This window comes from Limnoraphis robusta BA-68 BA1, assembly GCF_034932365.1.
Lineage (GTDB): Bacteria > Cyanobacteriota > Cyanobacteriia > Cyanobacteriales > Microcoleaceae > Capilliphycus > Capilliphycus robustus.
Window position 1 is genome coordinate 42,250 of the sequence record NZ_JAYGHR010000071.1, and the last position, 57,671, is coordinate 99,920.

Annotated in this window: 40 protein-coding genes (1 of these 40 running past the window's edge); 19 read left to right on the plus strand and 21 right to left on the minus strand. The window is 42.3% G+C overall.

What is annotated here, in order from left to right:
* Positions 1-372: 372 nt before the first annotated feature.
* Together VB836_RS19985 and VB836_RS19990 are read left to right on the plus strand one after the other, a co-directional pair.
* Positions 373-1,005, plus strand: a complete 633-nt coding sequence (locus VB836_RS19985) for a vWA domain-containing protein (protein WP_046277405.1) — start codon at positions 373-375, stop codon at positions 1,003-1,005.
* Positions 1,006-1,037: 32 nt separating this feature from the next.
* Positions 1,038-2,768 (plus strand): diflavin flavoprotein, encoded by a 1,731-nt coding sequence (locus VB836_RS19990; RefSeq protein ID WP_323221898.1) that lies wholly within the window; start codon positions 1,038-1,040, stop codon positions 2,766-2,768.
* 283 nt (positions 2,769-3,051) lie between these two features.
* On the opposite strand, the gene sfsA is transcribed toward VB836_RS19990, so the two are convergent.
* Entirely contained in the window at positions 3,052-3,780 is a 729-nt protein-coding gene (sfsA, locus tag VB836_RS19995) for a DNA/RNA nuclease SfsA (RefSeq protein WP_323221900.1), read from the minus strand.
* Between the two features lie 140 nt (positions 3,781-3,920).
* Between sfsA and murJ the strand changes: the two genes are divergently transcribed.
* Positions 3,921-5,534, plus strand: coding sequence for a murein biosynthesis integral membrane protein MurJ (gene murJ, locus VB836_RS20000; RefSeq protein WP_323221902.1), 1,614 nt, complete (start codon positions 3,921-3,923; stop codon positions 5,532-5,534).
* A gap of 506 nt (positions 5,535-6,040) precedes the next feature.
* The gene (locus tag VB836_RS20005) at positions 6,041-7,426 is read left to right on the plus strand and encodes a carotenoid oxygenase family protein (RefSeq protein WP_323221904.1); all 1,386 of its coding nucleotides are present in this window, start codon (positions 6,041-6,043) and stop codon (positions 7,424-7,426) included.
* A gap of 74 nt (positions 7,427-7,500) precedes the next feature.
* Here VB836_RS20005 and aroH read toward each other — a convergent pair whose 3' ends face one another.
* Positions 7,501-7,890, minus strand: coding sequence for a chorismate mutase (gene aroH / locus VB836_RS20010; protein WP_046277413.1), 390 nt, complete (start codon positions 7,888-7,890; stop codon positions 7,501-7,503).
* A gap of 109 nt (positions 7,891-7,999) precedes the next feature.
* Entirely contained in the window at positions 8,000-8,821 is an 822-nt protein-coding gene (gene sppA / locus VB836_RS20015) for a signal peptide peptidase SppA (protein WP_323221906.1), read from the minus strand.
* A 189-nt stretch (positions 8,822-9,010) separates the two neighbouring features.
* Here sppA and VB836_RS20020 point away from each other — a divergent pair, with 189 nt between their 5' ends.
* Entirely contained in the window at positions 9,011-10,063 is a 1,053-nt protein-coding gene (locus VB836_RS20020; protein WP_046277411.1) for a DMT family transporter, read from the plus strand.
* 58 nt (positions 10,064-10,121) lie between these two features.
* Positions 10,122-11,309, plus strand: a complete 1,188-nt coding sequence (locus VB836_RS20025) for an RNA-guided endonuclease InsQ/TnpB family protein (RefSeq protein WP_323221908.1) — start codon at positions 10,122-10,124, stop codon at positions 11,307-11,309.
* Between the two features lie 27 nt (positions 11,310-11,336).
* Here VB836_RS20025 and VB836_RS20030 read toward each other — a convergent pair whose 3' ends face one another.
* The 4 genes from VB836_RS20030 to VB836_RS20045 all read right to left on the minus strand — a co-directional run bounded on the left by VB836_RS20030 (position 11,337) and on the right by VB836_RS20045 (position 14,786).
* Positions 11,337-11,900: an A/G-specific adenine glycosylase gene (locus VB836_RS20030; protein WP_323221910.1), complete on the minus strand. Its 564-nt coding sequence runs from the start codon at positions 11,898-11,900 to the stop codon at positions 11,337-11,339.
* 46 nt (positions 11,901-11,946) lie between these two features.
* On the minus strand, positions 11,947-12,285 hold the full coding sequence (locus tag VB836_RS20035) for a DUF760 domain-containing protein (protein ID WP_323221912.1): 339 nt from the start codon (positions 12,283-12,285) through the stop codon (positions 11,947-11,949).
* A gap of 184 nt (positions 12,286-12,469) precedes the next feature.
* Positions 12,470-13,549 carry an RNA-guided endonuclease InsQ/TnpB family protein gene (locus VB836_RS20040; protein WP_323221914.1) on the minus strand — a complete coding sequence of 360 codons (1,080 nt, stop codon included), beginning with the start codon at positions 13,547-13,549 and terminating at the stop codon, positions 12,470-12,472.
* A 277-nt stretch (positions 13,550-13,826) separates the two neighbouring features.
* A complete protein-coding gene (locus VB836_RS20045; RefSeq protein WP_323221917.1) occupies positions 13,827-14,786 on the minus strand; it encodes an RNA polymerase sigma factor, RpoD/SigA family in 960 nt (319 codons plus the stop codon).
* A 518-nt stretch (positions 14,787-15,304) separates the two neighbouring features.
* On the opposite strand from VB836_RS20045, the gene VB836_RS20050 reads away from it, so the two are divergent.
* Both VB836_RS20050 and VB836_RS20055 read left to right on the plus strand, forming a co-directional pair.
* A complete protein-coding gene (locus tag VB836_RS20050; RefSeq protein ID WP_046277707.1) occupies positions 15,305-16,072 on the plus strand; it encodes a proteasome-type protease in 768 nt (255 codons plus the stop codon).
* 180 nt (positions 16,073-16,252) lie between these two features.
* Positions 16,253-16,930, plus strand: coding sequence for an HAD-IA family hydrolase (locus VB836_RS20055; protein WP_323221920.1), 678 nt, complete (start codon positions 16,253-16,255; stop codon positions 16,928-16,930).
* On the opposite strand, the gene VB836_RS20060 is transcribed toward VB836_RS20055, so the two are convergent.
* Together VB836_RS20060 and VB836_RS20065 are read right to left on the minus strand one after the other, a co-directional pair.
* The gene (locus VB836_RS20060) at positions 16,905-17,756 is read right to left on the minus strand and encodes an SWIM zinc finger family protein (RefSeq protein ID WP_323221922.1); all 852 of its coding nucleotides are present in this window, start codon (positions 17,754-17,756) and stop codon (positions 16,905-16,907) included. The two genes, VB836_RS20055 and VB836_RS20060, sit on opposite strands and share 26 nt — an antisense overlap.
* Before the next feature lie 78 nt (positions 17,757-17,834).
* Entirely contained in the window at positions 17,835-21,014 is a 3,180-nt protein-coding gene (locus tag VB836_RS20065) for a DEAD/DEAH box helicase (protein WP_323221923.1), read from the minus strand.
* 691 nt (positions 21,015-21,705) lie between these two features.
* Here VB836_RS20065 and VB836_RS20070 point away from each other — a divergent pair.
* Entirely contained in the window at positions 21,706-23,865 is a 2,160-nt protein-coding gene (locus VB836_RS20070; RefSeq protein ID WP_323221925.1) for a polyribonucleotide nucleotidyltransferase, read from the plus strand.
* 401 nt (positions 23,866-24,266) lie between these two features.
* Here VB836_RS20070 and VB836_RS20075 read toward each other — a convergent pair whose 3' ends face one another.
* Complete coding sequence (locus VB836_RS20075; RefSeq protein WP_235440799.1) at positions 24,267-25,376, minus strand: YihY/virulence factor BrkB family protein; 1,110 nt, start codon at positions 25,374-25,376, stop codon at positions 24,267-24,269.
* Between the two features lie 213 nt (positions 25,377-25,589).
* Between VB836_RS20075 and VB836_RS20080 the strand changes: the two genes are divergently transcribed.
* On the plus strand, positions 25,590-26,201 hold the full coding sequence (locus VB836_RS20080; protein WP_046277702.1) for a hypothetical protein: 612 nt from the start codon (positions 25,590-25,592) through the stop codon (positions 26,199-26,201).
* Positions 26,202-26,242: 41 nt separating this feature from the next.
* On the opposite strand, the gene thrC is transcribed toward VB836_RS20080, so the two are convergent.
* On the minus strand, positions 26,243-27,334 hold the full coding sequence (gene thrC, locus VB836_RS20085; RefSeq protein WP_323221928.1) for a threonine synthase: 1,092 nt from the start codon (positions 27,332-27,334) through the stop codon (positions 26,243-26,245).
* Positions 27,335-27,589: 255 nt separating this feature from the next.
* On the opposite strand from thrC, the gene VB836_RS20090 reads away from it, so the two are divergent.
* A complete protein-coding gene (locus tag VB836_RS20090) occupies positions 27,590-27,877 on the plus strand; it encodes a hypothetical protein (RefSeq protein ID WP_046281262.1) in 288 nt (95 codons plus the stop codon).
* Between the two features lie 293 nt (positions 27,878-28,170).
* Positions 28,171-29,220: a fatty acid desaturase gene (locus tag VB836_RS20095; RefSeq protein WP_323221932.1), complete on the plus strand. Its 1,050-nt coding sequence runs from the start codon at positions 28,171-28,173 to the stop codon at positions 29,218-29,220.
* Between the two features lie 240 nt (positions 29,221-29,460).
* Here VB836_RS20095 and VB836_RS20100 read toward each other — a convergent pair whose 3' ends face one another.
* The 3 genes from VB836_RS20100 to VB836_RS20110 form a co-directional block, all read right to left on the minus strand.
* A complete protein-coding gene (locus tag VB836_RS20100) occupies positions 29,461-30,813 on the minus strand; it encodes a DNA-processing protein DprA (protein ID WP_323221935.1) in 1,353 nt (450 codons plus the stop codon).
* A complete protein-coding gene (locus tag VB836_RS20105) occupies positions 30,814-32,913 on the minus strand; it encodes a RecQ family ATP-dependent DNA helicase (protein ID WP_323221937.1) in 2,100 nt (699 codons plus the stop codon).
* A 650-nt stretch (positions 32,914-33,563) separates the two neighbouring features.
* A complete protein-coding gene (locus tag VB836_RS20110) occupies positions 33,564-35,456 on the minus strand; it encodes a serine/threonine-protein kinase (protein ID WP_323221939.1) in 1,893 nt (630 codons plus the stop codon).
* Positions 35,457-35,700: 244 nt separating this feature from the next.
* On the opposite strand from VB836_RS20110, the gene glcD reads away from it, so the two are divergent.
* Positions 35,701-37,176 (plus strand): glycolate oxidase subunit GlcD, encoded by a 1,476-nt coding sequence (gene glcD / locus VB836_RS20115; RefSeq protein ID WP_323221941.1) that lies wholly within the window; start codon positions 35,701-35,703, stop codon positions 37,174-37,176.
* Between the two features lie 262 nt (positions 37,177-37,438).
* Here glcD and VB836_RS20120 read toward each other — a convergent pair whose 3' ends face one another.
* Both VB836_RS20120 and rpiA read right to left on the minus strand, forming a co-directional pair.
* Positions 37,439-38,620 carry an aldo/keto reductase gene (locus VB836_RS20120; protein ID WP_323221969.1) on the minus strand — a complete coding sequence of 394 codons (1,182 nt, stop codon included), beginning with the start codon at positions 38,618-38,620 and terminating at the stop codon, positions 37,439-37,441.
* Positions 38,621-38,722: 102 nt separating this feature from the next.
* The gene (gene rpiA / locus VB836_RS20125; protein WP_046280115.1) at positions 38,723-39,433 is read right to left on the minus strand and encodes a ribose-5-phosphate isomerase RpiA; all 711 of its coding nucleotides are present in this window, start codon (positions 39,431-39,433) and stop codon (positions 38,723-38,725) included.
* Between the two features lie 374 nt (positions 39,434-39,807).
* Between rpiA and VB836_RS20130 the strand changes: the two genes are divergently transcribed.
* Positions 39,808-43,119, plus strand: coding sequence for a tetratricopeptide repeat protein (locus VB836_RS20130; protein WP_323221944.1), 3,312 nt, complete (start codon positions 39,808-39,810; stop codon positions 43,117-43,119).
* Positions 43,120-43,142: 23 nt separating this feature from the next.
* Here VB836_RS20130 and VB836_RS20135 read toward each other — a convergent pair whose 3' ends face one another.
* The 4 genes from VB836_RS20135 to VB836_RS20150 all read right to left on the minus strand — a co-directional run bounded on the left by VB836_RS20135 (position 43,143) and on the right by VB836_RS20150 (position 47,329).
* Complete coding sequence (locus tag VB836_RS20135; RefSeq protein WP_323221946.1) at positions 43,143-43,475, minus strand: circadian clock KaiB family protein; 333 nt, start codon at positions 43,473-43,475, stop codon at positions 43,143-43,145.
* Entirely contained in the window at positions 43,472-43,819 is a 348-nt protein-coding gene (locus VB836_RS20140; RefSeq protein ID WP_323221948.1) for a circadian clock KaiB family protein, read from the minus strand. Before VB836_RS20140 ends, VB836_RS20135 begins: the two co-directional genes overlap by 4 nt.
* Positions 43,820-43,884: 65 nt before the next feature.
* Positions 43,885-45,612, minus strand: a complete 1,728-nt coding sequence (gene kaiC, locus VB836_RS20145; protein ID WP_323221950.1) for a circadian clock protein KaiC — start codon at positions 45,610-45,612, stop codon at positions 43,885-43,887.
* Positions 45,613-45,877: 265 nt separating this feature from the next.
* Entirely contained in the window at positions 45,878-47,329 is a 1,452-nt protein-coding gene (locus VB836_RS20150) for an aminotransferase-like domain-containing protein (protein ID WP_323221952.1), read from the minus strand.
* Between the two features lie 220 nt (positions 47,330-47,549).
* Here VB836_RS20150 and VB836_RS20155 point away from each other — a divergent pair, with 220 nt between their 5' ends.
* The 5 genes from VB836_RS20155 to VB836_RS20175 all read left to right on the plus strand — a co-directional run bounded on the left by VB836_RS20155 (position 47,550) and on the right by VB836_RS20175 (position 57,383).
* Positions 47,550-47,855: a hypothetical protein gene (locus tag VB836_RS20155; protein WP_323221954.1), complete on the plus strand. Its 306-nt coding sequence runs from the start codon at positions 47,550-47,552 to the stop codon at positions 47,853-47,855.
* 578 nt (positions 47,856-48,433) lie between these two features.
* On the plus strand, positions 48,434-49,654 hold the full coding sequence (locus VB836_RS20160; RefSeq protein WP_323221971.1) for an RNA-guided endonuclease InsQ/TnpB family protein: 1,221 nt from the start codon (positions 48,434-48,436) through the stop codon (positions 49,652-49,654).
* Between the two features lie 133 nt (positions 49,655-49,787).
* Complete coding sequence (locus VB836_RS20165; RefSeq protein ID WP_323221956.1) at positions 49,788-53,441, plus strand: hydantoinase B/oxoprolinase family protein; 3,654 nt, start codon at positions 49,788-49,790, stop codon at positions 53,439-53,441.
* Positions 53,442-53,738: 297 nt separating this feature from the next.
* Positions 53,739-55,010 carry a phosphoribosylamine--glycine ligase gene (gene purD / locus VB836_RS20170; RefSeq protein ID WP_046280470.1) on the plus strand — a complete coding sequence of 424 codons (1,272 nt, stop codon included), beginning with the start codon at positions 53,739-53,741 and terminating at the stop codon, positions 55,008-55,010.
* A 168-nt stretch (positions 55,011-55,178) separates the two neighbouring features.
* Entirely contained in the window at positions 55,179-57,383 is a 2,205-nt protein-coding gene (locus tag VB836_RS20175; RefSeq protein ID WP_323221959.1) for an ATP-binding protein, read from the plus strand.
* An 81-nt stretch (positions 57,384-57,464) separates the two neighbouring features.
* Here VB836_RS20175 and VB836_RS20180 read toward each other — a convergent pair whose 3' ends face one another.
* Positions 57,465-57,671, minus strand: partial view of an efflux RND transporter permease subunit gene (locus VB836_RS20180; protein WP_323221960.1) — the 3' portion only. Its footprint extends 2,958 nt past the window's final position; the window shows 207 of its 3,165 coding nt (coding positions 2,959-3,165); its start codon lies off the right edge, out of view; its stop codon occupies positions 57,465-57,467.

A 57,671-nucleotide genomic window follows, 5' to 3' on the forward strand; every position in this document is an offset into this window, starting at 1 on the left:
ATAAACCCGCCCTCAACAGTGAACAGTGACCAGTCAACAGTAGGGGCGGGTTCCGAATAGATGTATGTTTCCCAGAAGCAATATACATAAACCCGCCCTCAACAGTGAACAGTGACCAGTCAACAGTAGGGGCGGGTTCCGAATAGATGTATGTTTCCCAGAAACAATATACATAAACCCGCCCTCAACAGTGAACAGTGACCAGTCAACAGTAGGGGCGGGTTCCGAATAGATGTATGTTTCCCAGAAGCAATATACATAAACCCGCCCTCAACAGTGAACAGTGACCAGTCAACAGTTAACAGATAATACGGTAAAAGCTGGTAACAGATAACTGTAAACTGATAACTGTAAAAAGCGAGGTGCGATTTCATGTCTACCGATTTGTTGAAAGACCGTAGTTACACGATTATTGTTGCTCGGAGTGGCATCAGCCGAGAACGAAATCATCCTTGGTTCAACGAATGGGTAGACGCTCAGGCTTCTTTAATTGATTTAGCAAAGAAATGTCAGGAATTTGATCCCGATGGCTTAACGATTTATGAGGCTTCTAGTTTTTTGAAAAAATATGAGCAAGCCACAGTCAATCGATTAGCTGAACTGTTACAAAAAAATAATCGTTCCGATGCAACCTATGTGATTGAAATTAATGTTGTTGAAGCCATTGCCGATGTTCTCAATCATTATTTTGAACACAAAGAACATCATCAAACCAAACCCAAAGGAGAAATTATCATTGTTATTTTAGATAAACATGGTATTGATGGCATTGGAGATATTCAACAACTTATTATCAAATCAACCCAAATGATGGACTATGCAGAAGAACTGGGAATCACATTTATTCAAATCGGAGATGATGCGACAACTCGACGGTTTATGACGGGACTAGATGATGATTTAACTCAAGTCGGTGCCAAGTTTGATATCGTGGATACTAAATATTGGCATGAAGTTCAACGGAAATCAATTACTCAGTTTTTGATTGATGCTCTTTTCGATTAATTCAATTTACAACATCTTTAACAGAATTCAACATGAAAACACTTTTAAAACCCCGTGACGTACAAACACTCTTGATTGCCGAAGATACAAAAGTTCTGCGATCGCGGACTTGGGATCGGCTAAAATTTGAGGTCGAATATTCCCTGAAAAAAGGCACCAGTGCAAACAGTTATCTGATTCAAGGCGAACAAACCGCAATTATCGATCCGCCAGGAGAATCCTTTACCAACAACTATATTGAAGCACTGCAAATGCGGCTGAATTGGTCGAATTTGAACTACATTATCTTAGGACATTTTAATGCCAATCGGGGAGCAACAATTAAAGCGTTATTAGCCTTAGCCCCCCAAGTGACTTTTGTTTGTTCAAATCCGGCTGCAATCGCGTTAAAAGAATATCTCAGCGACTTTAATAATATTAGCCTGTTAGTCGTTAAAGGAGAAGAAACCCTCGATATCGGCAACGAACATCAACTGCAATTTATCACCGCCCAAACTCCTCGCTGGCCGGATAGTTTATTAACCTACGATCATAAAACCCAGATTTTATATACTGATAAATTTTTTGGGGCGCACGTTTGCGGCGATCAAATTTTTGATGAAGGATGGTCAATTTATAGCGAAGATCGACGCTTTTATTATGACTGTCTTCATGCCGCCCAAGCCCGTCAAGTCCTTTCAACACTAGATAAAATAGCCGATTTACCCCCAATAAAATTCTATGCCACAGGTCACGGGCCATTAGTTCGTTATGGCATGAATGAATTAACTCATTTATACCGAGAATGGAGTAATAAACAAAAAACAAAAGATTTGAATGTGGCTTTATTATACGCCTCCGCCTATGGAAATACCGCCACCATTGCCCAAGCGATCGCCAAAGGTTTAACGAGGGCAGGTGTTGGGGTAGAATCAATCAATTGTGAATATGTCAAAGCTTCAGAAATTCAAGCTGCAATTGAAAAATGTGATGGGTTTATTATCGGTTCACCCACCTTAGGCGGACACGCCCCGACGCAAATACAAACCGCTTTAGGGATTATTTTAAACACCGCTTCTACCAGTAAATTAGCGGGAGTATTTGGATCTTTTGGGTGGAGTGGAGAAGCCATTGATATTCTTGAAGGTAAACTCAAAGATGCGGGCTATAAGTTTGGTTTTGAACCCATTCGCGTCAAATTTAAACCCACCGATGTCACCCTACAAACCTGTGAAGAAGCTGCCGTTGACTTCGCCCAAACCCTGCGACGCACCCAAAAACAGCGTAGCGCCCGATCTTCTATTAACGACTCTGGGGCGGATCGCACCGCCCAAGCGGTAGGGCGTTTAGTGGGTTCGTTGTGTGTGATGTGTTGTCGGCGAGAAGAGGTTCAAAGCGCGATGTTGGCGTCGTGGGTATCTCAAGCGACATTTAACCCCCCAGGTTTAACCATCGCCGTCGCCAAAGATCGGGCGTTAGAGTCTTTAACCCATAGTGGCGATCAATTTGTGTTGAATATCTTAGAAGAAGGAAAACAACTGCGAAAGCATTTTATGAAGCGGTTTGAACCCGGAGAAGATCGGTTTTTGGGCTTAGAAATTGCCGAAGCGTCTAATGGTTGTGTGGTGCTTCAAGATGCGTTGGCTTATCTCGAATGTGAGGTGAAACAACGGATGGAATGTGGCGATCATTGGTTAATTTATGCTACCGTTACCAATGGTAAAGTCTTGAGTTCTGAAGGGGTAACAGCCGTTCATTATCGGAAAATTGGTACCTATTATTAAGGGATAAAGAGAAAGAAGAAAACACAAAGACACAGAGACACAAAGAGATCATTTCTTCGTGACTTAGTGTCTTTGTGGTGAGTTGAAAGAAAAAAAAACCAAGACACAAAGAGATCATTTCTTCGTGACTTAGTGTCTTTGTGGTGAGTTGAAAGAAGAAAACACCAAGACACAAAGAGATCATTCTTCGTGACTTAGTGTCTTTGTGGTGAGTTGAAAGAAGAAAACACCAAGACACAAAGAGATCATTTCTTCGTGACTTACTTTCTAACTCGCAGACGCCTTAATCAAAAATCTCTAATGTTGCTAGTCCTAAATATTGAATACCAATAGGTGTTACTTCAAACCGACAGGGTAAGACTTCGACTCCTATTTTTATCGCTTCAGTTAACAATTTTGCATAAACGGGATCGGCTATTTTCCCGGTCGAAAAGCGATCGCAATCTCCCCGATTAATGAAATACAACATGACTGCTCGGCCGCCTTGTTGTACAATGGTTGTTAATTCTCGTAAATGTTTTTGTCCGCGTTCAGTCACCGTATCGGGAAATAACGCTAATCTCTCTTTTGCCCAAGTTGTATTTTTCACTTCTAAAAAAATCGGTCTATCTTCACCTTGTAACCAAAAATCTACCCGACTTTTACCCTCTGAACCGTAAACGACTTCTTTTTTAATCTCGCTATAATTTCCTAATTCGGGAAACAAATGTTGTTTTAAAGCTAATTCTATCACCCGATTCGGTAAACCTGTATTTACCCCGACCCAAGTGGGTTGATTATCTGTGACTTGAATTAATTCCCAAGTATAAGCTAACTTGCGCTTGGGGTTGTTACTGGCTGAGACTTGAACCGCATTTCCCAACACACAAACCCCCGTCATCGGCCCTGTATTCGGACAATGGGCAATAATCGTTTCTCCGGATGATAGCATGATATCGGCGAAGAAACGCTTGTAACGATTGACTAAAACGCCCGCTTGCAGGGGCGGATATTGATAGAGGAAATCAGTCATCAGGCAGTTAAAATTAACAGCAATTTCCCTATTTTGCCTGATCGACGCATCTACACGGAATTCTTTCTCTCACCTATTTTCTAATTGTCCATTCCCCGATACACTAGGGGTTGCCATTAAGCGTTTATCACTAACCATTTGTGTCTGAATCGCAAAAAACGACTCGTTCCCTGGTCAGCATTGCTACAATTGTAGCGGCCGCAACCCTGATCAGCAAAGTATTTGGCCTGGTTCGACAACAGGTAATGGCGGCACTTTTCGGCGTGGGGGCGGCGATCGACGCCTATAACTATGCTTATGTCATTCCCGGTTTTCTGTTGATTTTACTCGGTGGAATTAATGGCCCGTTTCATAGCGCCATTGTCAGCGCCTTAGCCAAACGCGATCGCAGTGAAGCGGCGCCTTTGATCGAAACGATCACCACGTTAGTCAGTGGCGTATTACTGCTGATCACGATTTTTCTAATGGCTTTTTCGAGTCCATTAATTGATTTAGTTGCCCCTGGACTTAGCCAAACTCCCGCAGGTTTAGAAATTCGGGCGATCGCCATTCAACAACTACAAATTATGGCACCGATGGCGTTATTTGCGGGGTTAATTGGGATTGGTTTCGGAACGTTAAATGCGGCCGATATGTACTGGTTGCCGTCTATTAGTCCGTTATTTTCCAGTGTGGCATTAATTGGCAGTTTGGGAGTATTAGCAGTCTATCTCGGCCCAAAAATTACCGATCCGCAATATGCTTTACTGGGCGGAATGGTATTAGCAATTGGAACGTTAGCCGGGGCGATATTGCAGTGGTTGGTACAACTTCCGGCGATGTGGCGATCGCAATTAGGAAGGTTGCGGTTTAGATTTAACCTCAAACAACCCGGGGTTAGAGATGTGATGCGCGTGATGATTCCGGCGACATTTTCATCAGGAATGCTGCAAATAAACGTTTATACCGACTTGTTTTTTGCCTCTTATATTCCCCAAGCGGCTGCTGCGATGGCTTATTCCGGGTTATTGGTTCAAACGCCATTAGGAATCATTTCTAACGTGATTTTAGTACCGTTTTTACCGATCTTTTCTCGACTGCGAGAACCGTCAGACTGGCCGGAATTAAAGACTAGAATTCGTCAAGCGCTAATGTTAACGGCTTTAACCATGTTACCCTTAAGTTCGGTGATGGTTCCTTTAGCATTACCCATTGTGCGAGTGGTTTATGAACGCTATGCTTTTGATTTAGCTGCGTCTCAGTTTGTCGCTTCAGTTTTGATGGCTTATAGCGTGGGAATGTTTGTGTATTTGGGGCGAGATGTTTTAGTGAGAGTTTTTTATGGGTTAGGAGATGGAGAAACCCCGTTTCGCGTCAGTATGGTGAATATTTTCCTGAATGGGGTGTTAGATTTTTTCCTCGTCAAAGCCTTTGGCGCACCGGGTTTAGTGTTAGCAACGGTGGGGGTTAATTTAATATCAATGTTGATGTTTTTAGTGCTATTAGATCGCAAAATAGGCGGACTTCCTTGGCGAGAATGGGGGTTTCCGTTACTGGGTTTAACGGTAGGAAGTTTATTTGCGGGTTTAGCTTGTTGGGGAACAGTTTGGGGAACTCAACAGCTTTTAGTAACTGAAAGTTTTGTGGTTTTATTAATAGAACTTTGTCTAGCAACAACAGTCGGACTTACTGTATTTGCTACTTTTGCGATGCAGATGAAGTTACCCGAAGTTGATTTATTAATGAGTAAAGTCCGACAAAAAATCAGTCGATAAGTAACCAGTCACCAGTAAAAAGGCAATAGGGAGAAGTTTTGTAGGGGCGGGTTCAGCCTAGATCTATGTTTCTCATCAATAACCTCTGTAAACCCGCCCGTCTCAGAGGAATAGTGTAGGGGCGGGTTTATATAACTTATTTGTGGGAAAACATACATTTATACTATAGCAATGAGCAGGTTAATGTTTACAACTTCTTTGTGTCTTTGTGTCGAGCGTGGTAACATTCAAGGCTTGGGTTCAATTGCTGTCAACTCGATTCATAGATCAGTGCATTCAGAGAGAATCGCTGCGGATTGATTGAAAACCCTGAATTTAGGAAAAGATGATACATCGGCTATTAAAAATAAACCGTTACCATGATATAATTTAATTGGGGTAAAAACAGTAAAATTTTCCGAAAAGATCTCACCTAAGATCGAGTTTGAATTGACGCGGAGAAACAAATCTTAGATTATGTTAAAGTACGCTATGTTAAAGAGTGATGCACCTCACAAAGCCCTAATATGACCTCAACAGTTGCAACTAATCCTTATCTTGAAGGGAATTTTGCCCCGGTTCGGGATGAAATTACTGCTGACAACCTGAAAGTCATCGGTGAACTTCCTGCGGGTTTATCGGGGATGTTTTTACGAAACGGCTCGAATCCTCAATTTTCCCCGATTGGACAGTATCATTGGTTTGATGGGGATGGGATGATTCATGGGGTTCAACTCCAAAACGGTAAAGCATCCTATCGCAACCGCTACGTTCGGACTCACGGCTATAATATTGAACACAAAGCCGGAACCGCCCTCTGGAGTGGAATGTTTGAACCGCCTCAACAAGACCTTCCGGGTGGCCCTAGCAAAAACACCGCCAATACTGCTTTAGTTTGGCACGCGGGGAAATTTTTAGCCCTGTGGGAAGGGGGAAACCCTCATGCGTTAACGCTTCCAGACATTAACACCATTGGCGCTTATGACTTTGACGGTGAACTGACTTGTGCCTTTACCGCTCATCCGAAAGTTGACCCCCAAACGGGTGAAATGAGGTTTATCGGCTATTCGATGATCACTCCCCCCTATTTACACTATGGTTGGGTGGCACCCGATGGAAAACTGAAGCAAATTAACCCCATTGAACTTCCTGTGGGGGTGATGATGCACGATTTTGCCATCACCGAAAATTATACAATCTTTATGGATTTACCCCTCACATTCCGACCTGAACGAATGCAACGGGGCGAACCTCCAATGATGTTTGAACGAGAAACACCGAGTCGGTTTGGAATTGTTCCCCGTCATGGTGATAATAGTCAAGTGAAATGGTTTGAATGTCCGTCTTGTTTCATTTTCCACACGTTAAACGCCTATGAACAAGGGGATGAGGTTGTTTTAATTGCTTCTCGGATGGAAGCAACGACTATACTCTTTATGACCAGTGAAGAAAATGCAGATATTCCCTTGTTATATCGGTGGCGGTTTAACTTAAAAACCGGAGAAGTCAAACAAGAACAGTTAGGGGATACACCTGCGGAGTTTCCCGTGATTAATAATCAGTTTACCGGACGACAAAACCGTTATGGTTATGCAGGTAAAATAGCCCCGGTTGAGGTTCCTTTATTTGAAGGAATTAATAAGTACGATTTTGAAGAAAATACTTGTGAAGTTCATCTTTTTGGAGAGGGACGGTTTGGCGGTGAGGCGGTGTTTGCTGCTCGTTCAGACGATAGCACTGAAGATGCAGGCTGGTTAGTGACGTTTGTTTATGACGAGAACGAACAACAGTCAGAATTAGTGATTGTTGATGCTCAAAATATCACCTCTGAACCTGTAGCGCGAGTGATTATTCCCCAACGGGTTCCCTATGGTTTTCATGGAACTTGGGTATCGCAAGAACAGTTGCAATAATTAATTTTTTCACGACTGACTGAAAAACCCGGTAACTCCTACGAAACCGGGTTTCTGGGAATTCGGTTCTTAAGTTATGATAAACTGGCACGGGCTAAACTCCAATCTGGGCGTAAATCTTTCGCCCCCCGTAGATAGGGATGATGAACTTCAGTTTGACTCGCGGGTAAATTCACATGAACCAAAAACCGGATACACCGCTCTAAACTTCCCGGAACCTGCATCTGCTGAACATCCAATAACGGAACATTTTCCCACTGGGGACGCTGACGAGCAACGGCGGCTGGAAATGTAGCATCGAGATCGCGAGTTACAGTAAAGGTTGTACTGATGATCTGTTCAGGTTTAAGATTGTTGAGAGTTTCCAGTTCATCAAGCAGTTCTGTCACCGCTTCTTGAATGGCTTCGATAGAATTTTCCGAGACTGTTGTTGCTCCACGTATTGCTCGTACACGCCACTCCACGAAAAGTCCTCCAGTTTTCCTTAGTTGTGCGTTATCAGTTGAAATGCTCAATGAGAACGTTTCATCTGAATCACTAGCGATCGCTAACTGACCCCAGTTTACTTCAATTTTAGGGTCTATATAACCATAACGGTAAACCACTGGTAGAGAGTTCAAATTCTAGCCAATTTGTGGCGGCTGATAACCCAGAGGTGTCCAAATTATTACTGCTTAAGACTCGACTCACCAGAGATTTGGGCTTTTCTAAGGTATCACATTCTGCTTTGTCGGGATCAAGGTTGACCAATTCCGCCGCCCACCGACGGGCTTCTTCTTCAGTCCCCAAACGATCAATCACACCCAACGCTAAAGCCTGTTCTCCGGTAAAGATGCGACCATCAGCAAATTCTCTAACCGCAGTTTCTTCTAAGTTGCGAGACTCGGCGACTGTTCTGACAAACTGATGATAACTGATATCGATCAATTCTTGCAAAATTTGTTTTTCGGGATCGGTGAGTTCTCGATCAAAGGCTAATATATCTTTGTAGGGGCCGGACTTGATCACTTTGAACGATACCCCAACTTTATCTAAGAGGCGTTCGATGTTGTTTCCCCGTATGATTACCCCAATACTTCCGGTGATGGTTCCTGGGTTTGCCATAATATGTTGAGCGCCCATGCCAATATAAACGCCCCCAGATGCGGAAATATTACCAAAACTGGCGACAATTTTTAGTTTATCCTGTAATTTTTTCAGAGCGCTATAAATTTCTTGAGAATCTCCAACGGTTCCCCCAGGACTATCGATCCGCAATAATAAAGCTGGATATTTGCGTTCTTCGATGGTTTTCAGGGCTTCGAGTACCCGTTTCCTTGTGTCACTGGCGATCGCACCAGTTATTTCAATTCGAGCAATTTGTTTGCGATACCGAGGTTTAAATGGCCAGATCATTTGCTATCCAGAAGGGGATTTTTATCCAACAGAATCTTTGATTGTAACAAATTTTAGCAGAAGGGAGAAAGAAGTCGCGAGTTATGGCCTACAAGACTGGTGACTGTTCCCTAGACATCTTCTCCCTAACTCGGTATGATTGTAAAGATAATTTAACAAAACAAAAATTATAATTAACTTTGAAGGCTCATGCAGCTAAAACAGACCGATATTAAATTACCATTTCAATCTCTTTTTTTAATCGCCCCGTTTTTTCTGTGGGGAACGGCGATGGTGGCGATGAAGGGCGTGATGCCGAATACAACGCCTTTGTTTATGGGGGGAGTGCGTTTAGTTCCGGCAGGCTTGCTAATATTATTGTTTACCACACTGCAAGGTAGATCTCAACCCCAAGGATGGAAAGCCTGGTTTTGGATTAGTCTATTTGCATTAGTCGATGGGGCGTTATTTCAAGGATTTCTCGCCGAAGGACTAGAAAGAACCGGGGCGGGGTTAGGATCAGTAATGATCGACTCTCAACCCTTGGCTGTCGCGATATTATCCTTGTGGCTATTTCAAGATAAAATCGGCTTTTGGGGATGGTTAGGCTTACTGATCGGAGTTGGCGGAATTAGTTTAATAGGCTTACCCGATGAACTGATTTTAAATGGCTTTAACCTGGAAACCGCAGGCATGAGTTGGGGAGTGGATCAATTATTCCAAAGTGGCGAATGGTTAATGTTGTTAGCATCGCTGTCAATGGCTGTCGGTACGGTATTAGTGCGTTGGGTGTGTCGCTATTGTGATCCCGTTGTCGCCACAGGTTGGCACATGATCATCGGGGGTTTACCGTTATTTGTCCTTTCTGGAAGCTTAGAGTCTCAACAATGGACGCATTTAGGCGCTTATGACTGGATGGCTTTAGGTTACTCTACCGTGTTTGGCAGTGCGATCGCCTATGCGTTGTTCTTCTATTTTGCCTCTAGCGGTTCACTGACGAGTCTGAGTTCATTAACCTTTTTGACTCCAGTGTTTGCGCTCTTGTTCGGAAATATCTTTTTAGGAGAAGTCCTCAGTCCGCTACAATCATTAGGGGTAGGTTTAACGTTGGTCAGTATTTATCTGGTCAACCAACGCGACACCTTAGCAGAAAAGCTGAAATTCAACCGTTCTGTGCCTCAGAACTTAAACTCCCTCAACGAACAACAACAACAACTTCATTCATCCAAGGCCAAGGCTGTTGAACTTCCTGTAGAGAAGTAACTTAGTAGACGATTTATGGTACAACACGGTACTATCTGTAAGATCAGATAATAGATCTATGCAACGAGCCTTTCAAACCCAACTCAAACTTAACAACCGTCAAAGAACCTTAATGGCGACCCACGCCGGATATTCTAGGTGGGTTTGGAACTGGGCGTTAGCGATGTGGAATGAAGCTTACAAACAGGGTTTAAAACCTTCTGCGAATAAGCTAAAAAAGTTCTACACCAATCACGTCAAACCTCAATATTCCTGGCAGTCAACCCTAAGTTCTAGAGTTTATCAATTTGCTTTCATGCACTTGGGAGAAGCTTTTAGTCGCTTTTTTCAAGGCACTGCCCAACATCCTAAGTTCAAGAAAAAAGGCAGAAATGATAGCTTTACGATTGATAATTGTGGCAAAGTAATGAGGTTTTCAGGGAGGAGATTAAAGCTTCCTTTTATTGGATGGGTTAACACTTACGAACCCCTACCTGAAATCAACACAAAGCGAGTCACAATTAGTCGAGTAGCTGATTGTTGGTATCTGTCTGTAGCCTACGAATTTGAGCCAGAACAGACTGTTAAATCAAGAGTTTATCTGGGTGTTGATGTTGGAGTTAAGGCATTGGCGACCTGTTCAGATGGTAGTGTTTTTGCCAATCCAGCAGCCTACAAAAAAGCTCAAAAAAAGTTGACTCGACTTCAGCGCGAACTTTCTAGAAAACAGAAGGGTTCAAATAACAGGAATAAAGCCAAGCTCAAATTAGCAAAAGCTCATCAAAGAATTGTCAACATTCGCAAAGATACAATTCACAAGTTAACCTCATGGCTATGCAAAAACCACGCAGTTATCGGGTTAGAAGACTTGAATGTTTCTGGGATGATGAAAAATCATAAATTAGCGGGTGCTATTGCCGATTCTGCTCTTTATGAAATTCGCCGCCAAGTCGAGTATAAGTCCGAGTGGTACGGCTCAGTAGTAGTTTTTGCTGACAGATTTTATCCGTCAACTAAGACTTGTTCAAGTTGCGGTCACGTTCAAGAAATAGCACTGAAAGAACGAGTTTTCAACTGTCAGGCTTGCGGTGTAAGCGTTGACCGTGATTTGAATGCTAGCCTAAATTTATTACATTATGCCGAGGGCTTCTCGGTAAAAAGCCTGTCTGACCGGGTGCTGCCGACAGTCCGGGGTGATGCAGCGCAAAGTCCGATCTCGGCGGTTTCCGTCGAGAAGGAACTTTGCAAGACAGGAAGTAAACGTTAACACGGTTTGTACCGCGTTATATCAGTTTTATAAAGCAGCTTGGTTAAACGCATGGGGATGAGTTGGATCAACTAAAGTATCTGAAAGGTGCCAAAGGGATTTTAGAGCTTTTCCAGGCGGAACGGTTAAAGCCGTGAGTCGAGCTAACACTCGTTTAACATTTCCATCTAAAATAGAGAGAGGCAAATTAAAAGCCGCACTGAGAATTCCTCCTGCTGTGGTTCGACCAATTCCCGGTAACTGCAAAACGGCTTCGAGTTGACGGGGGAAAACGCCGTGATGTTGTTCAAGAACAATTTTAGCGGCAAGGTGTAAGTTTCTTGCCCGAGCATAATAGCCTAAACCTTGCCATACTTTAAGAACTTGCTGAAGATCAGCGATCGCTAACGCCTCAACAGTGGGAAATTGACTCAGCCAGCGTTGATAATAGGGTATAACGGTTTTGACTTGGGTTTGTTGGAGCATGATTTCTGCGACCCAGATGGCATAGGGGTCACGAATATTTCGCCAGGGTAAATCTCGACCCTGGTGCTGATACCAAGCCAGAAGCGATCGGCGTAAGCGATCAATTTCCGTTTGCGATAAACTCATGTTCGAGCAAGTCCCAACTGAAAAAAACTTCAGTACAGCAAGAGAATTAACTGTCTCGATGTTTGTCTGTCGCTTGTACCGACTGTTCAAAAGCCATGCGTTGTTCTGCATTTCGCAGGAAATAACCGCTAATCATTGCTGAAGCGAGTAGCCGTCCTAAATGTTCGCGACTGGTGGTAATGCTCATGCCAAAATGTTCGGAGGGCAAATTTCCTAACAAGCCGACTATGTTTCGTTCCATAACTTGAAACACTTCTGAGGAACCCGGTTTAGACAGTTGAGAAATCGTATCGGGACTCATCGCTTGCACGTATTGCCAGAGCAAGTTATTTCCTTCGCCTCCTTCTTCAAAAAATTCTGAGTTTTGATGGGCTTCACTGTTCACCTGTTTACCTCCGCTCTACAAGAATTCTAATCGATGAAGCTGTTTGTGAATTTAGGAATCGTTAGCTATGGTCTGCTATCGAAAACTGATATAACACGGGTTCTACCCGTATTAATGCTTCGTTCCTGCTTCTTCCAGACTATACTGGGTTTGATAGGGTGTCGGCACTTCCTATTCCACAGGCTCAAACCGAATAGCCTTCGGCGAAACGTTCTAAATTAAGGCTAGCATTATAGTCACGATCTTTGACTTCACCGCAAGCCTGACAATTGAAAACTCGTTCTTTGAGCGGCATTTCTTGAACGTGAGCGCAGTTTGAACAGGTTTTAGTTGACGGATAGAATCTATCAGCAAAGACTACAACTGAGCCGTACCACTCGGATTTATACTCGACTTGGCGGCGAATTTCATAAAGAGCAGAATCGGCAATAGCACCCGCTAATTTATGATTTTTCATCATCCCAGAAACATTCAAGTCTTCTAACCCGATGACTGCGTGGTTTTTGCATAGCCATGAGGTTAACTTGTGAATTGCATCTTTGCGAATGTTGACAATTCTTTGATGAGCTTTTGCGAGTTTCAGTCTAGCTTTATTCCTGTTGTTAGAACCCTTCTGTTTTCTAGAGAGTTCGCGCTGAAGTCGAGCCAGATTTTTTTGAGCTTTTTTGTGGGCTGCTGGATTGACGAAAACAGTGCCATCTGAACAGGTCGCCAATGCCTTAACTCCAACATCAACACCCAGATAAACTCTTGATTTAACAGTCTGTTCTGGCTCAAATTCGTAGGCTACAGACAGATACCAAGAATCAGCGACTCGACTAATTGTAACTCGTTTAGTCTGGATTTCGGGAAGGGGTTCGTAAGTGTTAACCCATCCAATAAAAGGAAGCTTTAACCTCCTCCCTGAAAACCTCATTACCTTGCCACAATTATCAATCGTAAAGCTATCATTTCTGCCTTTTTTCTTGAACTTAGGATGTTTGGCAATGCCTTGAAAAAAGCGACTGAAAGCTTCCCCTAAGTGCATAAAGGCAAATTGATAAACTCTAGAACTTAGCGTTGACTGCCAGGGATAGTTTGGCTTAATGTGATTGGTGTAGAACTTTTTTAGCTTATTCGTTGAAGGTTTTAAACCCTGTTTGTAAGCTTCATTCCACATCGCTAACGCCCAGTTCCAAACCCACCTAGAATATCCGGCGTGGGTCGCCATTAAGGTTCTTTGACGGTTGTTAAGTTTGAGTTGGGTTTGAAAGGCTCGTTGCATAGATCTATTATCTGATCTTACAGATCGTACCGTTTTGTACCATAAATCGTCTACTAAGTTACTTCTATTTCTCTTCATACTCTAATGTAGCAGGATAACTTCGTGAACAAGTTGGTACAACCGAACCCAATTGAATTCGGAGTTCCAAGTTCACCATTTGTTAGTTAAGTGTAAGAGCGATCAAAGCCTTTTGACTTCTATCGCTCTTGCCTCTGTTCTAACTTTGAACCTAAAACTCCGAACTCTAAAATATGGATTGAATAATGATTGCTGGAATTTAACTGGCGAGATAATCTCCCATGTCCTGTTTGCGTTTACGCAGTTTGGTGAGAGCTTCCCGTTCAATTTGCCGCACTCGTTCGCGACTAATATTCAGACGATCGCCGATTTTGGCCAGAGTCATGGTTTGTCCATTCTCTAAACCGAATCGTAGTGCTAAGACCTGACGTTGCTGTTCGGTCAAGTCTGCCATCAACACTTCCAAATCAGTCCGCAAGGAAGATTGTAAGGCATAGTCTTCAGGAGAGCTAGTGGTATCCTCTAACAAATCTCCTAACTCGGTATCTTGGTTGTCTCCGACGCGCAAATCCAGAGACAGGGGCAGTCTGGCTCGTTCGAGATACTCGCGAATTTGTTTGGGAGTTAGCTCTAACTCGTCGGCGAGTTCACCCATGGTTGCAGCCCGTCCGAGCTGTTGGGCTAGATAACGTTGAGCTTTCTTAATTTTGTTAAGTTTCTCTGTTATATGGATAGGCAAACGAATCGTCCGGCCTTTTTCGGCGATCGCACGGGTGATCGCCTGACGAATCCACCAATAAGCATAGGTCGAGAAGCGATAGCCTTTTGTCGGGTCAAATTTTTCGACTCCACGCTGCATCCCAATTGTGCCTTCTTGGATTAAATCTAAAAGATCGACATTGCGCTTGATATATTTTTTGGCTACAGATACGACTAATCTCAGATTCGCTTCTACCATCTTGCGCTTGGCATTTTGGCCATCTTCGATCGCCTGTTTTAACTCAGTTACCGATAGACCTGCATTTTCTGCCCATTCTGCATAACTAGGTTCCCGACCCAAGCGTTTCGCCAGTTTCTCTCTCCCTTCTTGCAGAATTGCGATCTGTTGCACCTGTTTGCCATAGAGAATTTCTTGCTCATGGCTTAGTAGGGGAACACGACCAATTTCTCGCAGGTAAGCGCGTACTGAATCTGTATCTGTGGGTTTAGCAATCTTCATGGCTGATCTCCCGCTGGATACCTCGGTCTGTAATGATTTCATGTCAAGCCTATTTTCGGAGTTAGGGAGTTCAAAAGTGGGTGCTGCGTCTTTCGGGGGGCTAGCGTGCAGAGCGTGACTCGGCCAACTTTAACCTTTCTCAGCGCATACCCCGTCTCTCTAGCTCGGGTGACGGGCGTTAACATTACTCAACAATTTAGATGTTAAGAATTTTAACATTTCTTAGAACATCTGCCTATCCCCCTTAAGGTTGAATCGGCCCCCGGCTCAAACTTAATCTGTAGACATTACCTGTTATCGAACTTTACATTTGCATCAAGTTAGACAAAATTGCTTAAATTTTTCTGAAGTTTGTCCATCCAAGCCTGACAATGAAAACGGGAAGACAAAGAGATCACGGGACTGGGGGCAGGAGTTGAGAACCCGTGCCTCTCTATATTTGAGATCCCCATCCCCTGTTTTGTCTTCTATCTGAAGTCAATAATGAATTGTCCCTTTAACTTCAATTGAAACGTGCTATGACCTACTGCCTTGGCATTATCACTCACTCTGGCTTGGTGATGGCGGCTGACTCACGCACAAATGCAGGAGTCGATTATATTTCGACTTATCAGAAGCTGTTTGATTTTTCCAACCCCGGAGAACGAGTCATCCTGCTGTGTACCGCCGGAAACTTATCTGTGACTCAAGGGGTTGTCAGTGAACTCGAAAAGGACTTAAAAGTACAAGAGGAAACCAATCTGCACAATATTACCTGTATGTACGAAGTCGCTCGTTATATTGGGGGAAAACTGCGACAAATTCAGCAATATGACGAAGCTTGGCTAAAAAAAGATGGAATTGAAGCGCAATGTACTCTATTATTAGGCGGTCAAATTCACGCACAAACTCCAGAATTGTATCTCATCTACAGTCAGGGAAACTTTATTCACGCCACCCCAGATACTCCATTTTTACAAATTGGGGAAACTAAATATGGCAAGCCCATTTTAGATCGGACTTTAAGTTATGATACCAGTCTTGAAAGTGCGGCTAAATGTGCTTTACTTTCTATAGATTCAACCATGAAGTCTAATATTTCCGTTGGGCCGCCCATTAATCTAATTCTATACGAGAAAGACAGTTTGATGATTAAACATCGTCTGCGTCTGCGCTTAGGTGATCCTTATCTGGCGAAAATTCGTCAGCTTTGGGAAGAATCTCTTAAACAAGCTTTTGATTGCATTCCTCAGATTAACTGGCAATATCGAGAAGATGACTCACCCGAAAATATTCTGATTGATTAAGCCATCAAATCTTCTGAATTTTTGGGGCTGTAGAGGCAGGTTCCGCAATATTGGGTTTGGGAAGATCTCGATCTATATGAACCTGCCCCTACCTAATTTTGGGAGGCGCTGTTTGTTGAAAACATTTTTGTATATTATGCTTAAAGAATGGCTAGCCAAAAATAGTTTTCTGACTCCCCTATGAAAAAGGCTCTCATTTTTGACTTTGATGGAACACTAGCAGATACGCTAGATACGATTGCTAAAATTACCAATCGTCTCTCAGTCGAGTTTGGATATCCACCCGCTAGCCCTGAAGAACTTGCTGAACTTAAAGATCTCAGTGCATGGGAAATTATCAAACGCTCTAAAATTTCTATCTTTAAACTACCCTTTTTACTGCGACGCATCCGAAAAGAACTTCAAAAAGATATTCAATATATTCATCTTTTTCCTCGGATGAAAGAAGTTTTAGAAGAATTAAATCATCAAGGTTATTCTCTGTATATTATCACCTCAAATGCCAAAGAAAATGTGATTCTTGTTCTTGAGAATTATCAAATTCTACATTTATTTCATCGGATTGATTCTGCTTCGACTCTATTTGGAAAATCGAGATATATAAGAACAGTTCTCAAACAAGAAAATTTACAACCTGAACAAGCGATTTATATTGGTGATGAAACCCGAGATCTAGATGCCGCAAAAAGAGCTAAAATTAGAAGTATTGCCGTTAGTTGGGGTTTCAACTCTCCTGATATTTTGTCCCAACATCGCCCGGATGCTTTAATTGATAATCCTGATGAACTTTTAGAAGTCCTCAACAGATTGAATCGTTATTCCTCTTGTTCTGTTACGGACTCTCTTCATCACGACTGAGTGCCATTAAAATGGCTCGTTGGCTGACATTTTTGTAAATTGTATCTAAATATTTCATTACCGTTTCACTGGCTGAAATTGAACGGCTAGCCCCTTGATTTCCAGCATATTCTAGGGGAATAGTTCCCAAAACGTTTAACACATTATCAGAAGTAGAGGGCGGTGCAATGACGACTAAAGAAGGGTCTAGTTGTTCATTATAGTTCCAAAATTCTTCAACTTTGGGAGGATAAGAATTAACGGTTTGAGTCTCAAGTAACACTTGAGGTTTGGTCTCAGTTTCCGCTTGAGTTTGACTGCGTAATTGGCGTAAATTCGCGATAATTTGCTCTTGGGTACGACCCCGCAATTTAAATAATACAAACGGATCTTCACTAAAGCGATCGCCTAACATATAATAAACTGCACCGATATGTTTACAGGGATTCGCTTTGTCTGGACAGCTACAGTGAGCGTGAACATCATCGAGGCTAAAGGGAAACAACCTTAAACCATTGGTAGCAAAAACTTCTTCGATATTTTGAGGCATTTCTCCCGCTAACAATTTAGCAGAAAAGATCGCCCGTTGAGATAGGGTTTCAGTCACAAAATCCCATTCTTCATCACTAAATTGATCGAGCCAGAGTGAGACTTCATAGGGTTCGGGTTGAGTTCCCTGAACTTTGGCTTGAACTTTTTCGTCTTGAAAATCAATACTCAATACATTTCCCTGTCGGGCGTAATTTCTGGCTCGTTCTAGGCGTTTTTTAAAGCGATATTTATCGAGTAAATCTAACCATTGCTGTGACCACCATTCTTGATCCGTTTCAACATCGAAGTTTGTCATAATTTCTAAATCCGTAGGTTTTCAAGTTTTGTAGCTTGGCGTCGAGTGAGCGAGACCCAACATTTTCCAGATCTTAGATTATTCTTCTTCATCAATCACCGAATTTCGATCCAGAATCAATAAATTTCTTAAACCATCGGTATCAAGTTCAGTTAACCAGTCTTCTCCCGCTCCTACGACTTGTTCAGCTAAGGCTTTTTTACTTTCAATTAAATCATGGATTTTTTCTTCTAAGGTTCCGTTACAAACAAATTTATGAACCTGAACATTTCGCGTTTGACCAATTCTAAAAACCCGATCTGTCGCTTGATTTTCAACGGCGGGGTTCCACCAGCGATCAAAGTGAAAAACATGATTCGCCCGAGTTAAATTTAAACCCACTCCTCCCGCTTTTAAGGATAATATAAAAATCGGTGGCCCTTGAGGATCTTGTTGAAAACGATCAATCATTTCTTCCCGTTGGGCTTTGCGAGTCCCCCCATATAAATATAAAACTTCTCGATTTAACTGTTGTTCTAAATAGGGTTGTAGCAGTTTTCCCCATTCCGCAAACTGTGTAAATATAATAGCATGATCGCCTTCAGAAATCAATTCTTCTAACATTTCTTTTAAGCGTTGTAACTTTCCAGAGTTGGCTGTTAAATTCTGATTTGCTGCTTTTTTCTTTCCCGTTTTTGTTTCTTTTTCGGTGATTAAAACTGGATGATTACAAAGTTGTTTCAACTTCACTAACAACGCTAAAATCATTCCTCGGCGTTGAATTCCGGTGGCTGCGTCGATGTCAGCTAAGGACTGATCAACAATTTTTTGATAAAGAGTTGCTTGTTCAGTTGACAGTGAACAAAAGACGGTATTTTCCTGCTTTTCGGGTAAATCTTGGATAATATCTTTGTCGGTTTTCAAGCGACGTAAAATAAACGGTTGTACCAATGAACGTAAGATTTTTAAGGAGTCTGTATCGCCATATTTTTCGATAGGAATTGCAAATCTTCGCTGAAAAAATTGTCGTTGTCCTAGATATCCTGGGTTGAGAAAATCCATAATTGACCACAATTCAGACAGGCGATTTTCGACTGGGGTTCCTGTTAAAGCGATTTTAAAGTTTGCTTGTAGATTTCTAACGGTTTTTGATTGTCTAGCTTCCGGGTTTTTAATATTTTGAGCCTCATCTAAAACCAAGCCTTTCCAATTTACTGTTTTCAGTTCTTTCTCATCTCTAAACGTTAACGGATAGCTAGTAATTATTAGATCATATTTTTGTGCAAAGGGAGTGAATGTTTTTCCTTTTTTGCGTTTATCGCCATGATGAACCGTGACTTTTAAAGTGGGACTAAACCGTTTAACTTCTCGTTCCCAGTTTCCTAAAACTGATGTCGGACAAACCAATAAAACGGGAGCATCTAAACTGCTATTTTCTTGCAGATATAATAAAAATGCAATTAATTGTATTGTTTTTCCTAACCCCATATCATCGGCTAAACAAGCCCCCAAACCCCATTCTTCTAAAAAGGCTAACCAACTTACACCCCTGGCTTGGTAAGGACGTAATTCGCCTTTAAAATCATTGGGGGTTTTAATCTCAGCTAACGAACGATTATTATTTAATGTATTTAAAAGTTCTTCTAATTTACCCCCCGCTTCAAAATTAACAACAGGTAACTTTTCTATCATTTGCGAGTCACCCGTTGATAAGCGTAAAGCATCTTCAAGGGTGAGAGAAAGTTTATCTTTGCGACTCGAAAAGAAGGTTTGAGCGGCTTTAATATCAGATGGACGGAGTTCAACCCATTCGCCGTTAATTTCAACTAAGGGACTTTCTTGAGCGACTAAACGGTTAAATTCGGCTTGGGATAAGGTTTGACCCCCAATGGATAATTCCCATTTAAAATTCAATAGACTATTTAAACCTAAACCACCCTTTTGTTTAGCATTAGATGTTGCTGCTTGAATACTGAGTCCTAAACGGTTCGCCCATCCATTTTGACTGGCTAAACTAGGCGGTAATATCACGCCTAAACCGCTATCAGTAAACCGCCAAGCGATACTTTTAATAAAGTCATAGGCTTGGAGAGGCGTTAATAAACAAGAATGAGGTTTAGCTTCTTGTAAACTGGGTTCAATCAGAGGATAAAGTTTTGAAGCTAAACCTAAACCTCTGAGAAGGGTTTCTTGAGGGCGTTTAATCATGCGTCCCTGATGAACAAAGGCTTCAACGGGATGCGTCCAAATCGTTTGAGCGTTCACTAAAAATTCAGGTTCATCAATGGCTTGTAAACAATAGTCTAATCTCCAATTTTTGGTTTTTTGACTGGGAGGAGATAACTGAAAAGCTGTTCTGAATAGATTGTGTTCAGCGAGGGTTTGTTGGAGGGGTGCTGTCCAATTTTCGAGGATTTTTGCTAAATTTTCTGCTTCTGATTTGTCGGATTTAATTTGATTGGAATCGCTGGCTAAAGCCTGTAACCAACTCTGAACAAAAGGCTGAATGCTGGGTAGGTTTTTTAGGGCTTTTTTATCGCTTTCTTCTGAGCCTTTTCGGACTTGATTATCAAGGGTTTCGGTTAAAAAATTATCGATTAAATCTTGAGGATTTGAAGGTAAATTTAAGGAAATATTTTCGATTTCTTCTTCGGATTTTTGGGGGAGAACTTGATACATCCGACAAGCGGATGGGATTTGTTTGGTAAAACGAATGAGTCGGGCTTGATCTATGGCACTATCGAGTAAAGGTTGCCATTTAGCCAACAGGTTTTTTGAGGAGTTAGATGTGAGACTGGGTAAAAATTTGCTGCGGGCGAGTAAATCTATACTCCAACGGCAAACATGAGACCAAAACTGCAAATCTGTTCCGATTAATGAATTTTCTGCGGTAATATTTCCTAATGGAATCGATTGTAAAAACTGAAAGGCTTCTGTACTCTTGAGACAAATTCCTTCAACTTTCCAAGGATAAAGATAGAGGGAATGATCGGAATTTTCAGAATGAGTTTGAGCGGTTGACTGTAGGGGATTTAAGGCTAAATTGTTAGAAATTTCAGTGGGAATAGCGATAACTTTTGTAGCGACTTCTTCAGGGTTTACTGAAAATTGATGCTCCTTTAGCCACTTGTTAAGTTGAGTTGCTGTTAAAGCAAAAGGAAAAGTCAAAACCCCCTCAGCTTGATTGAATTCGTTCGGGGCGATCCGACGCCAGCTTTCTCCCCAAATAAATAGATAACTTTCGGGTTGCTGGAGCCAACTTCCATGTAAAATTGCCATTTAAAAATAATCCTTAGACTTCCAACTTCAATCAGCTAATGTGGGTTTAAATCATTGCTTGATCGGTTAATTAATCCCTTGATTATTGATGAAACTTGAGCAACAGACTAATATCCGCAGGCTTGTTTCGTCTAACCTGTTATTGAACAAAGTGTTGGATATACTGTATTCAAGCATCCTGTGGGGATAGATTAACCAACGGGTCACTGATCTAGTATAATGTGCAACTATATTCAACAAACTAGCTCAGAATCTCGCAGTGAGCTGACCTCAAACGACCGAACAAAAAAAGGAAGAGTTGAGCATGATCTAAAACCCAAGAATTTCACAATTGCCCCGATTCGGAGAATTGATGGCAGAGTTCAGCAAATGACACCAATCTAGCCCTTTCGGGCAACTCCATTAGTAAAAATCAGTTCACCGAATCTCCGACGAACACAGAAACGGGTGCTACGCCTCTAACTCGGTATTATACTGATCTTAGGCATCGATTGGCTGTTTTTTCAAGAATGAGGGTGGGGAAATCACAACCTCCTGCCCATTGGTTCTATCCTCTGTGCCTCGGTGAGAAGCCTACAGCCATCAGAGTATAGAGCGAGACAAGACAGGAAAGCAAAGGTCGTCGAGAACACCAAACTTTTCCTGTTGGAGAACGCAAAAGAATAGTGGAAAGAGAAGGAAGATAGCATACATGGAAGAAATGGACAAGTCAATATCCTTTGATGGACGGGATATTAGACTGAAGATTGGATTACTGGCGCCTCAGGCAGGTGGAGCGGTATTAATCGAGTCGGGAGATACATCAGTTTTAGTCACTGCAACTCGTGCTGAAGGAAGACCCGGAATAGATTTTCTGCCGTTGTTAGTAGACTATGAAGAACGACTCTATGCAGGAGGCAGAATTCCAGGCGGTTTCCTGCGTCGAGAAGGACGTCCACCCGATCGCGTAACGCTCACCAGCCGTCTGATTGACCGTCCGCTACGTCCTTTGATTCCCGATTGGGTTCGTGATGATATTCAAATCGTCGCCACAACCCTCTCAATGGACGAACAAGTGCCGCCAGATGTGTTAGCGGTAACGGGGGCATCAGTAGCGGTTTTGTTGGCTCAAATCCCCTTTTTTGGGCCGATGGCAGCCGTGCGAGTCGGACTGTTAGGGGATGATTTTATCATTAATCCCACTTACAGAGAAGTCAGAAACGGAGATTTAGATCTCGTCGTTGCAGGTTCTCCACATGGGGTGGTGATGGTGGAAGCAGGCGCAAACCAACTCCCCGAACAGGATATTATCGAAGCGATTGATTTTGGCTATGAAGCGGTCTGTGACCTGATTAAAGCCCAACAAGAAGTCGCCCAAGAACTTAATATCATCATCGCACCGGGAGAACCTCCTCAAGAAAATAGCGATTTACTGGAGTTGATTCGAGAACGCGCTAGCGAACCGATTAAACACGTTCTCAAACAGTATCATTTTACGAAAAGCGAACGGGATGCAGCGCTTGACGAAATCAAACTCACCCAAGTCGAAGAAGCGATCGCGCCAAAGCCGGAAGATGATCCGTTAAAAGTGATCACGGCTGAAGATCCAAAAGCCGTTAGCCGCATTTTCAAAGACATGACCCGTCAATTGATGCGACAACAAATCATTCAAGACGGGATGCGGGTTGATGGTCGCAACCTCGATCAAGTGCGTCCGGTATCTTGTCGAGTTGGGTTCTTACCGAAGCGAGTTCATGGAAGCGGCTTGTTTAACCGAGGGTTAACACAAGTTCTGTCGATCGCCACTTTGGGAACCCCCGGAGACGCTCAAGACTTGGATGACTTGCATCCGCAAGACGAAAAACGCTATATGCACCATTACAACTTCCCGCCCTATTCTGTGGGTGAAACGAAGCCAATGCGTTCACCGGGAAGACGAGAAATCGGACATGGTGCCTTAGCTGAACGGGCTTTGTTACCTGTGTTACCCGTCAAGGATCAGTTTCCCTACGTGATTCGGGTGGTTTCAGAAGTGTTATCCTCCAATGGTTCCACCTCGATGGGTTCGGTGTGTGGTTCGACTCTATCCTTGATGGATGCAGGTGTACCCATTTCTAAACCTGTGAGTGGGGCGGCGATGGGTTTAATTAAAGAAGGCGAAGAAGTCCGCATTCTCACTGATATTCAGGGAATTGAAGACTTTTTAGGAGATATGGACTTCAAAGTTGCAGGAACTGATAGCGGGATTACCGCCCTGCAAATGGATATGAAGATTACAGGCTTATCCATTGATACCATTGCTCAAGCCATTCATCAAGCCAAACCCGCCCGTTTGCATATTTTAGAAAGTATGCTAGAGGCGATTCAAAAACCCCGTTCTGATTTGTCTCCCTTTGCGCCTCGTTTGTTAACCATGAAGATTGATCCCGATCTGATTGGTTTGGTGATTGGGCCTGGTGGAAAAACCATTAAAGGAATTACCGAGGAAACGGGCGTCAAAATTGACATTGATGATGATGGGACTGTTACCATTGCTTCAACCGATAGCGATAAAGCCGCCCGGGCTTGTCAGATTATCCAAGGGATGACGCGCAAACTCAATGAAGGCGATGTCTATGTCGGACGAATTACGCGGATTATCCCTATTGGGGCATTTGTGGAAGTGCTTCCGGGTAAAGAAGGGATGATTCACATTTCCCAGTTGGCTGATTATCGGGTTCCTCGAGTCGAAGATGAAGTCGCCATTGGGGATGAGGTGATTGTCAAAGTTCGTGAAATTGACAGCAAAGGACGGATTAACCTGACGCGCTTGAATATTCACCCCGATGAAGCTGCTGCTGCCAAAGCTGCCGCCGGAGGATCTGTCAAGTAGGAGTCATTTGATCATCGCGTAGATCGACTTCAAAAACTGGCGATCGCTGTGATGTCATATTACAGCGATTGCGCTGCCCTTGATCGCTACACTCAGGGAATAGGGGACAGGAAACAGTAACGAGTGAACAGTGAACAGTCACACCGATACCAGTGTTGTAGGGGCGGGTTCCGCATTAATTTATGTCTCTAAGCGATAACTGATATAAACCCGCCCTTCTTCTTCACAGTCACCAGTTTTTCAGTTATTAGTCCTATTGCCTCTTGCATGGCTGCCTTCTGCCTTGTGTAGCATTATTTTTTCAATTTCAAATTAAAACATTAATAGCAGCTTTTGAAGGCATTTCTAGTTGATCATTTGTAAATCGACAACAGTCTTGGGTTAACAAAGCCTGATCTATTTCACCGAAGAGATGAAGGAAGACTGGCTTGAGATTTCCGACGTCGCATGGCTTCCCCGACGGTAACATTAACTTGAGCGCCAATTAGCATCACCAAAGACGCAATATAGAGCCACAAAAGCAAGATGATAAACGCTCCAATGGCACCATAAGTAATGTTATAATTCCCAAAATGGGTAACATAGAGACGAAACAAATTAGAAATCACCGCCCATAAAATAGCAGCTAAAATTGCACCCGGAACTAGGGGTGTTTCTGGCTGTCGTTGACTTGGCCCAAAGCGATAAATCAAGGCAAAATTTGTCGCTACAATTCCCAAAGCGATCGGCCATCTTAACTGTTTCCAGGTACTCGGTAAGGTTTTAAGGAGTAGACATTGTTGGACTGGCGGTTGTTCGAGACAGTCTTTGATTTGATCTAGGGGACAAGTTCCGACTGTTTCGAGAATACAACTTTTACGGGCAAGAATTTCGACGACCACATCGCTAATAAACACTAACCCACAGGCAACAATTAATAATAAAATAGTGCCGATAGCCAAAGCGATCGCGATTAATTTGTCTTCCCAAAAGGATCGGAGCCGCTCTCGGGGGACTCGATGAATATGGTTTAAAGCCACCATCGCCGAACCAATCACCCCAGAAAATAGCCAGATAGAGACGAGGAAACTAAAGGAAAATAACTCTTCACTGCGGGTAATCAGCATTCGTTCCCAAACCGTAGAAATCTGAACTTGCACTTCCTGGGGGACAACGACAGCCAGCAGGGTGCCCATTTCCTGAAGGGTATTCTGCAAGGAATCGGATAAACTAATTGCTGCGATGATCGACAGCAAAGCTGGAAATAGGGCTAAAGTCGAGTTATAGGCCATTTCTGCGGAAAGACCATTTAGGCGTTGTTCTGCGGTGCAGATCACAACTTCTTTGAGGGTTGTCCAGTTGATATAAAGAAAAAAGCGAAAAAAGTGGAAAATTCCCTTGGGGATTTTTCTCAAAATCGCTTTGAGATGGCGGTAGACAACAATTAAAGCATCTGCCGTTTTCTCTGCCGCTTGTTCGAGTGAAATCTTGAGTTTAGCGTGATTAAAGGTTTGCCATTTGCCTCTGTTCAACTCAAGTGAGATCCCAAACAGGCTCGCCAGTTGCTCAAGTAAGGTCTTGAACACCGCCCAAACCCAGGAAAACACTGCGACAATGAGATTGGCCAATAGCTCCGCCAACCGCTCGACGAGCTGATGAATCGCGATTAGGTAAAACACTTGCCGAAGTCTTAAACTATCCTCATTCTAAAATCTAAGTATTGAACAGTCTCCATCAAATTTGATATGGCTCAGGATGTCCGACAATGGTTAGATGAGATCAAACGCCTAAAACAGCAGTTAACCGAGGTGCAGCGTGAGCGGGATGCGGCGCTCGAGAGTGCCAACCAGTGGCGTCAGCTTTATAGTACCGAAGCTCAACAACGACGGGAAGAAGTCAAGCGCAATCAAGAAATAATAGGGGCTTTGCGATCGCAGCTTGAACAGTTAGAACAAAAGTTCTCGGTGCCTCAGAGTGAGATTTTATCGAAGGTGACGATTAATCGGGAAATTGAGCGACTACAATCTGAGGATGAGATGAAGGCGAAATTGGTGCAAGTGATGCTCGAACGTGATCGCGCTCGGGATCAAATTCGCCAGTTAAGTGAGTCTCTCGAACAGGAGAAAGCCAATCATCTGCAAACCCGCAATAGTTTAACAACGGCTTTGGGGGATACGGTTGACTTGTTAACGAAAGCCAAAGGTCAATCTTCATCCAGTCCGGGGGAAACGAAGCCGAAAATTGAACTGTTGCCCCCCGAAGCCTTTGAGGATCACTCCTCTAAATTGACTCAACTTCCCCAAGGAACTCAACTGCCTCTCCCTCAGCTTCCCCCAATGGATGAGTCTGAGGACTAGACAGTTGGGTTGTTGATTTTCAAAATTGTGTGCGGTCTATCCTAAAATCCCATGACTTTGGCGACGGTTTCAATATCGGGTGCTATGCCTTGTTTGAAGGGGTTGTTGCAGTGTTCGATCGCGGTGCTGGGATCTTTTAAGCCATTTCCAGTTAGGACACAAACGATGGTTGCTCCCGTCGGTACTTGGTCTTTGACTTTGAGTAAACCTGCCACAGAAGCAGCGCTAGCGGGTTCACAGAATATGCCTTCTTCTGAGGCCAGTAACCGATAGGCGGCTAAGATTTCATCGTCGGTGACGGCAGCAAAACTGCCTTGACTGGCTTGTTGGGCGGCGATCGCTAAATTCCAACTGGCAGGGTTGCCGATGCGGATAGCGGTGGCTAGGGTTTCCGGTTGGGCGATGGGATGACCCTGGACAATGGGGGCGGCTCCGGCAGCCTGAAATCCCATCATTTGGGGGAGGCGATCGCAATGGTTATCGGCGTGATATTGACAAAATCCCATCCAGTAGGCGGAGATATTTCCGGCGTTTCCGACGGGGATACATAGCCAGTCGGGAGCATTGCCTAAAGCATCGACTATTTCAAAGGCGGCGGTTTTTTGACCTTCTAGGCGGTAAGGGTTGACCGAGTTGACTAAGGTGACGGGATAATGGTCGGCGACCTCTCGCACGATGTTTAAGGCTTGGTCAAAGTTGCCTTGAATGGCTAAGACTTCGGCTCCGTATAACAAGGCTTGAGCGAGTTTGCCGACGGCGACATAGCCATCGGGAATGATCACAAAGGCTTTTAACCCAGCTCGGCGTGCATAGGCGGCGGCGGAAGCTGAGGTGTTTCCGGTACTGGCACAGATCACCGCTTTACACCCTTCTTCTTTGGCTTTGGAAATGGCCATCGTCATGCCTCGGTCTTTGAAGCTGCCTGTCGGGTTGAGTCCGTCGTATTTGACGTAAACTTGGACTTGTTTACCGATGATTTGAGCAATGGAAGGAACGGGAAGTAGAGGCGTGTTTCCTTCTTGCAAGGTGACAACGGGTGTCGCTTGGCTGACAGGAAGGTAGGGGCGGTATGCTTCAATTAAACCCGGCCAGCCCTTGAGTTGAACTTGATTGGTCGATAAAGTTAGCGTCATCTCGGTTTGAAGTTTGATTTCTAATTAAAAAAACTTGACAAATTTAATATTATATGTTATGTAGCGAACCGTTGAATTTTTCACAATTTGATGGCTCGATCAGTTGACAGAGCAGAGGGTTTAGTGCGATTCTTAATCCCAGTTTACCGTGTTTATCACAACTGATTAGAAAAACAAAGGGATTTGATCTGGCTCTCAATTCAAGTTTGCGTTTAGGTTACGGTATAGTTAAAACTCGTAAGTAAATATATTCAGATGCCTAGTCAACTGCTGATGTCAACACATTCATCTACTTTATCCCGGCCTGAGAACTTGGATGCAACGGTTAAACAAGCTAGCCGTGCAACGGACTCATCTGCTTCTAGCACTCTAAAACTAGGTTTGATTAAGTGTCCATACAATGTTGATCAGCAAGTGAAATTGCTTCACCTGCAAGCCGAGGTGGACACGCTGCTGTTGCAACTGCAAACCATCAAGCAGCAACGTTTGATCACTCCGCGAACAGAAGAACTGGACAGCATTTCCCGCCAAAACAAGCGGTAAAGGTATAATTGCATTGAGCAAATGTCATTGCTCTTGTAAACTGGAAGAGGGTAGAGCTTCATCGGTTATACTCGATGGCTTGACATCCGGTTAAAGGCTGCGACTTCCTGCTATCTCTGGTTATCAAAGCAGAGATGTTGCTAATATTATCTTTGAGCTTCAATCTCAACCCTTTAATTTCCCTTTTGAAATTAAGGTTTCTTCCAGGCTTGATCTTCCTGGAAATTTAAAACTGTTTAAGAACACACTAACTCAACTGTTTAGTGTAAGGATTTTACTGAGAAAAATCATCCATGACCCTATCTATTGAAAGTCCAGAGAGTCTAAAATCGACTCAGAACCCGTCCGATTTGCGCTTGAGAGATATTATAAAAACTCTACCTCGTGAAGTTTTCATCAAAAACAAACGCAAGGCCTGGACTGTAGTTATTATCAATGTTAGTCTTGTGATTTTAGGCTACATTGCGATCGCGTTATCTCCCTGGTTTTTACTTCCCATAGCTTGGATTTTTACCGGAACTGCATTAACCGGTTTTTTTGTGATTGGCCATGACTGTGGTCATCGTTCTTTTGCCAATAGTCGCTGGGTCAATGACTTAGTGGGTCATCTGGTCTTCTTACCCCTAATTTACCCGTTTCATGGTTGGAGAATTGGCCACAATCACCACCACAAACATACCAATAAAATGGGTGAAGATAATGCTTGGCATCCTTGGACTGTTGAAGTCTATGAAAACTGTGACACAGCGACTCAATTCGTGTACCAATTAGGCCGAGGACGGGTATGGTGGATTGCTTCTATCTTACACTGGGCTAATGTCCATTTTTACTGGCCAGAATTTGAAGGCAAACAACGAGAACAGGTGAAGTTTTCAGCTTTAGTTGTGATTGGATTTGCTGCAATTGTCTTTCCAACTTTAATCGCAACCACAGGGATTTGGGGATTTGTTAAGTTTTGGTTGATGCCTTGGTTAGTCTACCATTTCTGGATGAGTACCTTTACTTTAGTTCACCACACTTTCCCCGATATTCCGTTTAGCCCTGCCGAAAAATGGCACGAAGCAATGGCTCAATTATCTGGAAGTGTTCACTGCAATTATCCGGGTTGGGTAGAGTTTCTGTGTCACGATATTAACGTTCATGTTCCTCACCACATCTCTACTGCAATTCCTTCTTATAACCTGCGAAAAGCCTACAGCAGTATTAAGGAAAATTGGGGAGAATATCTCTATCCTGAACAGAATTTCTCTTGGGAACTGATGAAGGAAATTACAGATCAATGTCACTTGTATGACGAAGAAAACTGTTATAAATCCTTCAAGCAATATTACAGCAAAAACTAAGCTGATTGAAATTCAATTTTAGAGGCGTTCTCCCGGAACGTCTTTTTTTTGTCAGAGTTAGATATCCTCGCTTAAAATAAACTTCATCGCTTGATTTAAAAGTTCTTCTGGATTAACAATTTGTTCTAATTCTGTCGGTTCATAGCGTCCTTCTTCAACTTCTAGAGAAGCTTTGTTAATGGCTTGTGAATAGGCTTTTTTATTTAAAAATTCCCAAAAATTGTGAGAATATGATGCACCCTACATTGGTGATGAATTGATAAAATCTAATAAGTTTTTATCGGCAATAACATAAGTTTTTGCTGGATTTTTAAGCTTTTCAACTTTATTTTCTGCTACCGCTTTTTTTAACCATTCTCGCATTTGTCCGATTTGTACATCTAAACGTTCGGTGAGAGATTTATCATCTAACGGTTCTTGTAGATGTTTTAATAGAATTGGTAGAACCGCTTGATAAATTTCTTCAGCAGGAGAAACAGAACTAATTGGTTCTTCTAAAGTATTTGGTGCAGAAATAGATTCATTCTCTACTAATTTTTCCGCAGTTTCAGCCGGATGTGTTTCTAAATTTACTTCTAAATTAGAGACATTTTCTGAGATTGTTTCTGCCTCTTTTTCTTCCTCAATAGTTTTCTCTATTAATTCTGGCGGTTTTGAGAGAAAATTATGTAAATAATCATTCCACTCAATCAGTTTAAACGCTCTTGCACCTTGCTCAACCAATTGTTGATTTCCTTCGGGAACATTGTCTTCCATTCTCACCCAAAGCGGAACATCTTTCATTTTTTCTAACGCTTCAATTGCACCCGCCCAAGTTCCACCTTTCCCCACAGAAGAACTAATAACTAAAGCATAATTGGCTAAAGCATAAATATATTTATTCCGTCCCATTGCATTCCCCACAGAAAAACCAGCGTTGGGATCGTAGGTAGAAATTAAAGTTAGTTGACCCTCTCGAATACTGTCTCTATATTTGCCTAAAGTTGCAGCTTTGAGTAAACTATCTGCTAAGACACCGATGGCGTTTCCTCCGGCTTCTAATATCCCCAACATTGACGCTTGATCGACTCCTTTCGCTCCCCCGGAAATAATTTGAATTTCCTCTTTCGCACAAATTCGAGCAATTTGCTGAGTATATTCTACCGCTTCTTCGTCAATATCTCGCGAACCAACGACGGCTAATCCTCCTTTAGAAAGTAATTCTATCTCACCCACACCATAAAGAATTGCTGGGGCTGAATGTTTTAATCTTTGCTTGAGAAATCGAGGATATTCCGCATCACCCCGACCTAAAATCCAGACTCCTTGATTCGTCCATTGTTCGATAGCAAAAGCGTACTTTGCACCCCGTTCGAGTAAGCTTTCAATTCGGGTCGGATCGAGTTTTTCGCTGGCTAAATTTTTCAGGTCTGTTGGCTGATTTGGAGTTAATAAATCTTGAGGTCGCATCTGATTTTTATGCAACCATTTGGCTAATATATTATACTCTTTCAGGGTTAAGGGTTGAGGTTCAGCTTGTCGATTTTCTCCAAAACTTCCACAGAGTAATAAGATGGCTTGAGTATCAGCAGAAACCGTAAAATTCATCATCATTTAATCACTTGTAAAGCCTAAAGAATTCTGAGTCAAAGCAATCGGAAAAACGTTTCCACTTCCGGCTTGACGTAAAACAGCAGCAACGACTGTAAATGTCCAGCGAGAATCAACAAAATCATCCACTAAAAAAACCGATCCTTTCATTCCTTCCCAACTTTCAACTACAAACACACCATCTAAATTATGAGCTTGTTGATAGCTGTTACTCATGGTTTTTTGAGGTTGATTTTGACGAACTTTTTTCACCACCGGAACAAACGGTAATTCTAATTGATTGGCGAGTCGTTGGGCGAAGTTTGGAACTAATTCAGGACGTTTTAGGGAAGGTACACAAGTCACCCAACTCGGAAAAGGTTGAGGCTTCCAGCGTTGAATCATTTCCACCATGCCTTGTACTAAAGTATCACTAAAGTTGCCATCTTCATACTTTCCTTTTTTTACCAATTCTCCCCATCCCGCATCCCCCCAGAGAGATAATGATCGACCTTCTTCTGCCTTTAAATGTTTTTGAATGTTACCAGAAAAACCGTAAGTTTGCAAGGCTTGTGGAGTCCATTGTTTGCGAGGTGAAATAATTTGATCACTGCGGCGAAGATATTGAATAGCTTGATTAATTCGCTCTGTTGAACAGGTGATCGGAAGTAAAGGTTTCCCCAAACAAACCGCACATTTACCGCAAGGAACACAGTTAGGATCATCAAGAGCATGGGCGAGAAATTGCATTAAACAATGTTGAGTTTCCATATAGTCTCGCATCTGTTCTTGTTCTTGATAACGAATTTCAGTTAATTGTTGAATCTTTTTTAAATCCGGTTGATAAATTACAGGTGTAGCAAACCATTTAGAACCTCGTTTAGTGACGGGAGTTGGAGATTCCAGCGATAACAGTTTTAAGACTTTGGTAATTTGACCTTGAGAGAGGTTTAAATACTGCTGAATCTGAGGAATTGATAACCCTTCTTCGGCTTTATTTAGACTGTCTAAAACTTGTTGAGTATGAGCTTCTGGGGGGAAAGCGGTTTGAATAAAATAGTTGGTGATTTCTTCGTCTTCTTCCCCACTTAATAAAATACCATAGGCTGATTGCACCGCTCGTCCGGCTCGTCCAACTTGTTGATAATAATGAATGACTGAACCGGGACGTTGATAGTGAATTACAAACCCCAAATCGGGCTTATCAAAACCCATTCCTAATGCTGTGGTTGCAACTAATGCTTTGAGTTGATTATTCAACAGTTGATCTTCAAGCATTTCTCGGTTTTCTTGAACATCAGCATGGTAAGGTTTAGCATGAATTCCATTTTGTTGTAACCAATCAGCAATTCGTTCTGTATCTTTGACTGTTAACGCATAAATTATACCACTTCCCGGTAAATTAGGGAGGTTTTCAACTAACCATGCTAAACGTTCAGCAGGACTCGAAAGTTTAATATTTTGAAGCTTTAAACTTGAACGAGTTAAATTTCCTTTAAATAGCACCATATCCTCACCCAATTGAGCAACAATATCACGCACTACTCGATTATTTGCGGTGGCGGTTGTGGCTAAAGCGGGAATATTGCGGGGTAAGGCTTGTAACACTCGAACTATGCGGCGATAATCGGGACGAAAATCATGTCCCCAGTCCGATATACAATGGGCTTCATCAACAACAAATAATCCAATTCTTTGGGAAATTTGGGAGAGAACCGTGTTTTGAAATTCTTCATTTGCCAATCGTTCGGGAGAGATTAATAAAAGGTCAATTTCTCCATTAATTAATTGACTGCTAACAGCTTCCCAGTCTTCGGTATTACTAGAATTAATCGTTGCAGCTTTAACGCCAATTCGTTCGGCAGCTACAATTTGATTTCGCATTAAGGCTAACAACGGTGATATTAATAATGTCGGCCCGCTTCCTTGTTCTCTAAAAAGACGAGTTGTGAGAAAATAAACTAAACTTTTCCCCCATCCTGTCCGTTGTACGACTAACAATTGAGAGCGATTTTCTACTAATTCTGCGATCGCTTCCCACTGTCCAGAGCGAAAATTTGCATCAGGATTATTCAGGGCTTGACGTAATAGCAATAAAGCCCGATCTTTCAAAGCGTTATTCATTTTTAATGCACACTGATTCGTTAATTTGGCGATATTATTCTATTTTGAATGGTGTTTTTAGTTCAGACAAAGTTTCTTAAAAAATCTTAATTTTAGGGTAAATTATACCAACTAAAATTGAAATGAAACCCCGTTATATAGATTGTTAAATAATAGTATAGCGAGTTCTGTATAGGCGGGTTGTAGAAGCGGGTTGTAGAAGCGGGTTGTAGAAGCGGGTTGTAGGGGCGGGTTCGAGTTAAGCTAGAATTCTAACAGAAAACTGTTATAAACCCGCCCCATCCCCACAATTCCACCCAAAAATTACCAGAAAAGCGTGTTGTAGAAGCGAGTTGTAGGGGCGGTTTGTAGGGGCGGGTTCGAGTTAAGCTAGAATTCTAACAGAAAACTGTTATAAACCCGCCCCATCCCCACTAGAATTCTAACAGAAAACTATTATAAACCCGCCCCATCCCCACAATTTAACCCAAAAATAACCCGAAAATTATTGATAGGTTGGGGGCGGGTTTATTCAGGTTTTTTCTAGGTCATAAACATTAACGCGAACCCGCCCCTACAAATGGTGGGAATTATTGATAGGTTGGGGGCGGGTTTATTCAGGTTTTTTCTAGGTGATAAACATTAACGCGAACCCGCCCCGACAAACGTTTTTACTGTCCCCACCACAATTTAATCGTGTTGTCACAACTCCCACTGGCTAAGGTTCGACCATCGGGACTGAAAGCGACAGACCAGACCTTATGTGAATGTCCGGTGAGCGTGGCAATTTCCCGTTGAGTCCGCACATCCCACAATTTGATCGTGTAGTCATTACACCCACTGGCTAGGGTTCGACCATCGGGACTGAAGGCGACAGATATGACACTATCTGAATCTCCGGTGAGAGTAGCAATTTCCCGTCGGGTCTGCACATCCCACAATTTGATCGTGTAGTCATTACACCCACTGGCTAAGGTTCGACCATCGGGACCGAAAGCTACAGACAAGACATAATTAGAATGTCCGGTGAGCGTGGCAATTTCCCGTTGAGTCTGCACATCCCACAATTTGATCGTGTAGTCATCACTCCCACTGGCTAGGGTTCGACCATCCCGACTGAAGGCTACAGACTCGACCCCCTTTGAATGTCCGGTGAGCGTGGCAATTTCCCGTTGAGTCTGCACATCCCATAATTTGATCATGTTGTTAGAACTCCCACTGGCTAAGGTTCGACCGTCGGGACTGAAGGCTACAGACCCGATCCAACTTAAATCTCCGGCGAGAGTGGCAATTTCCCGTTGAGTCTGCACATCCCACAATTTGATCGTGTTGTCATAACTCCCACTGGCTAGGGTTCGACTATCGGGACTGAAAGCTACAGACGAGACATTATCTGAATGTCCGGTGAGAGTGGCAATTTCCCGTTGAGTCTGCACATCCCACAATTTGATCGTGGTGTCACAACTCCCACTGGCTAAGGTTCGACCATCGGGACTGAAAGCTACAGACCAGACAACATTTGAATGTCCGGTTAAAGTCGTGATTAAAGTAGGATTTTGCCAATATATCGGGGAAGTTTGAACAGGTTTTGGTCGAGGAGAAACTGGAGATTTATTTTTTAATGCTGAAATCGGGGAAGTTTTAACAGGTTTTGGTCGAGGATAAACTGGAGATTGATTTTTCAACGCTTGTAAAACTTCTGCAACGGACGAAAAACGATTTTCAATATTTTCTTGTAACAGCTTATCTAAAATTTTCCCCAATTCTTGACTCACCGAACCCTTTAAAGACGTTCGCCAGTTTCCCGTCCAACTGTAACCTTGTCTGACGAATAATTCGTAGGGATGTACATCGGTTAGCAGGTGAAAACAGGTTGCTCCCAAACTAAATAAATCACTCGCAGGATAAGCTTCGCCCCCTAACATTTGTTCGATGGGTGCATAACCGAACGCTCCGATTTGAGTCCCGATTTGAGTTGATAACACGGTTTTTGATAACTCTTTGGCAACCCCAAAATCGAGCAGAACAAACTGACCATCCTCCCGACGCTGGATAATATTTTCGGGTTTAATATCCCGGTGAATGACGTTTTTTTGATGGATAAACTCAATCACGGGTAATAAACTGAGTAACAGGTCTTTAACTTGCTGTTCGCTCCAAACGCCTTGCTGTTCTAAAAGTTCTGATAAGTTCTCGCCTTCAATATATTCTTGAACTAAATAAAGCTGGTTTGTGTCGTCAAAATAGGCGGATAATGTGGGAATTTGGTCATGTTTTCCCAGTTGTTGGAGTTGTCGGGCTTCCCGTTCAAAGAGTTCGATTGCTTTTTGTAATGCTGCGGTTCCCTGCACGCTCGGCACAAACTGTTTAACCACACAATATTCTTTTAGTTTATCATTATCTTCTGCCAAATACGTTCGACCAAATCCCCCCTGTCCCAACAGTTTAATGATGCGAAACCGCCCCCGCAGCAGGTCGGGGATTTTCACCCCGCAAGCCTGACAGTAAATTACGTTATCGGGGTTTTGCGGCTTAGGACATTGGGGGTTGATGCAGCATTTCATGGTTTGGAAGAATGATTATTTATTTCTATTTTGCCCGAATTTTCTGAAAATTAACCCTTTTGCGTTCATTGAATATTATACCCCAAATTGGGCGGTTTTATTGGCCAATAAAAACCCGGTTTCTTGAAGAAACCGGGTTTTTGTAACTTCTGCGAAACCGGGTTTTTGGGATAAAGCAGGTTTTTGGGATGTATTGCTGTTAAAATAATACAATTACTAAAACACTGTATCAATACACAAATCAATGCTAACCCAAGACAAACAACAAAAACACAATTGGAAACCGATTATTAAACAATTTGAAGCAATAGTCGGAAAACGGGGCGTGGTTCAACGCAAGGAAGAATTATTAGTTTATGAATGCGATGGACTCACCAGTTATCGCCAACGTCCCGCTTTAGTTGTCTTACCTCGAAGCACTGAAGAAGTCGCCGAAGCCGTGAAAATATGCGATCGCTATAATCTTCCTTGGGTGGCGAGAGGGGCGGGAACGGGCTTATCTGGAGGCGCTTTACCCGTCGAAGATTGTGTTTTAATTGTCACGGCGTTGATGCGAAAAATCCTAAATGTTGACCTCGAAAATCAACGAGTTGTCGTACAACCGGGGGTCATTAATAATTGGGTAACGCAAACCGTTAGCGGGGCGGGATTTTATTATGCACCCGATCCTTCCAGTCAAATTATTTGTTCAATTGGCGGAAATGTTGCGGAAAATTCTGGGGGAGTTCACTGTTTGAAATATGGGGTAACAACCAATCATGTTTTAGGCTTAAAAATTGTCACGCCTGAAGGTGAAATTGTTGATATAGGCGGGGAAGTTCCCGAAATGCCGGGATATGATTTAACAGGTTTATTTGTGGGTTCGGAAGGAACGTTAGGAATAGCCACAGAAATCACGTTAAGAATTCTCAAAGCCCCAGAAAATATTTGTGTTTTATTGGCAGATTTCCCCACCATAGAAGCGGCAGGGGCGTCGGTTTCTGATATTATTAGTGCGGGGATTATTCCAGGGGGAATGGAAATCATGGATAATCTCAGTATTAATGCGGTTGAAGATGTTGTGAATACGGGGCTTTATCCGCGAGATGCCGGGGCGATTTTGTTAGTTGAAGTTGACGGTTTAGAAGTCGAAGTCGCGGAAAATAAACAACGAGTTGCGGAGATTTGTAAAAACAACGGGGCGCGTAATATTACAGTAGCTTCTGACCCAGAAAAACGCCAAAAAATTTGGAAAGGACGGAAAGCAGCGTTTGCAGCAGCAGGTCATGTTAGCCCGGATTATTATGTGCAGGATGGGGTAATTCCGCGTACTCAAATGGTTTATGTTTTGAAAGAAATTGAGGCTTTGAGTGAGAAATATGGTTATCGAATTGCTAACGTATTTCATGCGGGAGATGGCAACCTTCACCCGTTGATTTTGTATGATAATTCTGTTAAAGGGGCGTTAGAAGTTGTTGAAGAAATTGGCGGAGAAATTCTCAAGATTTGTGTGAAAGTTGGGGGAAGTCTTTCGGGGGAACATGGCATAGGTTCGGACAAGAGTTGTTATATGCCGGAAATGTTTAATGAAACGGATTTAGAAACGATGAAATGGGTGCGAGAGGTGTTTAATTCTAAGGGTTTAGCTAACCCCGGAAAGCTATTTCCTACGCCTCGAACCTGTGGAGAATCTGCGAAAGTTCAGAATGTGAAACAGTTTGAAGGGGCTGAGGTTTATTAAAAATAATCCCCCTAAATCCCCCTTGAAAAGAATCCCCCTAAATCCCCCAATCCCCCTCCCGTCCCCCTTAATAAGGGGGAAGCCAAAGGAAGCTTCGCTTTGATTTATACGGGGGACTTTTAAGCCTATTCCTTCCTCTTATTCCCCCCTTTTTAAGGGGGGCTAGGGGGGATAAAAGGGGGGTGGGGGGTTAGGCGAGGGGGAATTTTTCCGGTTCCCTCTCCTCGTAGGAGAGGGTTAGGGAGAGGTAAAAAAATTAGGTTTAACTTTGAGATAACCGCTTAACTTCTCCTCCCCCTAACATCTGATGAGTTTCTGCTAATAAAGTAGGAATTTTGTCAGCGTTGGGGCTATTTGCCAAACAGTCTTTTAAATCAACTTCTTCAACAGTAGCGGCGTTTTTTCCGGGGAACCAATGACCCCCATTTCCTAATAAATTATACCGCATTTTTCCGTATTCTACCAGATCGTAAGCGATCGCCAAATTTCGCAGCCATAAAATAACGGGAATATTGATGTTATTGGGCGTATTTTCAGGGGTGGGTAAGCCTATTTGCCAAGTTTTAAACCAATCTTTTCCTAAAGATGCGATCGCCTCTTGTTCTAAGCGTTCTAAAATGGGAGGTAAAATTTCATCATATCGATATAATAGATTAATCGTTTTTAAATGTTCATCAAAATCAGTGGGTTTAGAAGCCCCAATACTCAAGGTATGCACTGAGGGATGACTCAAACAAAACAAGTCATTAAACACCATTGGACTCAACGGTGAACAAAGTTCAACCAATTTTTTAGGCGGGTTATAGAGTTTTCCACCTTTGTCTGAGGGACTAATAATAAATACCCCAAGATCATGGCGAGTTGCGGCTTCAATGGCAGGCCAGTTTAACTGATTGATATAATACCAATGCAGGTTTACATAATCAAATTGATCGGTTTCTATGGTTTTTGTAATCACATCAGTCGGCCCATGAGTGGAGAAACCAATAAACCTTACTTTGCCTTGATCTTGAAATTTTCGGGCTTCATCAAGACAACCACCGGGTCGAATTGTCCAGTCGAGTGTCTCGGGAGTATTAATACCATGAATCCCCAATAAATCGATATAATCTAACTGCAAAAAAGCCAAAGATTGATGAAATTCACGGCGAAATTCTTTGGGGTCTTTAGTGGGAGAAACTTTGGTTTGAACAATCAATTGTTCACGGGGAAATTTAGGTAAAATTTGCCCGAGTTGCATTTCGGAAGTTCCATATCCCCTAGCCGTTTCAATGTGATTAATCCCACATTCGAGAGAACGATGAATGGTCGCTTCTAGATTTTTTTGATTCTCAATTGGAATTTGATCGGCTGGAATATCTTGCCATTTGTGCTGATACCGCATTCCTCCACAAGAGAATACAGGCATCGGCAATTCTGTACGTCCAAATCGTCTATAATACATCATAGGAATGAGAGGACTAACGACTTTATTTTCCAGTTTATCTATTCCATTTTAATCCATACAGAGACGTTCGGCCGGAACGCCTCCGAACGGTGAGAAAACTTAAGAAATTTCGCGGACTAAGGGTTTTCCGTCTTTGATTTCTCCGACTAATATCACGTCAGCAACGCCCACAAACAAACCATTTTCTAATACACCGGGAATATTATTGAGGGTTTTTTCTAATTCTGCGGGGTTATCAATGGAGTCAAACTTGACATCAATTACCATATTTCCTTGGTCGGTAATCACTGGCCCTGCTTTTTTAACGCCCATTCGTAGGGTAGGTTTTCCGCCTAATTTTTCGATTTTTTGCATCACGGGAGTAATGGCTAAAGGCATCACTTCTACAGGTAGTAAAAATGTTGATCCGAGTTTATCAACCAGTTTAGAACTATCCACAACCACGATAAATAGATCGGCTAAAGTATCGACTATTTTTTCGCGAGTATGCGCCGCTCCTCCGCCTTTAATGAGGTTCTTATTTGGATCAACTTCATCGGCGCCATCAATGGCAATATCCATGTGATCAATGTCATCTAATGTGACGAGTGGAATGCCATATTGTTTGGCAAGTACAGAGGCTTGAAATGAAGTCGGAACGCCCTTAATATCTTTGAGTTCTCCACTTTGAATACGTTCTCCTAAATACTGAAGGGTGTAGGCTGTGGTTGACCCCGTACCCAATCCGACAATTGAACCGGACTGGACGCGATCGGCGGCGGCTTTTCCGACTTGCTGTTTCATTAATTTAACAGGATCTTGTTCGCTCATGTTGATGATTCCTAAATTTAGAGTCGTTTTTGGACAATTGGCAATTAAAATTTTAATTACCCCCTGTTTACTTTAGCGCGTTAGGTGCATTCTAGAATAGTAGATCGGTTTAAATTGCAACTTTGAGGGTGAATTCTCAAGGTGTTACCATCAAATTGACAAATCTCATGCTTACCCAATTTGCGACTCGTCTAAAAATGGACTTAACTTGGCTATTCTCCATGATTTCTCAGAAGATTGCAAAATATAGGGTCATCTCATCTGACCCTAATTTATCTTTTTGACAATCTCATCGGTATCCTACCACAATTATTAAAGTAGATCAAATCTGACTGTAATTTTCAATAGACAACGCTTAAATCAAGGAGTTTTGTGTGAATTTTTCATCAGTTGAGACTTGTTTTAAAACCGGAATTGAGTTTCAAGAAGCGGGGAACTTTGAAGAGGCGATCGCCTCTTATCAGCAAGCCCTGAAAATGACTCCCCATCAACCCAAAATTTATCAGAAATTGGCGGAAGTCTTGGTTTTAAATGGGCAGTTGGAAGCGGGAATAAAAGCGATTCAAACGGCTATCAATCTTCAGCCCAATTTTGCTGTTGCTTATTTAAGCTTCGGTAATATCCTCCAACAACAAAATCAAATTGACTTGGCAATTTGGGCTTATACTCAAGCGTTGGATCTACAACCCAACTTCACAGAAGCCCGTGCTAACCTGGGCAGTATGTATTACCATTTAGGGCGTTTTTCAGAAGCGATTCACTGTTATCAACAGGCCATTTCGCTTCAACCGGATGCGGCTGTTATTTACTGGATGTTGGGTAATGCTTTTTATCAAACGCATCAACTCGAACAAGCGATTTCCTGTTTTCAAAAAGCAATTTACCTGGAACCAAAACAAGCTAAATTTTACTTAAAGCTTGCTTATATTTTAGCAGACAAGGGTCAAAAAATACAAGCTATCTCTTATTATCAAACAATTATTAGATTACAACCCGATTGTTCAGAAGCTATTGATGCACTCGCTCAATTGACTCAAGCTTCTGTTCCTTCTAACTTTGCAGATAATCTCACAAGTTTAACCTTTCTTTCTGAGTCTAATGAACAATTTGAAGAAGGCGGCGTTGACTTAGCGAGTCCGTTATCAGAAGCAACAGAACCCGAACCAAGCCGTCACTCAACTCCAGCGACAACAGAAGAAATTTTTGTTGAAAATACAGAACCGTTTGAGTTATCGTATAGCAATTTTCCCGACTTACAAGCCTATCGATCTCAAGCGAATTTATATTGTAATCAAGGTCAATTTGAAGAAGCAATCGCCCTTTGTCAGCAAGCTTTAAAAATACAACCTAATTTTCTACCCGCTTACGTTACATTAGGCAATTCACTCTACTTTCAAGGCAAACTAGAAGCGGCAATTCGCGCCTATTCTCAAGCATTAGAACTTCAGGAAAACTTAGCGGAAATCTATGGAAATCGCGGCACAATGTACGCCAAACTTGATCGAATAGATGAAGCGATCGCTGATTATCAAAAAGCCCTGGAATTAGAACCCAATCTCACCGTTGTCCATTGGAATTTAGGAAAGATTTTTCAACGTTTGGGAAGACTGGATGAAGCCGCTTCATGTTGGAAAACAGCCTTAGAAATTCAACCGAACTTGAGAGGGGCAAAACTACAGGTTGAATTAGGTAATCTTCTCAAAAATCAGAAAAAATTTACAGAAGCTATTTCCTGCTATCAAAAAGCCTTAGAAATCCAACCCAATGAAGCGGAAGCCTATGTTAATTTAGGGTGTCTCTACTCCGAACAAAAAAATTATGAAGCCGCAATTCAATGCTTGAAAACCGGAATTAAACTCAATCCTCATCATCCAGATTTATATTTAAATCTAGGCTTTGCTTTAGTTAATTTAGGGCGCACCCCAGAAGCGATGAACTGTTATCAAACTTTGCTACAAGTTCAGCCAGATACTTCAGAAGCTTATGCAAGTTTAGGGAATCTTTATTCGGGTGCGGGTCAAGTTGAACAAGCCATTAAAAATTACGAACAAGCGATAAAAATTAAACCAGACTGGGCAGAAATATACTGTCGTTTAGCCCATATTCAAAAGCAAGATCAACCCCAAGCCGCAATTAAAAACCTAGAAAAAGCGATTGAACTTAACCCCAACTATATTGAAGCCCATCAACAACTTTGTGATCTTCTTAGTCATTCAACAAATCTGACGAAAGCCCGAAAAGCGGCTGATCAATATTGTCAACAATGCGGTGAAAAAGTTCCGGTTTTATCAGCCATTGCTTATATTTTTGCTTATACTCAATCCGGGGCTTGTCAACAATCACTTACAAAACTCATAGAACTTGAAATAATTTGTCAGGAACGCATCAAAACCTTCTCCCTATTTGAAGTGAATCTACTGTATGAAATTTTAATTTTTATTGTTTCTCATGTGCGAGATGCTTTAGTTGATAATGCCAATCTCTATAAACTCATCGCGGCTGAATATTATCAAAGACGAGTGCTACAACCGTTAAAAATTGTTGAAAATCCGGCAAGTTTATCACCGAACGCTTTAAAAATAGGTTTTATTTCCAAACACTTTCGTCGTCACTCTGTCGGTTGGTGTAGTGAAGCTATTATTCGGGAATTATCAGCAATTACACCCCATGTTCATCTGTATGTAAGCGGACGATTACAAGCCGATGCAATCACCCAAAAATTTGAACAAATCGCCCATAAATTATACTGGCCTAAGTCCTATCCGAATGGCTTTGCTTCTGCCGAAGAATTAGCCCAAGAAATTTCACAGGATCAAATTGATATTTTAATCGATTTAGACTCCGTAACTGTCCCCGCAAACGTACAGATTTTAAATTATTCACCCGCTCCCGTATGTCTAACTTGGCTGGGTTTTGATGCCCCTTATATCACCGATAAACACTATTTTCTCTGTGACTGGAATACTCACCCAGCAGGACGAGAACAACATTATCGTGAAAAATTAATTCGCTTACCGGAAACTTCGGTGGCGATTTCAGGATTATCGAGTCATCAAGTGAATCGAAATATCATTAGAAAACAGCTTGGAATTGATGCAGATAAACTGGTTTATTTATGTGTGGCTCCCGGTCGAAAAACGAACTTTGAAATGATTGAAGCACAAGTTAAAATAATGAAAGCTGTACCGGATAGTTTAATGATTCGTAAAGGTCAAGGCGATCATCTTTTAATTCGAGAAATGTATCATCAAGCTTGTGAAGAACAAGGCGTAGATTTTAATCGGATTCTGTTTATTGGATTAACTAAAACAGAGGAAGAACATCGGGCGATTTATCAAGTTGTTGATGTTTTATTAGACTCCTATCCTTACAACGGTGGAACTCACAATTTAGAAGCCTTGTGGTCAAATTTACCGATTTTAACGAGAGCAGGTGAACAATATCTTTCTCGCATGGGTTATGCTTTTTTACAAGCAGTTAATCTGGATCAAGGTATCGCTTGGAGTTGGGAAGAATACACAGAAATCGGGATAAAATTAGGAAGGGATGCAAATTTGAGAACTCAAATTAGAGAGCATTTAATTGGGTCAAAACAACCGGAAAAATTAGCACCCCTATGGAATCCGAAAAAGTTAGCTCAAGAAATGTATAAGGTGTTTGAAAAATTACGCTTTGAAAGTCACTAAGTTCTCTTTCTTAAGACTGAATTTTAAATCAAACCTAAACCCATGAGAACTTTTTCTTTATCTGATAAATTGCCGATCATTCGTTGAGAGGGTTCAGGTAAAGCTTTAATCAGTGTAGGAACCGCAACAATATTTTCAGCTTGTAACAATTCGGGCTGTTTATAAATGTCGATCACTTCTAATTCATGTCGTCCTGCTAGATATTCATCACAAATCTTTTTAAGATTTTTCAGGGCGATCGCAGACTGTAAGGTTGTTCCCGCAATATACAAACGCAAGCTGTAATGTTCCTCTCTTTTTTCAATTAAAACTTTCTCGAAGGCTTCAATAGAGTTTTCAGTAGACTTTTCTTTCATAGCTTATCACCGCCTTGATTTGTATAAACTTTATGAATTTCTAATCCCACTAAAATCTTTTCTTTGTTAGACAGATCTCCAATAATCTTCTTAAAAGGTGTCGGCAGTTTTCTCACTAAAGTGGGCAAAGCAATAATTTGATCTTGTTTGGCTATCTGGGGATTTTCTAACAAATCAATCACTTCAATGTTATATTGCTCCCTCAAATATTCCTCACAAACTTTTTTCAAATTTTCAAACGCCTTTATTGAACGATCTGTATGTCCAGCAACATAGAGTTTAAACTCCCAATGATCATTGGAAGCTAGGGCTTTAACTGGCTCGTAACTTTCCACGTTTTCCATCAATTTAATTGGTAATTATTCCTGCGAAATCTATAAAGTTATCCACAAAATCAGAACTTTAAAACTTAGTTCTCCCAACTGATTTGTTCATCGGCTTGACGCCTTTTCGCCATTGTTATTCTGTCTTGGAACAATAGATCTTGTGAACATTGTTCATACTGCATCATCAAATCTAGTTCTTCTTGTTCCGCCTCCAGTTTAGCTTGCAGAGCTTCAATTTTTGATCGGACTATCACTTGTTGACGCTCTAGTTCTCTCTGTCTACGTTCAAACTCCTGCTTCCGAGCCAATTTATTTGCTCTTTCTTGAGCCTCTTGAATGGTGCGAGCGCTTCCAGTCAGAACCTGACCTTGCCCTAAATACACATCACTCAGTTGAATTCCCTGCTTCGTTAACAGCATTTCTCGCATTTGATTGGAGTGTTCCATCCCCCGAGATTTCAACACATAAAGCAGACGATTTCGTTCACCATTGGTTTCAATCATCCGTACTTCTAACCAAGTATCCATCAAGGATGAAACGCCAATTTCAGTAAACTCAAGAGGATTGCCACCGGCAATTAAATTCGTCAATAAAACCGTGATTTGTTTGCTCTTGAAAAAGTCAATCAAACGGAATAAAAAAGCTTTAGCTTGTGTTAACGTTCCGCTCATCGTCAGATTACTCATCGGATCAATAATCACAACGCTGGGCTTGACTTGATGAATCAGGCGGTACAATGTAACTAAATGCAACTCTAAACCTGTAGCTGTGGGACGTTCAGCCTTGAATGTCAGTAATCCTTTTTCAACAAAAGGTTCTAAATCAACACCCACAGAACGCTGGTTACGGATAATTTGCTTTGGCGCTTCCTCAAAAGCAATATACAGACAATGTTCTCCCTGGCTACAAACGGCTTGAGCAAAATGGGCGGCGAGAGTGGTTTTTCCGGTTCCGGCGGTGCCTGTAATCAGAATACTACTTCCTCGAAAATAGCCTTCTCCTCCGAGCATGGCATCCAAACGAGGAATTCCGCTTGAAATTCGTTCATTAGAAACTTCATGTTCCAAACCGACAGAAGTAATCGGCAAAACCGAAATGCCATTTTGATTGATCAAAAACGGATATTCATTGCTTCCGTGACAAGAACCTCGATATTTAATAATTTGTAAGCGACGAGTTGAGACTTCCTCTTGGATACGCTGATCGAGTCTGATCACGCAGTCAGAAACATATTCTTCTAAACCGTGTCGAGTCAGACTATTATCGCCCCGTTCTCCAGTGATAATTGCGGTGACTCCTTTGGTTTTCAGCCAGCGAAATAACCGTCGTAATTCCGCTCGGATAATCGCAGTATTAGACAGTCCAGCAAACAAGACTTCAATCGTATCGAGAACAACCCGTTTGGCACCGATGAGATCAATCGCACAACCTAAGCGAATAAATAAAGCTTCTAAATCATATTCGCCGACTTCTTGAATTTCTTCGGGGTCGATGTGAACATAGTCAATACTGATTTTATTTTCCGCCGTCAGTTGGTCTAAATCCCAACCCAGAGAAGCGACGTTTTCAGTCAATTCTTGAGCTGTTTCTTCAAAGGCCATAAACACGCCCGGTTCATTGTATTGAACGGCACCCCGCACCAAAAACTCCATTGCTAACAAGGTTTTACCGCAACCCGCCGTACCACAAACCAGAGTTGGCCGTCCTTTTGGCAGTCCGCCCAGAGTAATTTCATCTAATCCATTGATGCCTGTCGAACACTTGGGCAGTTCTTTTTGTGGTGATGGAATTTGACGATTAAGTTCGAGCATACTAAAGCTTTTTCAATCCCTAATTTAACGATTTTAAAATCAACAGCATTTTTCATGCTTTCCCAAAGTTTATGAAAGATAGACCTTCTATTCTATTCTATTCTAGCTAGCTTCCGCAAAAATATCATCCAGCCCGAAAAATTTCTGAGATAAACTTTAGGATTTTCTCAAAAAAGTCGGTGGGTCAAACACAGTAGCACTCAAGGTTTCAGGTGTTCAACTTCACCGACTCTATAAGTTTTGTGAAATTATTGTGAATTGAAACTCAATCGTGCAATTGCCGATCAATCAAACGACCTAACGTTTTCATCGCCTGTTCGAGTTGATATGACCAGGGTATTCCACAGTTGAGACGGAAGCAATTTTGATAACTTCCTGAAACCGAAAAAATCGCACCAGGGGCAATACTAATTTTATGCTGAAAAGCCTGATGATAAAGGAGCATTGAATCAAATTTTGGCGACAATTCAACCCACAAAACATGACCGCCCGTTGGTCGAGTTACCTTGGTTTCATCGGGAAAATATTCATAAATCGCTTGCGTCATTCTGATCACTTTTTCTTGATAAGAACGCCGCAATTGTCGGAGGTGGCGATCATAGCCTCCATTGGATAAAAAAGCAGCGATTGTAAGTTGATTGACCGGAGCGGTGTTAATATTCGTAATCAATTTTAGCTGTTCAATTTCCGTTTGATAACGACCCGGAACCGCCCAACCTACGCGCAAACCGGGAGATAATGTTTTACTGCAAGATGCACAATACAACACTAATCCCTTGCGATCAAAAGCTTTAATCGCTTTCGGACGATTTCCCTCAAAGCCTAAATCTCCATAAACATCATCTTCCACCAACGGCACATCATACCGTTCTAAAATTTCTACCAATTGCTTTTTCTTGTGATCACTCATACAACTTGCTAAAGGATTACTAAAATTAGAAACGACAGCGCAAGCGGCAATATTTCCTTGTTGAAGTGCGGCTTCTAATTCTTCAAGAATTAACCCTTCTCGGGTATGAGTTGGCAGTTCTAATGCTTGTAAATGCAACGATTCTAAAATTTCTAATAAGCCATAATAACAAGGCGACTCAATGGCTACTGTATCTCCCGGTTTAGTCACCGCCCGTAAAGACAAATAAAGCGCTTCTGTCGTGCCATTTGTCACCAATATCTGTTCAGGCGTGATCGAACAACCCGCATCCATCAGACGACGGGCGACTTCGTGACGAAGCGGTTCGCAACCCGGAAGCGGATCATAGGCGTGACAAACTTCAGGGTACTGGCGCATCACCTGTCCCATTAAACGGTTGAGGGCTTTGATAGGAAACAGTTGAGGATCAGCCACCGCCGCCCCTAAACGGATAATACTCGGATCTCGCAGGGCGACGTTGATCCGAAACGCGATCGAGCTGTCCACCTGATAAATGCGACGGGGAGGCGTGGAAGGCTTCGGTTCATCGCGATAAGACAACAAAGAGGTTTGTTTGACAAAATAACCCGACTGGGGACGCGCCCCAATAAAACCCCGATCTTCGAGGAGGCGATAGGCTTCTAACACCGTCGAGATGCTGACGTTCATCTGTTTGTGCATCCGTCTGACCGAGGGAATGCGATCGCCCGGTTGCAGCGTGCCTTCTTCTATGAGGGACTGGACGCGATAGGCGACTTGTTCATACAAGTTGGTGCGATCTGATTTTTCCAGAGGTTTGAGGTTCATAGCGGTCAAGTGTGAGGCTCTCAAGATAGTGATCAATACAGTTCTAACCGTTTACTCGCATAACAGTTACTTAAAGTTAAAACTGTTATGGTTACAAATAATTATAACTGCCTCTGTTTTATTGCCGCTAAGTTCGGCATGATGATAATCAGCAATAACAGGAGTTAAAACTCTAAAAATATTCAGGATGTAGATGAAAATTAACTGAGGAGTAATTGCCATGAAAACCACTGCAAATTCCAGATCTTTACCGTCTTTTGATTTCGTTTCAAAGAGCCACAACTTTGAGCGAAAACTTGCTAAAATATTAGTTCGTCTCACTCAAGCTATTCTCCGATTTTTAGTCGGCAGTTCAGAACCCAAAATTTGGCAAACTCAAAGACGAGATCAAACTTTAATTTGGCACGTTTACGATCCGCAAACCCAACGTTCCAAAGAATTTTTCAGTGAGGAGGAACTAAGAATTTGGCTAGAACAACGCTATTATAGCAGAAGTCAGGAGACAGGAGACAGGAGACAGAATTGAAACCTTTATCATAAAAGGATTTGACAGAAAAACAGTGGGTAGAAACCCGGTTTCTAGCAGAAACCGGGTTTCTGGTTTGTACCTCATACGAGCGCTATTCTCATTAACTAATAATAAGAGCTAATCATCATCTTTGGAGATTTTATGCTAATCTATGACTTCAAAACCAACACCCTTGACTCGAAATCCGTTCAAAACCTACAGATCCTATTAAATCTCATTCATCAATTCTGGAGATTTAGTAAAAATTACGGCGACTTGATCGCCACGCCCTTACAATATCGGGAAAAGTGGAATAAAACTCAGAACCGGAAATAGATTACAAGCCTTGTCTCAAAAACCCACAGGCGGGTTCACCTCAATTTATTCATCCCACAAATAAGCTTGCTCAACCCACCCTAGAGGACTTAATAAAGTTAAACTGTTCGTCATTTCAACCTGATGATCAATTAAAGCAAATCATTAATTATAGTCCGATCCTCTAAGTCGTTACCAATAAAAAACAGGTTTAAAGCCCCGTCGTTCACGACGGATTATTGTATGCTACAATAACTTATCGTGGTGCAACAATGATAGACATGATTGTCTATGAAATGAAGCTACAAGGAACAAAAGCCCAGTACAAAAGGTTAGACGAAGCTATCCGTACTGGTCGCTTTGTTCGCAACAGCATCATTAAAGCATGGATAGACGGTCAAATCAAAAGTCGTAACGATGCTTATACCTACTGCAAACTGTTGTCAGACAACCCGAGTTTTCCCTGGGTAAACCAACTCAATTCTATGGCTCGACAAGCCCACGCAGAAAGAGCATGGGCATCCATTGAGAGGTTCTATAAGAATTGTCGGCAAAAAATATCCGGTAGAAAAGGATTCCCAAAGTTTAAAAAGTACCAAGTTCGAGCATCTGTTGAGTACAAAACATCGGGTTGGGTGCTTTCAGAGGATAGACGTTATTTAACGTTTTCTGATAAGTTTCAAGCAGGTACATTTAAACTTTGGGGTAGCCGAGATTTACACTTCTATCAACTCCAACAAATTAAACGGGTTAGAGTGATTAGAAGACACGATGGGTATTATGCTCAATTTTTAATCGATCATACCAGAGAGGAAAACAAAGAACTCAGTAACAAACAAACAGGTTTGGATGTCGGTTTAAACCATTTCTACACAGATTCCACCGGGATACAGGTAGAGAATCCCCGTTTTCTAAGAAAAGATGAGCGACGAATTAAAAAGCTGCAACGTCGGTTATCTCGAACAAAAAAGGGAAGTCAAAACCGCTCAAAAGCCAGAAATCGTTTAGGTAGAAAATATCTTAAGGTTTCACGCAGGCGTAACGATTGGGTTTGTAAACAGGCCCAACACGTCATACAGTCTAACGACTTGGTAGCGATAGAAAACCTACGGATACGCAATTTGGTGAAAAACCATCATTTAGCCAAATCAATTAACGATGCGGCTTGGTACAGGTTTAGAGAATGGTTAGAGTATTTTGGGAGAATTTATGGGGTGACAGTGATTGCTGTTGAACCCGCATATACTTCTCAAAACTGCTCAAATTGCGGTGAAAAGGTTGTCAAAACTCTCAGTACGAGAACTCATAAATGTCCTCACTGTGGGTATGTAGCAGACCGGGATGAAAACGCCGCCAAAAACATTCTAAAATCTGCATTAAAACAGCTATCAAATACCGTCGGGCAGATGGAAATCAACGCCTCCCGAGAGACTGATCTCTGCTTAAGTGGGGAAACCCAGTTGAGTAAGTCAACTCGACGAAAGAGGAAACCCAAACAGTGATGTTTGGAATCTCCGTCGTTTACGGCGGAGAGGATGTCAATCCTAGTCAATTTCAATCCGTGCATAAGAGGAGTGAGGATACAATCTAGTAAAACATAGCTGTTCCGTGTAATTGATTTGAGGAAAAAACGACATGACTCAGACTACATCAAACTCAGAAAATACAGATAAATTTCAATTTTGGATTGATCGGGGGGGTACTTTTACTGATATTGTCGCCCGAACTTCATCAGGTCAAACACTCGCCCATAAACTCCTCTCAGAAAATCCCGAACGCTATCAAGATGCAGCCATTCAAGGGATTCGAGAAATCTTAGAATTATCTCCCGATGAACCCATTCCCAGCCATCGGATTTCTGAAGTCAAAATGGGAACCACCGTCGCGACAAATGCCCTGCTTGAACGCAAAGGCGATCGCACAGTTTTAGTGATTACAAAAGGGTTTAAAGATGCGTTAAGAATCGGCTATCAAAATCGCCCCGATATTTTTGCCCGTGAGATTATTTTGCCGGAAATGCTCTATGAAAAAGTTGTTGAAGTCAATGAACGTTATGATGTTTCAGGGAATGAATTAAAAGCGGTTGATCTTTCCTCGCTACAAACCGATTTACAAGCCGCTTACGATACCGGAATTCGGAGTTGTGCCATTGTTTTAATACATGGCTATCGTTACCCCAAACACGAACAACAAATCGCTGAACTTGCCCAAAAAATCGGCTTTTCTCAAATCTCCGTTTCTCACGCAGTCAGTCCGTTAATGAAGCTGATTAGTCGAGGCGATACAACAGTTGTTGATGCCTATCTTTCCCCGATTTTACGCCGTTATGTCGAACAAGTTTTGAGTCAGTTAAACAGTGGAAGTGAACCCGTTTCGTTACTGTTTATGCAGTCGAATGGTGGCCTAACAGATGCCCGTAATTTTCAAGGAAAAGATAGCATTCTTTCCGGGCCTGCGGGGGGAATTGTTGGGGCTGTTCAAACCAGTTTACGGGCAGGTTTTGAGAAAATCATTAGCTTTGATATGGGCGGAACTTCGACTGATGTTGCTCATTTTAACGGCGAATATGAACGGGAATTTGAAACAGAAATTGCAGGCGTGCGGATGCGAGTTCCGATGATGGCTATTCACACCGTCGCCGCAGGTGGGGGTTCTATTGTGCGGTTTGATGGTTCCCGTTATCGGGTTGGGCCAGAGTCAGCCGGGGCAAATCCTGGGCCTGCTTGTTATCGCAAAGGTGGGCCGTTAACCGTAACAGACTGTAATGTAATGTTAGGGAAAATTCAGCCCGAATTCTTTCCGAAAGTGTTTGGAATTGACGGAAATTTAGCGTTAGATGGGGAAATTGTTCGTCAAAAATTCCAAGAGTTATCAACAGAAATTCAAACCCAAACCGGAAATCATCGAACTCCTGAAGAAGTGGCTGCGGGATTTATTGCCATTGCAGTGGAAAATATGGCAAATGCGATTAAAAAAATCTCATTACAACGAGGTTATGATGTTTCTAACTATACGCTTTGTTGTTTCGGGGGTGCTGGCGGTCAACACGCTTGTTTAATTGCCGATACTTTGGGCATTCAACAGGTATTTATTCATCCTTATGCGGGGGTTTTGTCAGCTTATGGAATGGGTTTAGCGGATATTCGGGCAATCCGAGAACGGTCAGTAGAAGCAACCCTAACTCAAGAATTAATCCCGCAGTTTCAAACTATTTTAACAGAATTAGAACGGGAATGTAAACAAGAATTAACGGCAAATTTAGAAAAAATGACTTCCGCAAAAGTCAATTTAAAATATCAAGGAACTGATTCCACCCTAACCGTTAATTTTGCCAGTTATCACACCATGAAAGCCGAGTTTGAACACAAACATCAAACTATTTATGGCTTTGTGCGAGAGGGGAAAGATTTAATTGCAGAATCTGTTTCTTTAGAAGTCATTCAACAGATGGAAACTCCCGTTGAAGCGCTCATTTATCGCACTCGTTCCCAGCCGCCTTTACCCATCGCAACCGTACAAATGTATACGCCCCAAGGATGGCAAAATACACCCCTATTTCAGCGAGAAGATTTACAACCTGGAGATGCAATTATCGGCCCTGCAATTATTATCGAAGGTACAGGAACTAACATTATAGAACCCAGTTGGCAAGTCACCTTAACCGAACGAAATCATTTAGTTTTAACTAAACTCAAAACCTCCAATTCTCAGTGTAAATTGACTTCAAATTCTTCAACTAATTCTCAACCCGATCCCGTGCGGCTAGAAATCTTTAAAAATTTGTTCCAATTTATTGCAGAACAAATGGGAATTACCCTACAAAATACAGCCGCTTCTGTTAATATTAAAGAACGCCTCGACTTCTCCTGTGCCGTTTTCGATCAACAAGGTCAACTCGTTGCCAACGCGCCCCATATTCCCGTCCATTTGGGTTCAATGAGTGAAAGCGTTAATAGTTTAATAAAAGCCAAACAACAGAGTCTAAAACCCGGGGATGTTTATATGCAAAATAATCCCTACGATGGCGGAACTCATTTACCCGATGTCACGGTAATTACCCCTGTTTTTGCTGTAGACTCAAACCAGATTTTATTTTATGTCGCCTCTCGGGGTCATCAAGCCGATATTGGTGGAATTACCCCCGGTTCAATGCCTCCAAATAGTACAACCATTGAAGAAGAAGGGATTTTAATTGATAACTTTAAATTGGTAAATCAGGGACAATTTTGTGAGGTAGAATTGTTAGAGTTGTTAAGGTCAGGACGCTACCCTTCCCGAAATTATGATATTAATATTGCCGACTTACAAGCCCAAATTGCCGCCAATGAAAAAGGCGTTCAAGAACTCAGAAAAATGGTTAATCAATACGGTTTAGAAACCGTACAAACCTATATGAGTTATGTACAGGATAACGCCGAAGAATCCGTGCGAAGGGCAATAGATGTATTGAAAGATGGCGAGTTTATCTATGAAATGGATGGCGGTAGTCAAATCAAAGTTAGCATTAAAATTAACAAACAAACTCGCAGTGCGACTATCGATTTCACAGGAACATCTCAACAGTTAAACAGCAACTTTAACGCCCCCCAAGCAGTCTGTAAAGCAGCCGTTTTGTATGTATTCAGAACCCTCGTTGATGATCATATTCCCCTGAATGCAGGCTGTTTAAAACCCCTGAATATTATTATCCCTGAAGGCTGTATGCTGAACCCTCGTTATCCGGCGGCTGTGGTGGCGGGAAATGTCGAAACCTCTCAAACTATTGTTGATGCTTTATACGGTGCGTTAGGCGTGATGGCAGCCTCTCAAGGTACCATGAATAATTTTACCTTTGGAAGCGATCGCCATCAATATTATGAAACCATTTGTGGCGGTTCAGGCGCCGGGAAAAACTTCAATGGTACCGATGCGGTTCATACACACATGACCAACTCTCGTTTAACCGATCCAGAAGTATTAGAATGGCGATTTCCAGTATTATTAGAAGAGTTTAGTATTCGCCCAAATAGTGGCGGAAAAGGTCAATATCACGGCGGAAACGGGATCACTCGAAAAATTCGTTTCCTCGAAAAAATGACCGCGAGTATTTTATCAGGACATCGCATTATTCCTCCTTTTGGACTGGCGGGAGGCGAAGCAGGTTTAGTCGGTAAAAATTCCGTTATTCGGAATGATGAAACTGTCGAAATATTGGGAAGTACCGCTACTATTGAAATCAACGAAGGAGATTTATTTATCATTGAAACTCCAGGCGGTGGCGGATATGGAAACCCAGATGTAAACCCATGAATTAAAAACACAAAGACACCGAGAAAACTTGAAAAATAATCTTTGTGTCTTTGTGTCTTTGTGGTGAGTTAACCCTTCCATAAAAGGCTTTTTTATTTTAATAAAAGTCAATCATAGGACTAGATTTTACTCGATTCTATAGCCTGGAATCCTTAAGTATTTGCTACAGATGATGGATGGGGAGATAGGGAGACCTTAATCTTGTCGAACTGTTGCAGGAGCGATCGCACATCCCAACTTGCCAGTATCGTATAAGATAATCAAACGACCATCGCTCAACTGTTGATCAACAATCACGTGAACGTCTTAGTTGTTGGAAATGGAGGCCGTGAACACGCCCTCGCCTGGACTCTACTGCGATCGCCAAATGTTTTACAGGTGATCTGCACCCCTGGAAATGGGGGAACCGCGACCCTCAAAGGCTGTCAAAATTATCCGATCGCGGTTGATGACTTTGAAGGAATTACCCGCATCGCTCAAGAATACAACGTTTCCCTCGTTGTCGTTGGCCCTGAAGTGCCACTGGCTTTAGGCATTACAGACCATTTACAAGCCCACAATATCCCCGTATTCGGCCCCAACCAAGCCGGGGCGCAACTCGAAGCCAGTAAAGCTTGGGCTAAAAAATTAATGCAGCAAGCCCAAATTCCCACCGCCGAAACTGCCGTTTTTACCGACGCAGACACCGCCAAAGCCTACGTTAAAACGGCACCGATTGTCATTAAAGCTGATGGTTTAGCCGCCGGAAAAGGGGTAACAGTTGCGAATACCGTTGAAATCGCTCATGCTGCCATTGATGCGATTTTTGCCGGAGAATTTGGTAGCGAAAACCTGACGGTGGTGGTCGAAGAATATTTAACAGGTCAAGAAGTCTCTATTCTCGCCCTCACAGACGGTTTAACGATTCGTCCGTTAATTCCGGCCCAAGATCATAAAGCTATCGGAGAAGGGGATACAGGGCCGAATACAGGCGGGATGGGTGCCTATGCTCCCACACCCATTATTACAGATTCTTTAACAGAACGTATTCAAACCCAAGTTCTCGAACCCACCCTCGCTACCTTGCAAACCTGGGGAATTGACTATCGAGGTGTGATTTATGCCGGGTTAATGATTAGCCCCGAGGGAGAACCCAAAGTATTAGAATTTAACTGTCGGTTTGGTGATCCGGAAACTCAAGCGGTTCTGGCCTTGTTAGAAACCCCTCTCGATGAACTTTTACTCGCTTGCTGTCAACAACGGTTAGCCCAATTTCCTCCCCTTTCTTGGAAACCTGGAGTCGCAGTCTGTGTGGTTTTAGCTTCCGGTGGCTATCCCGGTTCCTATCAAAAAGGCTATCCGATGACTGGACTCGAACAAGCCGAAGCCACAGGAGCAACGGTGTTTCATGCCGGAACGAAACTTCAAGGGGATCAGGTTTTAACCGATGGGGGGAGGGTTTTGGGGGTGACGGCCGTCGGTTCTACCTTTGAACAAGCGATCGCCAAAACCTACAAAGCGGTAGACTGTATTCAGTTTAACCAGATGTATTATCGGCGGGATATTGGGTTCCGCATTGCCAAACTTTAGAAAATCATAGCCAATCCATCAGGAGTTCTAAAATCAAGGTTATGGCTGTTTAACAAAACTTAACTTAAGATCAGCAGTGGGCATGATAGTGAATAGTTCGGTACACTAGCCCTATCGTTCACTAATCTATCCCAACTCCAAAACCTTAAGATCTCAAACCGTCGGGAGATGCTGGCAATTATAAAAAAAATCGGCGAAATTATAGCAAACTGGTGGTCGGAGTTTAACCTCCAGACTCGTTTAATGGCGGGAGCAACGCTGGTTGTTTCGCTATTGATGAGTGGTTTAACCTTCTGGGCGGTTAATACCATTCAAGAAGATGCGCGTCTCAATGATACCCGCTACGGTCGAGATTTAGGCTTGCTATTAGCCGCAAATGTCGCCCCCTTAGTTGCGGAAAACCAACGGGATGAAGTCGCCCGTTTTTCTCGACAATTTTATACCAGTACCTCCAGTGTGCGGTATATGTTGTATGCTGACCCCGACGGAGACATCTTTCTCGGTTTACCCTTTTCCGATTCGGCCGTCCAAAATTCTCTCACCCTCAGACGGCGGATGCAACTCCCGGAGAATTTCATTGCCAGTGTCAAAGGAGGAGATTTTACTTCAATTCCGATGGTACGCCAACACATTACCCCCGCCGGACAGGTGACAGATGTGTTTGTTCCCCTGATGCACGAAGGACAATATTGGGGAATTTTAGCGATTGGAATTAATCCTAATCCTACGGTGGTTGTCTCCTCTAATTTGACGCGAGATGTCACCTTAGCAGTATTTGTCTCAATTTGGGTGATGGTGATTTTAGGAGCCGTTTTTAACGCCTTAACCATTACTCAACCGATTAAAGAACTGTTGAGAGGGGTTCAAAATATTACCGCCGGGAATTTTCAGCAACGAGTCGATTTACCCTTTGGTGGAGAATTAGGGGAATTAATCGTTAGCTTTAATAAAATGGCTGAACGACTCGAAAGCTATGAGGCTCAAAATATTGAAGAATTAATGGCTGAAAAAGCCAAACTGGAAACTCTTGTTTTAACCATAGCAGATGGGGCAATTTTACTGGATGCTAAGTTAAACATTATTTTAGTTAATCCGACCGCTAAACGTTTATTTAATTGGGATGGAAAAAGTGTTCTTGGTGAAAATGTCATTCATCATTTACCCTCACCTCTTTTACAAGAAATTTCCCAACCGTTACAAAAAATTTCGGACGGAAATCAAGAAGGGGGAGAATTTCGCTGTTCTCTGAGCGAACCCACAAATCGCACCCTCAGAATACTTCTCAATACGGTTTTACTGCACAAAGCACCCGGATTAGATCCCCTCTGTGGAAGCTGTTTTAACCATGTTAATAAAACCTGTCATGATCCCGAATATCCCCGATCAACAGAATGTACTTTCTATGAAGAAGATGATCACTTGAAAATAGAAGATAAATATCGGGAAAGTCTCAAAGGAATTGCCATGACGATTCAAGATATTACCCGAGAAGTAGAGTTAAATGAAGCCAAAAGTCAGTTTATTAGTAATGTCTCTCACGAACTGAGAACCCCTTTATTTAATATTAAATCGTTTATTGAAACCTTACATGATTATGGCGAAGATTTAACCGAAGCCGAACGACGAGAATTTTTAGAAACGGCGAATCACGAAACAGATCGGTTGACTCGTTTAGTCAATGATGTGTTAGATTTATCTCGCTTAGAATCTTGTCGAATTTATCATTTTGAAGCGATAGATATTGCTCAACCCATTGAACAAACTCTACGAACCTATCAACTCAACGCCCGAGACAAAGAAATAGAATTGAGTCAGGAAGTAGAACCCGATTTACCCTCTGTTGTCGGTCATTATGATCTATTGCTACAAGTTTTTGCAAACTTAGTTGGTAACTCTCTCAAGTTTACCGAAGCGGGAGGACGAGTGATTATTCGCGCCTATCTTTTAGATGAAGAACCCAAATTTTACAGTAAAGAAGCCGAAGAAATCGAAAAAGGAGGATGGATTATTTCACCCCCGCCCCCTCGTCCGTTTGATGAACAAATAGAATCATATCCTCCCCAAGCTCAATATGTGCGAATTGAAGTTTCAGATACCGGAAGTGGAATTGCACCGGAAGATCAAGAAGCTGTATTTACTCGGTTTTATCGCGTGGAAAATCGAGTTCATACCCTAGAAGGAACCGGACTGGGATTATCTATTGTTCGTAATATTATGGAGAAACATCATAGTCAAGTTCACTTAATTAGTGAATTGGGTATCGGAACGACATTTTGGTTTGATTTAGCCGTTTATCAGGACATTTCAGGATTTCGTTCTCACACTCAAGAGATTGCATCTGGTGGTGAGTCTTTACCGATAACAAATAACTAAGAACGATCAATAGTCACATCCCATTTGGGCAAACCTTCAGAGAATTGTCAGAATCGCGCCTTTGATCAGTCTTCAAATACACTACAATAGTGAGTCTACCGATGATTGCTGTGCAGTATTAACTGGAAAATTGGTCTCAACAGCATTGTTTTTTTGTTTAGGCATTAACCACTTACCAAACTTGGAATAAAGAGCAGGAATAACCAACAAAGTCAAGGCTGTAGAAGTAAATAAACCACCCAAAACCACAATAGCCAACGGTTGCAAAATTTCATTTCCGGCGCCACT

Excerpts from the sequence above, each read along its gene's own strand:
- VB836_RS19985 (WP_046277405.1), top strand. The coding sequence starts at position 373 with ATGTCTACCGATTTGTTGAAAGACCGTAGTTACACGATTATTGTTGCT.
- VB836_RS19990 (WP_323221898.1), top strand. The coding sequence starts at position 1,038 with ATGAAAACACTTTTAAAACCCCGTGACGTACAAACACTCTTGATTGCC.
- sfsA (WP_323221900.1), bottom strand. The coding sequence starts at position 3,780 with ATGACTGATTTCCTCTATCAATATCCGCCCCTGCAAGCGGGCGTTTTA.
- VB836_RS20005 (WP_323221904.1), top strand. The coding sequence starts at position 6,041 with ATGACCTCAACAGTTGCAACTAATCCTTATCTTGAAGGGAATTTTGCC.
- sppA (WP_323221906.1), bottom strand. The coding sequence starts at position 8,821 with ATGATCTGGCCATTTAAACCTCGGTATCGCAAACAAATTGCTCGAATT.
- VB836_RS20020 (WP_046277411.1), top strand. The coding sequence starts at position 9,011 with ATGCAGCTAAAACAGACCGATATTAAATTACCATTTCAATCTCTTTTT.
- VB836_RS20025 (WP_323221908.1), top strand. The coding sequence starts at position 10,122 with ATGCAACGAGCCTTTCAAACCCAACTCAAACTTAACAACCGTCAAAGA.
- VB836_RS20030 (WP_323221910.1), bottom strand. The coding sequence starts at position 11,900 with ATGAGTTTATCGCAAACGGAAATTGATCGCTTACGCCGATCGCTTCTG.
- VB836_RS20040 (WP_323221914.1), bottom strand. The coding sequence starts at position 13,549 with ATGCAACGAGCCTTTCAAACCCAACTCAAACTTAACAACCGTCAAAGA.
- VB836_RS20045 (WP_323221917.1), bottom strand. The coding sequence starts at position 14,786 with ATGAAGATTGCTAAACCCACAGATACAGATTCAGTACGCGCTTACCTG.
- VB836_RS20050 (WP_046277707.1), top strand. The coding sequence starts at position 15,305 with ATGACCTACTGCCTTGGCATTATCACTCACTCTGGCTTGGTGATGGCG.
- VB836_RS20055 (WP_323221920.1), top strand. The coding sequence starts at position 16,253 with ATGAAAAAGGCTCTCATTTTTGACTTTGATGGAACACTAGCAGATACG.
- VB836_RS20060 (WP_323221922.1), bottom strand. The coding sequence starts at position 17,756 with ATGACAAACTTCGATGTTGAAACGGATCAAGAATGGTGGTCACAGCAA.
- VB836_RS20065 (WP_323221923.1), bottom strand. The coding sequence starts at position 21,014 with ATGGCAATTTTACATGGAAGTTGGCTCCAGCAACCCGAAAGTTATCTA.
- VB836_RS20070 (WP_323221925.1), top strand. The coding sequence starts at position 21,706 with ATGGAAGAAATGGACAAGTCAATATCCTTTGATGGACGGGATATTAGA.
- VB836_RS20080 (WP_046277702.1), top strand. The coding sequence starts at position 25,590 with ATGGCTCAGGATGTCCGACAATGGTTAGATGAGATCAAACGCCTAAAA.
- thrC (WP_323221928.1), bottom strand. The coding sequence starts at position 27,334 with ATGACGCTAACTTTATCGACCAATCAAGTTCAACTCAAGGGCTGGCCG.
- VB836_RS20090 (WP_046281262.1), top strand. The coding sequence starts at position 27,590 with ATGCCTAGTCAACTGCTGATGTCAACACATTCATCTACTTTATCCCGG.
- VB836_RS20095 (WP_323221932.1), top strand. The coding sequence starts at position 28,171 with ATGACCCTATCTATTGAAAGTCCAGAGAGTCTAAAATCGACTCAGAAC.
- VB836_RS20100 (WP_323221935.1), bottom strand. The coding sequence starts at position 30,813 with ATGATGATGAATTTTACGGTTTCTGCTGATACTCAAGCCATCTTATTA.
- VB836_RS20105 (WP_323221937.1), bottom strand. The coding sequence starts at position 32,913 with ATGAATAACGCTTTGAAAGATCGGGCTTTATTGCTATTACGTCAAGCC.
- VB836_RS20110 (WP_323221939.1), bottom strand. The coding sequence starts at position 35,456 with ATGAAATGCTGCATCAACCCCCAATGTCCTAAGCCGCAAAACCCCGAT.
- glcD (WP_323221941.1), top strand. The coding sequence starts at position 35,701 with ATGCTAACCCAAGACAAACAACAAAAACACAATTGGAAACCGATTATT.
- VB836_RS20120 (WP_323221969.1), bottom strand. The coding sequence starts at position 38,620 with ATGTATTATAGACGATTTGGACGTACAGAATTGCCGATGCCTGTATTC.
- rpiA (WP_046280115.1), bottom strand. The coding sequence starts at position 39,433 with ATGAGCGAACAAGATCCTGTTAAATTAATGAAACAGCAAGTCGGAAAA.
- VB836_RS20135 (WP_323221946.1), bottom strand. The coding sequence starts at position 43,475 with ATGAAAGAAAAGTCTACTGAAAACTCTATTGAAGCCTTCGAGAAAGTT.
- VB836_RS20140 (WP_323221948.1), bottom strand. The coding sequence starts at position 43,819 with ATGGAAAACGTGGAAAGTTACGAGCCAGTTAAAGCCCTAGCTTCCAAT.
- kaiC (WP_323221950.1), bottom strand. The coding sequence starts at position 45,612 with ATGCTCGAACTTAATCGTCAAATTCCATCACCACAAAAAGAACTGCCC.
- VB836_RS20150 (WP_323221952.1), bottom strand. The coding sequence starts at position 47,329 with ATGAACCTCAAACCTCTGGAAAAATCAGATCGCACCAACTTGTATGAA.
- VB836_RS20155 (WP_323221954.1), top strand. The coding sequence starts at position 47,550 with ATGAAAACCACTGCAAATTCCAGATCTTTACCGTCTTTTGATTTCGTT.
- VB836_RS20160 (WP_323221971.1), top strand. The coding sequence starts at position 48,434 with ATGATTGTCTATGAAATGAAGCTACAAGGAACAAAAGCCCAGTACAAA.
- VB836_RS20165 (WP_323221956.1), top strand. The coding sequence starts at position 49,788 with ATGACTCAGACTACATCAAACTCAGAAAATACAGATAAATTTCAATTT.
- VB836_RS20175 (WP_323221959.1), top strand. The coding sequence starts at position 55,179 with ATGCTGGCAATTATAAAAAAAATCGGCGAAATTATAGCAAACTGGTGG.